This is a genomic window from Halotalea alkalilenta (genome assembly GCF_001648175.1).
Lineage (GTDB): Bacteria > Pseudomonadota > Gammaproteobacteria > Pseudomonadales > Halomonadaceae > Halotalea > Halotalea alkalilenta_A.
Window position 1 is genome coordinate 1,990,259 of sequence record NZ_CP015243.1, and the last position, 56,117, is coordinate 2,046,375.

Sequence of the window (56,117 nt, forward strand, 5' to 3'; positions counted from 1 at the left end):
CCGCGCTGGTGGCGATCACCGGCTCCAACGCCAAGTCCACGGTCACCACGCTGGTCGGCGAGATGGCGCGCGCGGCCGGGCTCGACGCCGGTGTCGGCGGCAATCTCGGCACCCCCGCGCTGGATCTGCTCGATGGCGCGCACGAGCTTTACATCCTCGAACTCTCCTCGTTCCAGCTCGAGACCACTCGGCGGTTGGCGGCGACGGTGGCCTGCTTCCTCAATCTCAGTGAGGACCATCTCGACCGCCATGATGGTATGAAGGGCTATGCCGCGGCCAAGCAGCGGATCTTCGCCGGCGCGAGCCATGGGGTGGTCAATGATGAAGTTGCCGCGACCTGGCCCAGCGGCGACGTGGCGGTCTCGCGCTTCACTACCCAGGCCCCTAGGCCAGGGCAGTGGGGACTGATCCGCGACGGCGCGGGCGTCTGGCTCGCCGAGGGAGACGAACGCTGGATCGAGGCCAGCGAGCTGCGCGTCGAAGGGCTGCACAATTACGCCAATGCGCTCGCGGCACTGGCGATCGGCCAGCGGATGGGCTGGCCACGCGAGGCGATGCTGGCGGCGCTGCGGGCCTTCCCCGGCCTTGCGCATCGGGTGGAGCGCGTCGGCGAACGTGCCGGAGTGCGCTTCATCAACGATTCCAAGGGCACCAACGTCGGCGCTAGCCTGGCGGCGATCGAAGGGATCGGCCCGACCCTCGATGGTAAGTTGATCTGGCTGGGCGGCGGAGTGGGCAAGGGGGCCGATTTCTCCGCGCTGGCGCCGCCGCTGGCCGCGCACGCGCGCTGCGCGCTGCTGTTCGGTCGTGACGCCGCGCTGCTCGAGGCCGCGCTCCAGGCGAGCCTGCCCTGTGAGCGGCTCGATACCCTCGAGCAGGCCTTGGATCGCGCGGTGGCGCTGGCTCAGCCGGGCGATGCAGTGCTGCTTTCGCCCGCCTGCGCCAGTCTCGACCAGTTCGCCAATTACCAGGTGCGCGGCGACGCCTTCCGCGCCTGGCTCATGCGTCGTCTCGACGCCGACCGGGAGGAGAAGTGATGAGCTTCTACGCGCGTTGGGAAAAGCGTCTTTCGACCCGTGAGCATGCACTCGACGGCTGGCTGATCCTGGCCGCCGCAGTGCTGGTCTCGCTCGGTTGGATCATGGTCACCTCGGCCTCCAGTGAGATCGCCTCGAGCCTCACCGGCAACCCCTACTACTACAGCATCCGCCACGGTATCTATGTGCTGCTGGGACTGCTTTGCGCGCTGGTCACCATGCGCGTGCCGATGTCCTGGTGGCGCGGCAACGGCCCGACGCTGTTCCTCGGTGCGCTGATCCTGCTCGCGGCGGTGCTGATCGTCGGGCGCGAGGTCAACGGCGCCCGGCGCTGGATTCCGCTTGGGGTGATCAACCTGCAGGCCTCCGAGGTCGCCAAGATCTGCATGGTGGTCTATCTCGCCGGCTACTTGGTCCGCCATCTCGAGCGCGTACGCTTCACCTGGTGGGGATTCATCGCGCCGCTTGGACTGGTCGCTGGCATGGGGGCGCTTTTGATCCTCGAGCCGGACTATGGCGCCACCGTGGTGATCCTCGCCACCTGCATGGGTATGCTGCTGCTCGCCGGAGTGGCGCTCTGGCGCTTCCTGCTGCTCTCCTGCGGCGTGGTGGCGCTCGGGGTGTTCGGCGCGCTCGCCGAGCCCTACCGCATTCAGCGTATCACCAGCTACCTCGACCCTTGGGCCAACCAGTTCGATAGCGGCTACCAGCTGACCCAGGCGCTGATCGCCTTCGGGCGCGGCGGTTGGAGCGGCATGGGGCTCGGCAACAGCGTACAGAAACTCTTCTATCTGCCCGAGGCCCACACTGACTTCGTCTATTCGGTACTCGCCGAGGAGCTGGGTCTGATCGGCGCGGTGGGGGTCGTGCTGTTGTTCGCGCTGCTGGTCTTCCGCGCGTTCAAGATCGGGCGCACCGCGGAACTCACCGGGCGGCTGTTCTCGGCCTACGTTTGCTATGGCATGGCGCTGATCTTCGGTGCCCAGGCGTTCATCAACCTGGCGGTCAATACGGGCCTGCTGCCGACCAAAGGGCTGACCCTGCCGCTGCTCAGCTACGGTGGTTCGAGCATGTTGATCTCGGGCGTAATGGTCGGCCTGCTGCTGCGCGTCGACGGTGAGACCCGTGCCTATCGCCAGTCTGCTCAGCGGGCGCGGCGCCAGGGTTACAGCGAAGCGCAGAGCGAGGAGATCGGTTTGCAGGGACGCGAGGCATGAGTCGAACGACGGTTGAGCGCGCCCCCAGGCGCGCGCTGATCATGGCCGGTGGAACGGGCGGTCATGTGATTCCGGCGCTGACGCTTGCGCGCGCGCTTGCCGCCCGTGGCGTCGAGGTCCATTGGCTGGGCTCTCCTCGCGGTATCGAGAACGTGCTGGTGCCGCAGGCGGGCATCCCGCTGCACCATATCCAGATCGCCGGGCTTCGCGGCAACGGTGCCGCCGGCTGGCTGATGGCGCCGCTGCGCCTCTCGCGCGCGGTGCGCCAGGCCAAGCGAGTGATCGATGAGCTCGCCCCGGGGCTGGTGGTCGGGCTCGGCGGCTTCGCCAGCGGACCGGGTGGCCTCGCCGCCTGGCTCGAGCGCCGGCCGCTGGTGATCCACGAGCAGAACGCCGTCGCCGGGATGACCAACAAGGCGCTCTCGCGCCTTGCCAAGCGCGTCTATGCGGCCTTTCCCGGTGCGTTTCCCGCGGCGCGAGGGGCTCAGGTGATCGGTAACCCGGTGCGCGCCGAGATCGCGGCACTCGGGGAGCGGCCGCGCCAGGCCAGCGAGATGAACACTCGGCGCCTGCGGCTGCTGGTGATGGGTGGGTCGCTCGGCGCGGTGGCGCTCAATCAACAGGTACCGGTGGCGCTTGCCGAGCTCGCCCCCGAGCGGCGTCCGCTGGTGCGTCACCAGGCCGGTCGCGGCAAGCTGGAAGCGACCGAGGAAGCCTATGCCCAGGCTGGGGTGGAGGCTGAGTGCAGCGAATTCATCGATGACATGGCCGGCGCCTATGATTGGGCGGACCTGATCGTCTGCCGCTCGGGAGCGCTCACCGTCGCTGAGCTCGCCGCCAGCGCCAAGCCTTCGATCCTGGTGCCGTTCCCCCATGCGGTGGATGACCACCAGAGCGTCAACGCGCGGGTGCTCAGTGATTTTGGCGCCGCCGAGCTGATTCCCCAGCGCCAGCTCGATGCCCAACGGCTGAGCGAGGCGATCGCGCGCTTGCTCGAGCCCGAAACACTCGCCACCATGGCCCAGGCTGCGCGCTCCCGCGCTCAGCTCGAGGCGATGGAGATCATGGCCAATGGTTGCATGGAGATAGGTTTTGAACAGCGCCGATGATTTTGAAGCGATGACTCGCCAGCCCGGCGTCCGGCCGCAGCTCGGTTCGCGCAGCAGCATGGGACGCATCCGCCGGATCCATTTCGTCGGTATCGGTGGCTCTGGGATGTGCGGCATCGCCGAAGTGCTGCATAACCAGCGCTTCGAGGTCAGCGGCAGCGACCTGCGCGCTTCCAGCGTCACTGCCCACCTGGCGTCGATCGGTGTGCGGGTGATGATCGGCCATCGCGAGGAGAACGCGGTGGATGCCGACGTGGTGGTGGTCTCGACCGCGATCGATGTCAGCAATCCCGAGATTCGCTATGCGCGTGAGCACCGGGTACCTGTGGTGCGGCGCGCCGAGATGCTCGCCGAACTGATGCGCTTTCGCAACGGCATCGCGGTGGCCGGGACCCACGGCAAGACCACGACCACCAGCCTTACCGCGACCCTGCTCGCCGAGGGCGGGCTCGATCCGACCTTCGTGATCGGCGGGCTGCTCAACAGTGCGGGCACCAACGCCAGGCTGGGGGAGGGTGAGTATCTGGTCGCCGAGGCCGACGAATCGGACGCCTCCTTCCTGCACCTGCAGCCGATGACTGCGATCGTCACCAATATCGACGCCGACCACATGAGCACCTATGACGGCGACTTCGGACGGCTGCAGGAGACCTTCATCGAGTTTCTCCACAACCTGCCGTTCTACGGTCAGGCGGTGCTGTGCATCGACGATCCGGTGGTGCGCGCGCTGCTGCCGAGGATCCAGCGCCAGTTCGTCACCTACGGTTTCGACGCCGACGCCGACTATCGGATCGAGGGCTTCCGGCAGTCCGAGCGGCGGATCAGCTTCACCGCTCTGCGCCCTGGCGGGCTCGCGCCGCTCGAGGTCAGTTTGTCGATGCCGGGGCAGCACAACGCGCTCAACGCGCTGGCGGCGATCGCGGTGGCCAGCGACGCAGGCGTCGACGACGCAGCGATCATCCGTGCCCTCGCCGGCTTCGCTGGGGTCGGGCGGCGCTTCCAGGTGCATGGTGATTTCCCGGTGCCGGGACGGCGCGACGGAGAAGTGATGCTGGTCGACGACTACGGCCATCATCCGCGCGAGGTCGAGGCGGTGATCCGGGGTATACGCCAGGGCTGGCCGCAGCGGCGTCTGGTGATGGTCTACCAGCCGCACCGCTATACTCGCACCTTCGAACTCTACGAGGAGTTCGTGCGGGTGCTTTCGGATGTCGACATGCTGCTGCTGCTCGATGTCTACTCCGCCGGCGAGGCGGTGATCAGCGGTGCTGACGGGCGCTCGCTGGCCGGCTCGATCCGCCAGCGCGGCCAGGTCGACCCGCTGTTCGTCGAGAGCAAGCAGGCGCTGCCCAAGCTGCTCGGCAATGTGCTGCGCGACGGCGACATCCTGATCACCCAGGGCGCGGGCGACATCGGGGCCATCAGTGTGGCGTTGGCCCGTTGCGGGCTCGAACTCGACGGATTGGAGCTCTGAAGCACGTGAGTCGTCTTTCATCCGCTTGCGAGTGCGCTGATGTCCAGTAGCTTCTTCAACCGCTTGCTAGGCCTGGTATTGATCGCGGTACTGCTAGGTGCCGGTGGGCGTTCGCTATGGGTATGGCTCGACCAGCCGATCGAGTCGGTCGCGGTCGAGGGCGACTTCCGCTATATCGATGCCAGCTTCCTCAGCGGCCAGCTCAGTCCCTTGGTCAGCGGCCAGCACTGGCTGTCGGTGGACCTGGATCAGCTGCGCGAGCGGGCCAAGCTGATCCCTTGGATCCACGAAGCGAGGGTTTCCCGGCACTGGCCCAATGCGCTGACCTTCGAACTGGAGGAGCAGCGTCCGGTTGCGTGGTGGAACGATGCCTTCCTGATCAACGCTGAAGGTCATCCCTTCTCTCCCGGGCCGAGTGATACCCTCGAGCGGATGCCCAATCTGGCGGGTCCCGGAGATCGATCCGCCGATGTATTGGCTTATTATCATGTGTTGGAGGCGCGTCTTGCGCCGCTCGGTCTCGAGCTCACTCAAGTGCGCCTTGAGGCGCGCGGGGCATGGCGCTTCCAAGTCAACGATACGTTCTGGGTGATTTTGGGACGCACCGGGCTGGATATCAGGCTGGAGCGTTTTCTCGCCGCCTGGCATCGTTCCTTGTCTGAACGAGCCGATCGGATCCGCTATATCGACCTGCGTTATCCGAATGGCCTCGCGGTTGGCTGGCACGGCGAGAGCGCGGCGGCCGAAGTCTCTCGGCAGTGAATTCGGTGCAATATGTCCGGAGTTCAGTTCCAGCGGCTTTTTTTAGACTGTGGACCTTTGGGTAAACGAGCTGTTTTTATACGTTACGAGTTTCCGTTAAACCTTGGCCGGGTATTTCTTTCGGCTGCGAATAACCGTATTCTCGAAGTACTTTCACAGTCGATAGAATTGCTGTGGGCTGGTATTCGTGGAATGTGGCAGTTGTTGCCGGCGTTGCTTTTCGCCATCGTTCCTTCGAATGTCAGAAATGGCAAAGTGGCTTACACTTCGTGATGTGGCCAGGAAGGAACAGCGGAGAGTTTGGATTCATCGTGATGATTATCAGGGAGTAGGCCCGACCTATGGCTGGACAATCCAACGCTTCCAATATGGTGGTCGGGCTGGATATCGGAACATCCAAAGTCGTGGCCATCGTTGGTCAACCGACCGACGATGGTGGCATCGAAATCGCAGGTATTGGCTCGCACCCTTCACGCGGAATGAAGAAGGGCGTGGTGATCAACATCGAGTCGACGGTGCAATCGATTCAGCGCGCGATCGAAGAAGCGGAATTGATGGCGGGTTGCGATATCCACTCGGTGTTCGTGGGTATCGCTGGGAGCCATATCAGTTCGATGAACTCCGATGGCGTAGTGGCGATCAAGGAGCGCGAGGTGACGCCCTACGACATCGATCGGGTGATCGACTCGGCCCGCGCCAGGGCGGTGTCGGAGGGGCAGCGCATCCTCCACGTCCTGCCGCAGGAGTACGCTATCGATGCCCAGGAGGGCATTCGCGAGCCGCTGGGGATGTCCGGCGTGCGGTTGGAGGCGAGGGTCCACCTGGTCACCGCCGCGCTCAACGCGGTGCAGAACATCGAGAAGTGCGTGCGCCGCTGCGGGCTCGAGGTCGATGACATCATCCTCGAGCAGCTGGCTTCCAGCCACGCCGTGCTCACCGAGGACGAGCGGGAGCTCGGGGTCTGCATGGTCGATATCGGCGGCGGGACCACCGACATCGCGGTATTCACCGAAGGCGCCATCCGGCATACCGCGGTGATTCCGATCGCGGGCGACCAGGTGACCAACGATATCGCCATGGCGCTGCGCACGCCGACGCAGTACGCCGAGGACATCAAGGTCAAATACGCTTGCGCGCTCACTCAGCTGGCGTCGAGCGACGACATCATCCGGGTACCAGGGGTCGGCGACCGGCCGTCTCGTGAACTTTCCCGGCAAGAACTCGCCCAAGTGGTGGAGCCTCGCTACGAGGAGCTCTTCACCCTGGTGCGCGAGGAACTCAGACGTAGTGGTTTCGAGGATCTGATCGCCGCCGGCGTCGTGCTCACCGGCGGTACATCGCGGATGGAAGGGGTGACGGAGCTGGCCGAGGAGATTTTCCACATGCCAGTCAGGATCGCATCACCTCAGAACGTCCGCGGCCTTGCTGACGTGGTGCGCAACCCGATTTATTCGACAGGGGTTGGTTTGCTACTCTACGGCATGCGCCACTCGCACCAGGCCTATGGCACCGAATCGTTCGATAAGGTCCAGCCCCGGCGTGAGGAGCATGCTCGCCGAGGTCTCTCGGAGCGTAGCTCTTCGCGATCCTTGGGCGATTCACTGCCATCCGCCATCGAGCGCATCCGAGGCTGGTTCAAAGGTAATTTCTGACAAGACCGCAGAGCGGTTACGGGAGACGGGGCTTATGTTCGAGCTAGTAGACAACGCGCCATCCAACAATGCGGTCATCAAGGTGATCGGTGTTGGCGGTGGTGGCGGCAACGCCGTCAACCATATGGTCGAGAACAGTATCGAGGGGGTCGAGTTCATCTGCGCGAATACCGATGCGCAGGCCCTCAAGCGAGTTGCAGCCAAGACCGTGCTGCAGCTTGGTACCGAAATCACCAAGGGGCTCGGCGCCGGGGCCAATCCGGAGGTCGGGCGTCAGGCGGCGATGGAGGACCGTGAGCGCATCGCCGAGCTGCTCCAAGGTGCGGACATGGTGTTCATCACCGCCGGTATGGGCGGTGGCACCGGTACGGGCGGTGCACCGGTGGTGGCGCAGGTGGCCAAGGAGCTCGGTATCCTCACCGTCGCGGTGGTGACTCGTCCCTTCCCGTTCGAAGGGCCGAAGCGTCAGCGTGCGGCGGAAGAGGGGATGAAGGAGCTCTCCGAGCACGTCGACTCGTTGATCACCATCCCCAACGAGAAGCTTCTGACCGTGCTGGGCAAGAACGCGAGCCTGCTGACCGCATTCAGCGCCGCCAACGACGTGCTGCTCGGTGCGGTGCAGGGGATCGCCGAACTGATCACCAGCCCTGGGATCATCAACGTCGACTTCGCCGACGTGCGCACCGTGATGTCCGAGATGGGCATGGCGATGATGGGAACCGGTGCGGCGACGGGCGAGAACCGCGCCCGCGAGGCGGCGGAGAAAGCGATTCGCTCGCCGCTGCTCGAGGACGTCAACCTGAACGGTGCCCGCGGCATCCTGGTCAACATCACCGCTGGCCCCGATCTCTCGATCGGTGAGTTCAACGACGTGGGGGCCACGGTGCAGGAGTTCGCCTCGCAGGATGCGACCATCGTCGTCGGCACCGCGATCGACATGAACATGTCCGACGAGCTGCGGGTCACCGTGGTCGCCGCCGGCCTCGACGGGCTGCGCAAGGAGAAGGCGGTCGCCGCCGAGACTCGCCACGCGCGTCCGGAGTCGAGCGATTACCGCAAGCTCCAGCAGCCGACGGTGATGCGCCAGCAGGCCGCCAAGGAGCGCGAGCGCGAGGAGAGCGCGCGTGAACGCCGCGGTAGTGCGAGCGGCAAGTCCCGCGAGCTCGACGATTACCTCGACATTCCCGCCTTCCTTCGCCGTCAGGCCGATTGAGAGGGGTGGTCGCAGAGGGCCTGAGCTGTTTGCGCCGATGGATGCTCTGGCATTCATCGGCGTTTTGACGATTGAATTCGAATAGTTCTGGCGGAGTGGAAAGCGCAAATAGCGTGCAAGTTTTCTTTTGCGAACAGCGTTCGTTGTCGCGCTTAGTCCTAACTGTTATCATTTTCACAATTCGCTCTTGCGTCCCGTGTGTGGCAGCCTCCTATGATTCGACAAAGAACGTTACAAAACACCATTCGTGCGACCGGAGTGGGTCTGCACTCGGGTAAGAAAGTTTACCTGACCCTTCGACCGGCGCCGGTCGACAAAGGCATCGTATTCGTCCGTACGGATTTGTCTCCGGCGGTCGAGATACCCGCGCATCCCGAAAATGTCTCTGACACCATGATGTGCACCGTCGTGGCCGTCGGTTCCGCCCGTGTCGCCACGGTGGAACATTTGATGTCCGCCTTCGCGGGGCTCGGCATCGACAACGCCTATGTCGAGGTCAGCGCTCCCGAGGTGCCGATCATGGACGGCAGCGCCGGGCCTTTCGTCTTCCTGATCCAGTCGGCGGGCATCGTCGAGCAGGATGCGGCGAAGAAATTCATCCGCGTGATCAAGCCGATCACCGTGGAAGACGGCGACAAGCGCGCTGCCTTCGCCCCCTACGACGGCTTCAAGGTCAGCTTCGGGATCGACTTCGACCATCCGGTGTTCGCCAACCAGCGCCAGGAAGTCACCGTCGACTTCTCCACCACCTCCTTCGTCAAGGAAGTGAGCCGGGCGCGTACGTTCGGCTTCATGCGCGACCTGGAGCGGCTTCGCTCCAGCAACCTGGCGCTCGGTGGCAGTCTCGACAATGCCATCGTGGTCGACGATTACCGCATCCTCAACGAGGATGGCCTGCGCTACGAAGACGAGTTCGTTCGCCACAAGGTGCTCGACGCGATCGGCGATCTCTACCAGCTCGGCCACAGCCTGATCGGTGAGTTCCACGGCTACAAGTCCGGGCACGGGCTCAACAACCAGCTGGTGCGTGAACTGCTCAAGCACCCCGAGTGCTGGGAAATCGTCACTTTCGCCGATGGCGAGGTCGCACCGATCTCCTACGCGGCCCCGGCGATGGCCTAGGGCCTGGCTTGAATTGGGTCGTTGAAGACTGCGACGCCGCCCTTCGGGGCGGCGTCGCTGCATTTTGGGGTTCGGATTTATGCTCAGCCCGGCTGCTCGGGCTCGCTCGAGGCGTGGGAGGCGAGTCGCGCCAGCGCCGCCTTGAGGCGAGGGTCATCGACCTCATTCGCGCATTCGTTGAGCCGTTCGGCGGCATCGGCCGAGAGTTTGCGCAGCTGGCGTGGGGCGGTCTTGATCGGGCGCAGCGGGCGGACTTTGAAGGTCAGTCCCTCGATCTGGGCGAACTCCGGCAGGTAGCGCAGCAGCGCGAGCAGGCGCGCGCGCTCGAAGCGCAGCCAGGTCAACCATACCGCGCGGTCGGTGAGCAGGGTGAGCTGACCGTCGGTATAGCCCCCGACCAGCACGTGGCCGAGCAGTTCCGACGGCAGGTGGCCATCGAGCTGGCGCTGGGCCCGCTCTATCGCCTGTGCCTTGCCCAGCAGCGGCGCCAGCGTGCTATCTCGCCGCACTCCGTGGGAGGAGGTGGAGAGTAGCCCGGCAATGGGCTGTGCGTACCCTTTCTTAGCCTTTATACTCATCGCCTTGCGACCGTAACCGAAGATTACGAAGGATCTCGCTCGCCGTACCGACGACGAGGGGAAAGCAGCAATCTAACATGACCGAGTCAGCCACACACAGTTCGCAGCACGATCATCGTGTCGCCCGCCGTCGCCACCCTTGGTGGCTGACGGGGCTCCTCGTCGGCTGTCTGCTGCCGATGGCGATCTCCTCGGCGATGCTCCAGTACCGGCTCGACCTGATGACCGAGCGGCTGGTGCGGATTGCCTTTCAGGTGCCCGAGACGATTCGTGCCGTTTCCCGCCGTCGCAGCGTCAGGCCACGGCGCTGTCCGCGGCCGCCGAGGCGACGTGTGCGTGTGCGCGCAACCGCGCTACCTCGTGTCCCGTTCATCCCCATGACCAGCGGCTGCGACGTTCTGTCGCGGCGCGGCCCGCCTGCCTGTGCGATTGATGTTCCGGCGGCGCGCGAGCTCTGATCATCTCGCCGTGCCCCACATCGCCAGCGAACAGGGCGCCCGCGTTTTCTCGATGAAGCCGCCGCCGATATCCAGCAGGTCACAAGTCAAGCAAGCCCCATCGCCCGTGGCCATATGCCATGGCGATGGGGATCAATAGGACGGTTCGATGTTCAATACCTTGGTACGCAAAGTGCTCGGCAGCAAGAACGAGCGTGATCTCAAGCGCATGCGCAAAGCGGTAACGAAGATCAACGCGCTCGAGGAGGGGCTTGCGGCGCTCGATGACGAGGCGTTGAAGGCCAAGACCGCGGAGTTCCGCAAGCGTCTGGAGAATGGCGAAAAGCTCGATGAGCTGCTGCCCGAGGCGTTCGCCACCGTGCGCGAGGCGAGTAAGCGAGTGCTGGGCATGCGCCACTTCGATGTCCAGCTGGTGGGGGGGATGGCGCTGCACGAGGGGCGCATCGGGGAGATGAAGACCGGGGAGGGCAAGACCCTGGTCGGTACCCTGCCAACCTATCTCAACGCCTTGACCGGCAAAGGCGTCCACGTGGTCACGGTCAACGACTACCTGGCCAGCCGGGATGCCGCGACGATGCGCCCGCTCTACGAGTTCCTCGGCATGAGCGTCGGCATCATCTTCGCCGGCCAGCTGCCGCACGAGAAGCGCGAGGCCTACCGGGCCGACATCACCTACGGCACCAACAACGAGTATGGCTTCGACTACCTGCGCGACAACATGGCGTTCTCGCTCGAGGACAAGGTGCAGCGGGGGCTGCATTTCGCGCTGATCGACGAAGTCGACTCGATCCTCATCGACGAGGCGCGTACGCCGCTGATCATTTCGGGACCGGTCGAGGAAAACACCGATCTTTACAAGGTGATCAACCGGATGGCGAGCGGCCTGGTGCCTTGTTCCGATCCCGAAGACCACGAAAGCGGCGACTTCGTCATCGACGAGAAGCAAAAGCAGGTCGAGGTGACCGAGCAGGGCCACCAGAAAGTCGAGCAGTTGATGCGCGAGGCCAAGCTGCTGGACGAGGATGACTCCCTCTATGCGGCTCAGAACCTGGGCCTGCTGCATCACATCAATGCGGCGCTGCGAGCCCGCCACCTCTACCAGCGCGACGTCGACTACATCGTCGCCAACAATGAAGTGGTGATCGTCGACGAACATACTGGCCGTACGATGCCGGGGCGGCGCTGGTCGGAAGGGTTGCACCAGGCGATCGAGGCCAAGGAGGGCGTGGATATCCAGAAGGAGAGCCAGACGCTCGCTTCGACCACCTTCCAGAACTACTTCCGCCTCTACGACAAGCTAGGTGGGATGACCGGTACCGCTGACACCGAGGCCTACGAGTTCCGCCAGATATACGAGCTCGACGTGCTGGTGATCCCGACCAACCGCCCGCTCGCGCGCAAGGACCTCAACGACCTGGTCTACATGACCACGCTCGAGAAGTACGAAGCGATCATCGAGGACATCAAGGACAAGGTCGCGGCCAAGCGCCCGGTGCTGGTCGGTACCGCCTCGATCGAGAGCTCCGAACAGCTGTCGATGATGCTGCGCGAGCAGAAGATTCCCCACAACGTGCTCAACGCCAAGCAGCACGCCAGCGAAGCGCATATCATCGCCCAGGCCGGACAGCCCGGCGCGATCACCATCGCGACCAACATGGCCGGTCGCGGCACCGACATCCTGCTCGGCGGCAACTGGGAGGCGGAGATCGCAGCGCTCGAATCGCCCTCGCAGGAGCAGATCGACGAGATCAAGGCGAACTGGAAACTGCGTCACGAGGCGGTGATCGAGGCCGGTGGCCTGCATGTGATCGGTTCTGAACGCCACGAGTCGCGGCGTATCGACAACCAGCTGCGCGGCCGTGCCGGGCGCCAGGGCGACCCGGGCTCGACGCGCTTCTTCCTCTCGTTGGAGGACAGCCTGATGCGGCTGTTCGGGTCGGAGCGAGTGCAGCGGCTGATGTCCGCGCTCGGCCTCGAACGCGGCGAGGCGATCGAGCACAAGATGGTCACCAATGCGGTCGAGCGGGCGCAGAAGAAGGTCGAGGGGCGCAACTTCGACATCCGCAAGCAGCTGCTCGAGTACGACGACGTCGCCAACGACCAGCGCCGTGTGGTCTACGAGCAGCGCGATGAGATTCTCGGCAGCCCCGACGTCTCCGATAACATTCGCGGTATCCGCGAAGAGGTGCTGGACACCACCTTCGCCGAGCACGTACCGCCGCAGAGCCTGCCCGAGCAGTGGGATGTCGAGGGTCTCGAGGTCGAGCTCAAGGAGAACTTCAATCTCGAGGTGCCGATCACCGAGTGGTTCGAACAGGAGCCGAATCTCGACGCCGAGGGCCTGCGCCAGCGCCTGCAGGAGCAGCATGCCGCGCTCTATGCCGCCAAGCGCGAGGCTATCGGCGACGAAATGATGAAGCGTTTCGAGAAGCAGGTGATGCTGCAGATTCTCGACACCCGCTGGAAGGAACACCTGCAATCGATGGATCACCTGCGTCGCGGCATTCACCTGCGCGGCTATGCGCAGAAGAACCCGAAGCAGGAGTACAAGCGTGAAGCGTTCGGTCTGTTCCAGAGCCTGCTCGCCAACATCAAGTCCGACGTAGTGCGCGTGCTCAGCCATGTGCAGGTACGCCGCCAGGAAGAGGTCGACCAGTTCGAACGCGAGCGCCGCGCGGCGATCGAGCGCGAGCAGGCCGCGAGCGAGCCTACCCGCGAGGATGAAGCACTCGAGGCCGCTACGCTCAGCGACGAGGCGGTGGCCAGCGCCGCTGCCGTCGCCGGAGCCGTGACCAGCAGCGATGCCTCCACCACGGTCAAGCGCGAGCAGCCCAAGGTCGGCCGCAATGACCCCTGCCCCTGCGGTTCGGGCAAGAAGTACAAGCAGTGCCACGGCCGGCTCAGTTGAGCCGTCGGGGACCCAAAAGTCGGGCCGCCAGGCCCGTGTGACGATCGAAGCGGCGCCGCAGGGCGCCGCTAGGCTTAGGAGCGTGACGATGGCCGTAGGTGAGTCGGTGTTTCCCCGGATGCCGGTGATCGCGGGAGTTCGCATCGGTGTCGCGAGCGCAGGGATCAAGAAGCCGGGTCGCCGTGACCTGGTGGTCTTCGAGCTTGCCGAGGGCGCGAGCGTTGCCGCTACCTTCACCAAGAACGCTTTCTGCGCGGCACCGGTCACGGTGGCAAAGCGCCATCTCGGCGCTGGCGACGTTCGTTACTGGCTGGTCAATACCGGCAATGCCAACGCGGGCACCGGTGACGCGGGCCTGGAAGCGGCCGAGGCCTGCTGCCGAGGGCTCGCCTCGCGAGTCGGTGGGAGCGCCGAGAGCGTGCTGCCGTTTTCCACCGGCGTGATCGGCGAGCCGCTGCCCGTGGAGCGGATCGAGGCGGCGTTGGGTGCCGCGGTGGAGAACCTCGATGAGGACAATTGGGAGGCCGCCGGTCACGGTATCCTGACCACCGATACCCGGCCGAAAGGGGTGACTCGCAGCATCGAGATCGACGGGCGGCGCGTGGTGCTCAACGGCATCAGCAAGGGGTCGGGGATGATCTGCCCGAACATGGCGACCATGCTGGCCTTCGTCGCCACCGATGCGAAGATCGAGCCCGCTCTGCTGCAGCGGCTGTTGGCTGACGCCACCGAGCGCTCCTTCAACCGGATCACCGTCGACTCGGATACCTCGACCAACGACGCCTGTGCGCTGGTCGCCACCGGCGCTGGCGTGGCGATCGAGGGCGAGGCCGCGGTCGCCGCTTTTTCCAGCGCCCTGTTCTCGCTGATGCTCGAGCTGGCCCAGCTGATCGTGCGTGACGGCGAGGGTGCGACCAAGTTCATCACCGTCGATGTGCGCGAGGCGAGCAGCCAGGCTGAAGCGCTCGAGATCGCCTATAGCGTCGCGCATTCACCGCTGGTCAAGACCGCGCTCTATGCCAGTGACGCCAACTGGGGGCGCCTGCTGATGGCCGTCGGCAAGACCCCTATCGAGCAATTCGACGTCGCCCGGGTGGCGATCGAACTCAACGGCGTGTCGATCGTCGAGGCGGGCGCGCGTGCGCCGGCGTACAGCGAAGAGGCCGGCAGCGCCGCGCTGGCGCGTGAGGAGATCGAGATCGTCATTCGGCTTGGCCGGGGTGAGTGGCGGGAGCGGGTCTGGACGTCGGATCTGTCCCACGAGTACGTGAGTATCAACGCTGACTATCGCAGCTGACAGAGCGACCCGGCTGGGTGTTGGAGGAGAGCAGTTTGAGGCTATCAGAAGGCAAGGGGAGCGTGGCGCGCTCGCCGAGTAGAGAGGGAGAGAGAGCGATGAAGCGTGGGCACAGCGATCACGGCGACGAGCAGCTGCCGAAACGACGGGTGCACGTCGTCGCCGCCGCGATCTACAACGGCGATGAGCGGGTGTTCCTCTCCCGTCGCCCCTCCTACGTCGACCAGGGCGGGCTGTGGGAATTTCCCGGCGGTAAATTGCATCCGCACGAGACCGGTCTCGAAGCGCTGAAGCGCGAGCTCAACGAAGAGTTGGGCATCCACGTCAAGCGCGCGCAGCCGCTGATCCGGGTGCATCACGAGTACACCGACAAGCACATCCTGCTGGACGTCTGGGGCGTTCGCGATTTCGAGGGCGAACCTTACGGGCGAGAGGGGCAGGTCGTGCGCTGGGTGCCGGTGGCCGAGCTCGGACGCTACAACTTTCCCGCCGCCAACCTGCCGATCATCAAGGCGGTAGCGCTGCCGCATGCCTACATGATCACCGCCGACCAGGCCGACGAGACGCGCTTCGAGACCGATCTAGCGGCCGCGCTCGAGCGCCATCGGCCAAAGTTGGTGCGGCTGCGCGATACCGCGCTCGACGCCGAGGCCTACGCCGCTCGTGCCGAGCGGGCGGTGGATATCTGCCGTCGGGCCGGCGCTCAGCTGATGCTCGGGCATAGGGGAAGCGACGTGGAGGCGATGGTCGCGCTGGTCGAGCGTTTGGACGCCGGCGGACTGCACTTGGGCAGCGATCAGCTCGGCGTGCTGGAGCGCCGACCGCTGGAGGGTTCGCGCTGGCTTGGAGCGTCGGTGCACGATGCAGCTGGCCTTGCGCAGGCCGAGCGCCTCGACTGCGATTTCGCGGTGCTTTCCCCGGTGCGTGCCACTGGCTCCCATCCGGACGCGCAGCCGCTGGGGTGGCATGGTCTGCAGCAGATGATCGAACACGTTCGGTTGCCGGTGTTCGCTCTGGGGGGCTTGGGGCTCGAGGATATCGACCACGCCCGAGGGGTAGGCGCCCAGGGGGTGGCGGCTATCTCGGCTTTCGAGCGCTAGAGCGCAGTTTCCATTCACGTGGGATCGTTCGAAGAAGGCGGCGCCGATCGATGGCGCCGCCTTCTTCGTTCGCGGTGAGGGTTTCCCGACGCCGCGCTAGCGTCGCTCCTGCTCGCGTTCGAGTTGCTCCAGCATCGCGTCGATGTCGGTCTCGTCCAGCGCCATCTCCCCAGGGATACGATGACTTTCACTCGCCCAGGCACCCAGGTCCAGCAGCTTGCAGCGCTTGGAGCAGAAGGGGCGGTAGGGGCTCTGTTCGTTCCAGGGAACCTGGGTGGCGCACTGGGGGCAGGCGACCTTGAGGGAGTCGCGAGGTTCTGACATGGAATGACTCCTTTGCGCATGTATCGCGATTGGGGTGGATCGATCGAGGCGCGAGCCGCGGGCGGACTCTCGATATTGGGGCGAAGACGGCGGTGGTCAATTCCCGCAGGCGGCGCGTTGGTGTGCAAGCTGTCGATAGAAGGCGTCCAGTTCGGCGACTCGCCGCTCGGTCGATACCTTGTCGAGGGAATTGTCGATCATCTCATCACTGCGAGCCAGGCGTTCGGCACGCGGCATCTGCGCGCGTAGAATCGCTTCGGCCTGGGCGAGCTCGCCGCCATCGCGTGCCAGCACGCGCTGCAGCTGCAGCGCTTCGGGGACGTCCACCACCAGTATCCGATCGACCACCTTGGCGTAGCGATCGGACTCGAGTAGCAGCGGTACCACCAGCAGGCGGTAAGGGCCCTCGAGCGTCTCGAGCCGTTCGAGCATGCGCGCATGGATCAGCGGATGCATCCGGGACTCCACCCAGCGCCGTTCCTCGGGCGCGGCGAAGATTCGCTGGCGCAGTGCGGCGCGATCGAGCCGGCCCTGGCGGTCGAGAATCCGTTCACCATAGCGTTCCACCAGGGCGTCGAGCATCGGTTCTCCTGGCTCGACCACCTCCCGGGCGATCTGGTCGGCGTCGACCGATGCAATGCCGCGCTCAGCGAAAAGTCGAGTGACGGTGCTCTTGCCCGAGGCGATGCCGCCGGTTAGGCCGATGGTCAGCATGATAGCGCTCCGTGCCGGGGCGTGGATGACGAAAAAGTTCAATACTCGCCGCCGAGGTCGAAGACTGGCAAGTACAGTGCGACCACCAGGAGGCCGATGACCAGGGTGAGCAGGGTCATGACGATTGGCTCGAGCAGCAGTTCCAGCCGCTCCAAGCGTCGCTCGAGCCTTTCCCGCTCGAGGTCTGCCGCGTGACCGAACGCCTCGGCCAAGCGGCCGGAGCGCTCTCCGTTGGCGACCAGGGCCGCGAGCAGCGCACCGAAGGCGCGCTCAGCGCGCATCGCCACGCTCAACGGTTCGCCCTCGGCGACTCTAGAGGCGACTCTCTTCAACGGCAGCGTCCCCTGCGGGGTCGCGATCAGCTCCAGCGCTACGTCCAGGGCCAGCCCGCTGCCCTGGGCGAGTGCCAGGGCCTCCAGGATACCGACTTTGTCGCTCGATTGAAGCAGCGGTCCCAGCAGCGGTAGCCAGCGGGCAAGCCGCGCACTATGTCGTCGTGCGGCGATCCAGCTCGCGATGAGTGCGAGCACGGCGATGAGGCACGCTTCGAGCCGTGCACTGAGTCCTGCGGAGAGGGCGAACAGCACCTCGGTGGGCAAGGGGAGGTGCGCTGCATCGTCGGCATAGAGCGCGGCGAAAGTCGGCACGATCTTGATCAGCATTACCGCCATCAAGCCTGCCGCGAGCACGGTCACCATCGCTGGGTAGCGCAGAGGCGCCGCGAGTCGGCGGCCGAGTCGGGCGCGTGCGTTGAGATGTTCCGCGAGGCGGGCCAGCACCGTCGCCAGTTTGCCACTATGTTCACCCAGGCCGATCAGCGCGGTGCCGAGCGGCGCGTGGAGCGGCAAGGTGGTGGTGCCGAGCGCGGCCGAGAGGGAGTGCCCCTCGGTGATCGCAAGGCGAAGCGTCGACCAGTAGTGGTGTTCCTCCGCGGTCTCGGCATTTTCGGCAAGCTGCTCCAGGGCGTCGAGCAGGCCGATGCCCGCCTGCAACAGGCCGGATAGCTGCATCAGGCGCAGCGCCAGGTGCTCGGGACCCAGGCGTTTCGTCCTCATGCGTAAGCGTCGCAGCCGTCGAACGATCAGTCCTCGCGCCGCGAGCTCGGTGTGGGCCTGGTGCTTGGTAGGGGCATAGAGCCGGCCGGTGCGGTGATTTCCGTCCTCATCCGTCGCCTGCCATTGCCACAGTCGCTGCTCAGAGCGCACGTTCCAGCGCCTGCCTCGAGATCAATCCCTGCGCCACCTTGTAAAGCCCGGCACGGCGCAGGCCATCGACGTCCTCCGCGTCCGAGCGGTCGATCGGGCGCGAGAGGACTTCGAAGATGGCGATACGGCCCGCATGTCCATTGTGGCAATGTCGACAGCCTCGGGCGACGTGGGGGGAGAGCGTATCCGCGGCGAGACCTAGTTCCATCGCCAGGGTGGCTTTCTGCGCCGATGGCGCAGGGACGCGACAGGCGGGACAGAGCGTGGGTACGAGGCGCTGCGCGATCACCAGGGTCACGCACTCGGCGAGATCGCGTTCGTCGGCGCCTAGATGCCCCAGCCGGGCAAGGCTCGCTCTGGCGCTGGCGGCGTGCACGGTGGCGAGAACCAGATGGCCGGTGCGGGCGGCCTTGAGCGTGATCTCGGCACTCTGGGGGTCGCGAATCTCACCGATCATCATCACGTCGGGGTCCTGGCGCAGGAACGCGCGCAGTGCAACGGCGAAGTCCAGCCCTATGCGCGGCTCTATCTGCAACTGCTGCACGCCGGGCAGGCGGTGCTCGACTGGCTGCTCGGCGCTGACCACATGGCGCCGCTGCCGATCGATGTGCATCAGTGCGCTGTAGAGAGTGATCGTTTTGCCGCTTCCCGTCGGCCCGCAGACCAGGATCAGCCCGCGGGCGGCTTCCAAGGCGCGTTTCAACGCTGCCAACGGCAGCGGATCGAGGCCGAGTTCGTCGAGGGAGAGCGCCTGGTAGGGCGCATCCACCAGGCGCAGGGATGCCTTCTCCCCTCGTACGGTAGGCAGCGTGGCAAGCCGGAAGGAGAGGGTGTAGCGATCCTCCAACGAGATGCTCAGGCTGCCGTCCTGGGGTAGCCGCTGCTCGCCGACATCGAGGCCGGCGAGCAGCTTGAGTCGCATCATGCAGCGCTCGCCCAGTGCCGCAGGGAGCCGCTCGAGCGTGCGCAGTTCGCCATCGACGCGGATTCTCACCGTGAAGCGCTCGCCTTCGGGCTCGAAGTGCAGGTCGGAGCCGCGCAGGCGCACGCAGGCCTGGGCGAGGCGTCGCAGGCAAGCATCGGCCGAGGTATCGCTGTTCGATGGTGCCGGGCGTTGGTCCGCGTGAGCCAGATAGGCTTCCAGCAGCTTCGCCAGCTGCCGCGGTTCGGCGAGGCGCGGCACGATCACGCGCGCGCAGGCGAAGCGTAGCTCATCGAGCTGGTCGAGGCAGGCGGCGCTGGCCACGGCGACACTGAGCCTGCCTGCCTCTTCATGCAACGGAAGGACGCCGATACGGGCTAACAGCCGGATCGGCAGGCCGGCGCAGGGCAGGCTGGATATCTCGATGCCATCGAGATCGACCGGCTCGAGAAGTTCGGCCGGCGCTGCCGGACAGGCTTTTTCGTTCATCGCTGGATGCTCCAGGTGATCGTCAATGCTCACCGTGTCGAATACCACGGCACCGAAGCTATCGGCCGCGGCCGACGGCTTTATAGGGGGTCAAGTCGCCGGTGCAAGTGGACGTTATGCGCTGAGAGGGGCGAGCGCCGCTCGCTTGGATCGGGACGGAGGCAGGATGGACGAGAAACCGGCTGAGGCGATGAATGTGGCGCGAGGCGCTCCGCGAGCGCATGCGCAGGGCGGATTCACGCTGCTCGAGATGATGGCGGTGGTGGCGATCGTCGGGGTGCTGGCGGCGGTGGCGATCCCTCGCTACCAGCTCTATGTCGCACGCTCCCAGGTCTCCTCCGCGAACATGCTGCTGAGGGCCCAGCAGGTGGGCGTGGAGGATCTGCTGCTACGCGGCCAGGAGGTGGATCTGGCGGCGCTGGGCTATTCGGGCGACTCGGTCGTCCATGCCCATGGCAGCTGGAGCGTCGAGGCGGATGGCACGTTGCGCTACCGATTCGGTACTGGCGCCTCACCGCTGCTCGCCGGTGAGGGGGTGGAGCAATGGCTGCAACTGCAGCCGGGCGCTGGTCTCGAGGGGTGGCGCTGCCTGGCGTCGGCTGCGCTGGAGCCGACGCTGCTGCCTCCCGGTTGTTCGCTTTCCAGCGGCGGCTAGTACAGTGCGCGCTCCTCCTCGATCACCTCCTTGAGCAGGGCGAGGAACAGTTTGTCGGCGGGAGAATGCTGGGACTCCCGAGTTGGAATCTTGACGCTGGTGGTGGAGGAGATCTCCTCGGCGATCCGCTCCGCTGCGTCTTTTTCTCCGCTGTGGCGTCTTGCGATCTCCAGGGCGGTGGGCAGGATCGAGGGATCGTAGAGGAGCTTCTTGATGAAACCGCGCAGCTCCTTGATGACCCGGGCCTGCTGCATTTCGCTGGATGTCGTCATGGGGTGCTCCTGTGGCATGTCCGGCGGCGGCCAAGGCGTGAAATGAAGACGAAGCGCCGCGAGTGGGGAAAGGGTGCAATGGGGCGATTATGGTCGGTTTGGGCGGTCAAAACATCCTAGTCCGACGCACGCCAGCATCTGATCTCGCCCAGCCAGTCGAGATCGTCAGCCAGCGACGCCAGTCGAGCGACGTCCGACGGTGACATCTCGCGGCACAGATAGAGCTCGATATCGATGCGCCGCAGGCCGTCGCAGGGCGATGTGCGATAGTGAAGCGCCATGTCCAGGCGGCGGGACCACGCCTCGATGCCCTGCCAGTGCGCGTCGAGCAGTCGCTCCACCTCGCCTCGAAGCGGAAGGGGCCTTGCTTGGCGTCTAAGGCGCTCATCGCCATCGTTCTCGGGGTCGATGTGAAAGGTGACATCGCGCAGGGTAGCGAAACGCTGGCGCAGGTGGCGGGTGACGGTGTTGCCGATTTCATGGGCTTCAGAAACCGTGAGCCGCGGTGCCACCAGCAAGTGCACGTCTAGCGCTGTATCGGCGCCGATGCGCCTGGCGCGAAGATCGTGAAGGTCGCGCAGTTCTGGAATCTCCAGCGCGCAGCGGCGCAGGCGCTCGGTCTCCTCTTCCGGCAGGGCGGTGTCGATCAGTTCTCGGCTTGCGCCGCGGAGCGTGTCGAAGCCGATCTTGCCGACCAGGATGGAAACCGCTATGGCGGCGAGTGGGTCGAGCCAGTAGAAGCCGAATTGGGCACCGGCGAGCCCGATCAGCACGATCAGCGAAGAGAGCGAGTCGCTGCGTGAGTGCCAAGCGCTCGCCTCCAGCAGCGGTGAACGCTGGCGTCGAGCCACGCGCAGCGTCCAGCGAAACAGCGCCTCCTTGACCAGCATTGCCAGCAGGGTGACGCCGATCGCCCAGTGTCCGGCGTTCAGTGCCTCGACCGAGAACAGCCGCAGCACGCTTTCCCATGAGACTGCGCCGGCGACGACCAGCAGCACGATGCCGAGCCAGAGACTCGCCATCGTCTCGATCCGGCCATGTCCATAGGGATGGCCCCGGTCTGGCGCGCGTCGGCCGAAGTGTGTAGCGATCAGCACTATCAGGTCGGTGAGCAGATCCGCAAGGGAGTGGATGCCGTCCGCGACCAGCGCGCTCGACAGGGTGAGCGTGCCGACGATGATCTTCAGCGCGGCCAGCCCCGCGTCGATGAGGACGGTAGTCAGGTTGACGCGCTGTGCCTCGCGACGTTGCGCTGATGCTGTGCTGCTCGAGGATTGAGAGGGCATGGGGATCGCTGATTGGCGGGCTCGACTGGAATTCTGTGCGGATGGCGTGATGAAGGCAAACGCCCCTCGGTGGCCCGCTGGTCGAAGGCTTATCGCTTTTTATCCGGGGGCGGATCGATCCTGTTCGAAAAGCACCGCCGCCCCTTGTAGACTTCGCAGCATGATCCGGTTCGTCGCAGCCGCGTTGTCGCGCGCGCCGTGCGTGCGATACGGCGTCCCTATGGTGTCGCATATGGTGTCGAAGGAAACGTTCACGCCGTGATGTCCCCCTTTTCGTGGCTACGCAATCTCTCCAATCCCTTGACCCACCAGGCCGGATTCGGACCGGTGCTGCGTATCATTGCGGTACTGCTATTGGTACTGGTGGTGATGATGGCGCTGCCGCTGGCGGTGCTCGCCCTCGAGCGCGACCCCGACATTCGCGCCTTCGCCACCTCGATCCTGATTACCCTCGGCGTATCCGGGCTGCTGCTGGTGCTGACCCGGGACTCCGGTTTCGAGCTGCGCCCGAGGCAGATGTTCATCCTCACGGTGATGAGCTGGGTGGTGTTCGCCGGCTTCGCCAGCCTGCCGATGATGCTCGGCTCCCCTCAGCTGTCGATCGCCGATGCGGTGTTCGAGGCAGTCTCCGGGGTTACCAGCACCGGTGCCACGGTGATCGTCGATCTCGATACCACCTCGGATGGAATCAAGCTCTGGCGGGGGCTTTTGCAGTGGATCGGCGGGGTCGGGATCATCGTCATGGCGATCGCGATCCTGCCGTTTCTCAAAGTTGGCGGCATGCGCTTGTTCCAGACCGAATCCTCGGCCTGGACCGAGCATATCGTGCCGCGTGCGGGGGGCATGGCGAAGTCGATCTCGATGGTCTATCTGGGCCTGAGCGCGCTGGCGATGCTCTCCTATTGGCTCCTGGGGATGCGCCCGTTCGATGCCGTCGTCCACGGCATGACCTCGGTATCGACGGGGGGCTTCGCCAACTACGACGAGTCTTTCGGCATCTACGCTTCGCGCCCGGCGATCCTCTGGGTGACGGTGCTTTTCATGCTCAGCGGCGCGTTGCCATTCGTACTCTACGTGCGCTTCATCACCCAGCGTTCAATGGCGATCTGGCGCGACCAGCAGGTGCGTGGATTCTTCACCATCCTGCTGGTGGTGATCGCGATGATGACGCTGGAGCGGATGCTCCATCGCCCCGGGCCTTTCTGGCCGGCCCTGACCGAGATCACCTTCAATGTCGTTTCGGTGATCACCACGACTGGGTACGCCACCTCGGATTACAACCACTGGGGCACCTTCGCGGTGAGCGTGTTCTTCTACCTGCTGTTCATCGGCGGCTGCTCGGGGTCGACCACCGGCGGGATGAAGGTGTTTCGCTTCCAGGTCGGATTGGTGATGCTGGTCAATCAGCTGCGTCACCTGGTCCACGCCCAGGGCGTGTTCGTCCAACGCTACAACGGCAGGCCGTTGACCGACGACATCGTCCGCGCGGTGGTGGCCTTCTCCTCGTTTTTCTTCTTCACCGTATCGGCGCTGTCGGTGGCGCTTTCGTCCCTCGGCCTCGACATGGTCACCTCGCTCAGCGCCTCGGTCTCGATGCTCGGTAATACCGGGCCGGGCCTTGGGGAGCTGATCGGGCCCGCGGGCAACTACGCCGGGATGCCCGAGGCCGCGAAGTGGCTGCTCAGCTTCGCCATGCTGCTCGGGCGGCTCGAGATACTCACCGTACTGGTGCTGCTCACGCCGGCCTTCTGGCGCAAGTGACTTGGTCGCGGGGCAATCGCAGAGGAAGGAAATGCGCCCTCGAAGGCTCGAGGGCGTAGGGGTCAGGCGTCGAGCAGGATGGGAGCGCGGCAGTTGATCACTGGATTGGCATACTGACGCAGCCACCAGGGGCGGAGCTCCTCGGGGACCTCGGCAAGGCGTGCCTCGAAGCGGTTGCGATCCGCCGAAGTGACGTCGTCGAGCTCGAGCAGCTCGGGATGCTCGCCTAGCTTCTCGAGCGCAAGGAAGTGCGAGGGATAGAGCTGGTAGCCCTCGAGCACCTGGCGGTCGATCTCCTCGGTGAGTGCTTCGATGCTGTCGAAGTCACCGCCGTTGAGCGCGGTACCGAAACGCAGGTTGACCCGCCCCTTGTCGCCGACGATGCCGGCGGCGATCGAGCGCATGTCCTCGAAGGCCAGCTTCTGGTAGCGGCCGTCGCTTTCGGTGGCGGCCAGCTCGCGGGCCTTCTGTACGTCGCAGGGGTCGTACTCGTAGCTGATCGATACCGGCACGACGTGCAGTCCGGCGATGATCTGCGCCAGTGGCGCATCGCGATTCTCGGCGCGCTTGGCCATGCACAGCATCTTGATGATCGCCGGGTCGGTGCGGTCGATGCCGTTCTTGGCACGGCCCTGCCGCTGGGCCATCCACACCGAGTGGTTGTCGATCTCGATCGAGTGTTGGATGTACTCGGACAGCAGCTGGAACGCCTTGATCATCTCACGTTTGCCGGTGGACGAACGTGGCACGATGAAGCTCTTGTTGAGCCGCATCAGGTCGGAGACATAGGGCTTTTCGAGCAGGTTGTCGCCGATCGCGATCCGCACCGTGTTGCGGTTGTGCAGATAGAGGGCGAAGTTGACGAAGGCCGGGTCGAGCGAGATGTCACGGTGGTTGCCGATGAACAGATAGGCCTGGTCGTCGTCCAGCGCTTCGAGGCCATGGATCTCCAGGCGATCCACCGTGCGCTCGATCATGTGCTCCATGTAGTCGGCGATGTGGCGCTGGAACTCGGTGATCGAGTGTATGCCGCGCATGCGCCGGCGCAGACCGTAGCCGATCAGCGCCCGGGTCAGCCAAGGAGCGACGGCGTCCAGGCGTGGGAGCCTGAAGCGAGCGATCGCGGCTTGGAATTCATCGTCGTGAGAGAGCCGGCTGAGGACGCTCGCCACCTCATCGTCTTGGTAGGGGCGCAGCGCCGAAAAACGGTCGGTGACCGTATCCGCGGGCGTGACGGGTGTCATTGATTGAAAATCACGGTGATTGATATGTTCATTTGGATGCATCAAGCCTCGACGGCCTCGTCCTGATGCCAGGGTGCGGGGCCGGTTTCCACCTCGCCCCCGAGCCACTCGATCAGCCGTTCGGAGAGTGCCGCCAGGGTGCTGGCCATCAGCGCGAACTCGGTCTCCAGACGTTCGACCGGATCGTCGCCCCGTACCTCGTCATCGGCCTGGTCGAGCAGCTGATCGTCGAACTTCAGGCTTTTCAGCGCAAGGTCATCCTGCAGCGTGAACGAGAGCTGGCCCTCCAGGCTCAGCGCCAGGCGGCTGACCTGGCGCCCGGCCGCCAGCGCGGTCTGGATCTCTTCGCCGTCGAGGTCGATGGCGCGCGCGCGCAGCACGCCATCGTCATCGCCGCGCAGCTCGACGGCATCACCCAGCAGCAAATCCTGAGGCCTGCTCGCTGGCTTTCGCAGCCATTCGGTGAGGGTCTTCGCCGGCGGTCGCTTGACCGACAGCGGGGTGACCTTGAGCGAGCCCAGCGCTTGACGCAGCAGGTCGATCATCTCTTCGCCACGCTTGCGGCTGGCGCAGTCGATCCCGATCAACGAGCGCCGGGTGTCCCACCACAGATCGATGTGTCCGCTGCGGGTGAACGCACGGGGCAGCAGTTCCTCGACCACCTTTTCCTTCAGCGCCTGCTTCTCGCGCCGGGGCGGTGCGAAGCCGTTGGCGGCCTCGAACGCTTCGCAGCGCTCCTCGAGCTCTTCGGCGACCACCGCGTTGGGCAGCAGGCGCTCCTGGCGGCGCAGCCTCAGCAGGCGGTGTCCTTCCAGTTCGTGAACCAGCCGCTCGCTTGCGCGGCCCGCGGGGGCGCCGAAACCGATGCGCTTGGCCTCGAATCGGCCGACCGGACGGAAAGCCAAGACCGCCAGGGCGTCTTCGAGGGCCTGCTGGCTCAACGATGCCTGATCATGCACTCGGTAAAGGTGTAAATGCTTGAACCACATGGGGTGTCCATCCTTTTAATCCGGCCATTATGTCGAAACCCGCTTGGTGGTGCTAGGGCGGCGGGGTAATTGACCATCGCACCGGATGCGCGCCGGCGCCGATCGCAGGGGCCTGGCGCGCAGCCCGGCGAGGAGCGCCGCGGAGCCGCACTGCGGCGTCTGGCGAGGCGGGCGGCGTGGCACGATTGTGGTACACTCGACGGATTCCGAAGACACCTCGTTGCCGTGGGCGCGAGAGTCCCGCGCGGGCTGCGTTTGCCTGCCAGCGAGGTCGCTTCGGGCGCTCGTAAAAGTCAAATCAGGATTGAACGACCCATGGGTGAGATCGCCAGAGAGATTCTGCCAGTCAACATCGAGGACGAGCTCAAGCAGTCGTATCTCGATTACGCGATGAGCGTCATCATCGGTCGTGCTCTTCCCGATGTGCGTGATGGTCTCAAACCGGTGCATAGGCGCGTGCTCTATGCCATGCACGAGCTCAAGAACGACTGGAACCGCCCCTATCTCAAGTCGGCCCGCGTGGTCGGCGACGTGATCGGTAAGTATCACCCGCACGGCGACAGTGCGGTCTACGATACCATCGTGCGCCTCGCGCAAAGCTTCTCGATGCGCTATATGCTGGTCGACGGCCAGGGCAACTTCGGCTCGATCGACGGCGACAGCGCGGCGGCGATGCGTTACACCGAAGTGCGGATGTCCCGGCTCGCCCACGAGCTGCTGGCGGATCTGGACAAGGACACCGTCGACTGGGTCGATAACTACGATGGCTCCCAGCGTATTCCCGAAGTGCTGCCGACCCGGGTGCCGAACCTGCTGGTCAACGGCGCCACCGGCATTGCGGTGGGTATGGCGACCAACGTGCCGCCGCACAACATGGGCGAGGTCATCGACGCCTGCCTCGCACTGATCGAAGATCGCCACCTGTCGATCGACGAACTGATGGAGTTCATCCCCGGCCCCGATTTCCCCACCGCGGGGATCATCAACGGCCGTGCCGGTATCCTCGACGCCTACCGCACCGGCCGCGGGCGAATCTACGTGCGGGCGCGCCACACCGTCGAGCACGACGAGAAGACCGGGCGCGATCACATCATCGTCACCGAGCTGCCCTACCAGGTGAACAAGGCGCGGCTGATCGAGAAGATCGCCGAGCTGGTCAAGGAGAAGCGGGTCGAGGGGATTGCCGAGCTGCGCGACGAGTCCGACAAGGACGGTCTGCGGGTCGTGATCGAGACCAAGCGCGGGGAATCCGGCGACGTAGTGGTCAACAACCTCTTCTCGCTGACCCAGCTGGAGAGCGTGTTCGGGATCAACATCGTCGCGCTCGACAACGGTCAGCCGCGTACGCTCAACCTCAAGCAGGTGCTCGAAGCCTTCCTGCGCCACCGGCGCGAGGTGGTTACCCGGCGCACCCTGTATGAACTCAACAAGGCCAAGGAGCGCGGTCACGTGCTCGAGGGCCTGACCGTTGCGATCTCCAACATCGACCAGGTGATCGAGCTGATCCGCGCCTCGAGCTCCGCTCAGGAGGCGCGCGAACGCTTGGTGGCGCGCAGCTGGCCGCCCGGCCAGGTGCTCGACATGCTCGAGCGCGCCGGCAGCGTCAGTTGTCAGCCGGAAGGGCTCGATGACTCCTTCGGTCTCTCCAAGGATCGCGGCGAGTACCGTCTCACCGAGACCCAGGCCCAGGCGATCCTCGATCTGCGGCTGCATCGACTGACCGGGCTCGAGACCGAGAAGCTGCTCGAGGAGTACAAGTCGGTACTGGAGAAGATCGCCGAGCTGACTCGTATCCTCGCCTCGCCCGACCGGCTGATGGAAGTGATCCGCGAGGAGCTGACGGCGATTCGCGACCAGTACGGCGATGCCCGGCGCACCGAGATCCAGGTCAGCCGGCGCGACCTGACCATCGAGGACCTGATCAACCAGGAAGACATGGTGGTCACCATCTCGCGCTCCGGCTACGCCAAGACCCAGCCGCTCTCCGACTACCAGGCGCAGAAGCGCGGTGGGCGGGGCAAGTCGGCGACGGCGATGAAGGACGAGGATGTGATCGAGCATCTGCTGGTCGCCTCGACCCACGATACCGTCCTGCTCTTCTCCGACCGTGGCAAGGTCTATTGGCTCAAGGTCTACGAGGTTCCCCAGGCGAGCCGCGGATCGCGTGGCCGGCCGCTGGTCAACCTGCTTTCCCTCGACGAAGGGGAGTGGATCACTGCGATCCTGCCGGTGCGCGAGTACCGTGCGGACAGCTACATCTTCTTCGCCACCGCCAACGGTACGGTCAAGCGCACTTCTCTCGACCAGTTCTCGCGGCCGCGCTCCGCCGGCCTTATCGCGCTGGATCTCGACGAGGGTGATCGCCTGGTCGGCGCTGCGATCACCACCGGGCACGACCACGCGATGCTGTTCTCCTCCAATGGCAAGGCGATCCGCTTCGATGAGAACGACGTCCGCGCGATGGGTCGGACCGCACGCGGGGTGCGCGGCATGCGCCTGCTCGATGGCGCCAAGGTGATTAGCCTGATCATCCCCAGCACCACCGAGATCGATGAGTCCGCCGATAGCGATCTCGAAACCGGCGAACCCGCGGACGGCACCGGTGCGGACCAGGTCTACATCCTCACCGCCTCCGAGAACGGCTTCGGCAAGCGCACCCGGCTCGAGGAGTTCCCGCTGCGCGGGCGCGGCGGCCAGGGCGTGATCGCGATGCAGACCAGCGAGCGCAACGGTGCTCTGGTCGCGGCGATCCAGGTCGGCGAGAACGACGAGATGATGCTGATCACCGATCGAGGCACCCTGGTGCGCACTCGGGTGGTGGAGATATCGCGCAGTTCCCGTAACACTCAGGGTGTTACCCTGATCCGCACCGCCGAAAACGAAAGCCTGGTCGCCACCGTGCGCCTCGACGACGAGACCGACGTCGACGCCGAGGATGCTGATGTCGACGAGGATGCACCGGAGAGCGGGGCGGCTCCCGGTGACGAGCCCAACGCCTGACATCAGCGAAGATCATGAGCCGACATTTCAACTTCTGTTCCGGTCCCGCCACGCTGCCGCTCGAGGTGCTCGAGCGGGCGCGCGAGGAGCTCGTCGACTACCAGGGGCGCGGCCTCTCGGTGATGGAGATGAGCCATCGCGGGGATGATTTCATCGAGATCGCAGCGCGTGCCGAGCGCAACCTGCGCGAGCTGCTCTCGATCCCCGAGGGCTATCGCGTGCTGTTCGTGCAGGGCGGCGCGTCGACCCAGTTCTCCTGCGTGCCGCTCAACCTGCTCGGCGGCGGCGGCACCGGCAACTATCTCGACAGCGGCGTATGGGCGAAGAAGGCGCTGGCGGAGGCGCGGCACCTGGGTGGGGCCCACGTGGCCGCGAGCACTGCTGACCTTGGCTATCGTCGTGCGCCCGCCCAGGGCGAGATCGTGCTCTCCCCGGATGCGGCCTTCCTGCACTACACCGATAACGAGACCATCGGTGGCGTGGCCTACGACTACCTGCCGGAGGCCGGCGACGTGCCGCTTGTCTGCGACATGTCCTCGTCGATCCTTGGCCGTGAGATCGATGTCTCGCGTTTTGGCGTGATCTACGCCGGCGCGCAGAAGAACATCGGTCCAGCCGGGCTGACCGTGGTGATCGTGCGTGATGACCTGCTCGATCGCGCGCGGCCCGAGACCCCGCAGATGCTCAGCTATCGGCAGGCCGCGGACCACGGTTCGATGCTCAATACGCCGCCGACCTATGCCTGGTACCTGTGCGGCCTGGTGTTCGAGTGGTTGAAGGCTCGTGGCGGCGTCGCCGCGATCGCTGAGGTGAACCGGCGCAAGGCGGCCAGGCTCTATGCGGCGATCGACCAGAGCGAGTTCTACTCCAATCCGATCGAAGCGGGCAGCCGCTCGGTGATGAACGTACCTTTCCGGCTTCGTGACGAATCGCTCGACCAGCGCTTCCTCGCCGATGCCGAGGCCGCTGGGCTGCTTTATCTCCAGGGACACCGTAGTGTCGGTGGGATGCGAGCGAGTATCTACAATGCCATGCCCGAAGAGGGCGTCGAGGCGCTGATCGATTTCATGGACGGCTTCGCCCGTCGCCACGGGTGACCGAGCGGCGCGACGGAAACGCCGCGCCGTGTTCGAAGGCTATCGCACATACGGACCAAACCATGTCAGAAGAGCGTTGTGCCCCTGGCGTTTCGCCGCACGATCTCGGTCGAGACATCGAGCAGCTGGAGAGTCTCGACGAACTGCGACAGCGCATCGACCAGATCGATACCGAGCTGCTCGGTCTGATCAGCGCTCGGGCGCGCTGCGCCCAGCAGGTCGCGCGGGTCAAGCTCAGCGACGATGCCAATGCGGTGTTCTATCGGCCCGAGCGTGAGGCCCAGGTGCTGCGCCGGATCATGGCGCTCAACCCCGGGCCGTTGGCCGCCGAGGAGATGGCGCGGCTGTTTCGCGAGGTGATGTCCGCCTGCCTCGCCCTGGAGCGGCCGATCCAGGTCGCCTACCTGGGGCCGGAGGGCACCTTCACCCAGCAGGCCGCGCTCAAGCACTTCGGCGATTCGGCCAGTACCCAGCCGATGCCGTCGATCGATGACGTGTTCCGCGAGGTGGAGGCGGGCGCGGTCAACTACGGAGTCGTGCCGGTGGAGAACTCCACCGAAGGGGTGGTCAACCACACCCTGGATACCTTCATCGGTTCCGCGCTCAAGATATGTGGCGAGGTGGTGCTGCGGATCCACCATCACCTGATGGTCGGCCAGAATACCCAGCGCCAGAAGATTTCTCGGATCTACTCTCACCCTCAGTCGCTGGCCCAGTGTCGGAAATGGCTCGACGCCCACTACCCGATGGCCGAACGGGTCGCGGTCTCCTCCAATGCCGAGGCGGCGCGGCTGGTCAAGACCGAGTGGCACAGCGCTGCGATCGCCGGCGACATGGCGGCTCGGCGCTATGGGCTGGAGATCATCGCTGAGAAGATCGAGGACCGTCCGGACAACTCGACCCGCTTTTTGATCATCTCCACCGATGACGTGCCGCCATGCGGCAACGACAAGACCTCGCTGGTAGTGGCGATGCGCAACCAGCCCGGCGCGTTGCATGCGCTGATCGAGCCTTTCCAGCGCCACGGGATCGACATGACCCGGCTGGAGACCCGCCCTTCGCGTACCGGGGTGTGGAACTACGTGTTCTTCATCGACCTCAAGGGGCATCGCGAGGATCCCGTCGTCGCGGCGGCGCTCGAGGAAGTGCAACTGCGCGCCGCCGAACTCAAGGTGCTCGGCTCCTATCCGGTGGGCGTACTCTGAGATGACCTCGAAGGTACAGGCGCCGCGCTGCACCGCGGTGGTCGGGCTGGGGATGATCGGAGGCTCGATCGCCGCGGGGCTCAAGCAGGCAGGGTGGGGCGGCGAGGTGCTCGGTTGCGATCTCGATCCCAGCGAGCTTGCGCAAGGATTGGCGCTGGGGGTGATCGATCGCCAGGCGAGTCTCGAGACCGTCGCGCGCGATGCCGACCTGATCGTGCTCGCGGTGCCGGTACTGTCGATCCACCGGGTGCTCGAACGACTCGCGCCGCTGCTGGCGAAGCGCCAGTCTCCCCCCGTGGTGACGGATGTCGGCAGCGTCAAGCGCCGGGTGCGCGAGGCGGTGGTGGCGGTATGCGGGAGCATGCCGGGCTGGCTGGTGCTTGGCCACCCGATCGCTGGTGCCGAACGCAGCGGCGTGGCCGCGGCCAATCCCGCGCTTTACCGCCAGCACCGGATCATTCTCACTCCCGAGGCGGATACCTCACCCGAGGCGCTGGCGCTGGTGCGGGCAATGTGGCAAAAGCTCGGTGGCGAGCTGCTCGAGATGAGCGTCGAGCGCCATGACGAAGTGCTCGCGCGCACCAGCCATCTGCCGCATCTGCTCGCCTTCTCGCTGGTCGATACCCTGGCACTGCAGGACGAGCGGCTCGAGATATTCCGCTACGCGGCCGGCGGCTTTCGCGATTTCACCCGTATCGCAGGTTCCGATCCGGTGATGTGGCGCGACATTTTCATCGGCAATCGTGACGCGGTGCTGCATGCGCTCGACGAGTTCGAGGCGGGCGTGGCGCGATTGCGCCACGCGGTCGAGGCCGGCGACGGTGAGGAGATGCTGGGCATCTTTACTCGCGCGAACCATGCGCGGCACTATTTCCAGACTTTGTTGAATCAGTCGAGTTACCAAGCGAGCTATCACCACATGGAACAACGCAACGTGCGCTATCGCGCTGCCGCCGGCGGTCGTGTCGAAGGCCGCATCCGAGTCCCTGGCGACAAGTCGATGTCGCATCGCTCGATCATGCTCGGTGCCCTCGCCGAGGGCGAAACCAGCGTCGAGGGCTTCCTCGAAGGCGAGGACAGTCTCGCTACGCTACAGGCATTTCGCGACATGGGCGTGGTGATCGAGGGGCCCGAGCAGGGGCGGGTGCGGATCCACGGCGTCGGCCTGCATGGCCTGCGCAAACCGGCCGGGCCGCTCTACCTGGGCAATTCAGGCACCGGCATGCGGCTCTTTTCCGGCCTGCTGGCCGGCCAGGCCTTCGATACCGAACTCACGGGCGACGCTTCCCTGAGCAAGCGCCCGATGAATCGCGTCGCCGATCCGCTGCGGCTGATGGGGGCGGTGATCGAGACCGGCGATGGCGGCCGCCCGCCGCTCAGGATCAAAGGCGGTCAGCGGCTGCACGGCGTCGACTATGACATGCCGATGGCCAGCGCCCAGGTGAAGTCCTGCCTGCTGCTTGCTGGCATGTATGCCGAAGGCGAGACGCGGGTGCGCGAGCCTGCACCTACGCGGGATCACACCGAGCGGATGCTCCAAGGTTTCGGCTATCCGGTTTCGCGCGAAGGCGCCGTGGCCTCGATCCGGGGCGGCGGACGCCTGAGCGGTGGAAAGATCGACGTCCCCGCTGATATCTCTTCCGCGGCCTTCTTCCTCGTGGCCGCTTCGATCACCCCGGGAGCCGACCTGGTGCTCGAGCACGTCGGCATCAACCCCACCCGGATCGGGGTGATCAACATCCTGCGCGAGATGGGTGCCGACATCACGCTGCTCGACGAACGCGAAGTGGGCGGCGAGCCGGTCGCCGACATTCATGTGCGCCACGCCGAGCTGCACGGGATCGATATCCCGCAGGACCAGGTGCCGCTGGCGATCGACGAATTTCCCGTGCTATTCGTCGCCGCCGCCAATGCGCAGGGCACCACCCGGCTGCGGGGCGCAGAGGAGCTGCGGGTCAAGGAGTCCGACCGGATCCAGGCGATGGCCGACGGCCTCACTGCCCTCGGCGTCGTTAATCGCGTGCTGGAGGACGGTATCGACGTGGTCGGTGGCCCCTACGGCGGCGGTAGCGTCGACAGCCTCGGCGATCACCGGATCGCGATGGCGTTCACCGTGGCCGCGCTGCGTGCCACTGGCGACATCGTGATCGACGACTGCGCCAATGTGGCGACCTCGTTTCCGAACTTCGAGGCGTTGACCAAGCAGGTCGGCATGCGCCTTCAGGTCGAGGTCGAGCGGGCATGAGCGATGCGCCGGTGATCACCATCGACGGGCCGGGCGGCGCGGGCAAAGGCACCGTCTCTGCGTTGATCAGCGAGGCGTTGGGCTGGCACCTGCTCGACTCCGGCGCGCTCTATCGCTTGACCGCGCTGGCCGCGAATCGTAAAGGCGTGGCGTTGGATGATGAGCCTGCGGTGGCGGCACTCGCCGAATCGCTGCCGGTGGCGTTCATCGCCGCCGAGGGAGGGGCGCGTATCGAGCTCGCCGGGGTTGAAGTGAGTCAGACGATCCGCAACGAGCAGGTCGGTGCCGATGCCTCGGTGATCGCCGCGCTGCCGAGCGTGCGCACCGCGCTGCTGGCGAGGCAGCGGGCATTTCGTCGGGCGCCGGGGCTGGTCGCCGATGGGCGCGACATGGGCACGGTGGTGTTCCCCGATGCGCCGCTGAAGGTTTTCCTGACCGCCTCAGCCGAGGAGCGGGCCCGTCGCCGGTATGGTCAGTTGCGGGAAAATGGTGGTTCTGCTACGCTTCAGAGCCTTTTGGAAGAGATCAGGGTTCGGGACGAACGTGATCGGAATCGCGCCGTTTCTCCGCTCAAGCCGGCGGCGGATGCGATAACGATCGACAGCACCGAACTCGAGATTCCAGAAGTAGTCGCCCGCATCAGGGCACTGCTCGCCGAACGGGGGCTTTGAGCCACTGAGTCGGGCTGGAAAGCCCTTCTGGGATGCCCCATCAAGACGTCATGGGGTGACGATACCGAAATCGCAGTCTGAAAGGTACGTCACTTCTAACCAGCGCTAACGTCCATGGGGAGCGTCACACTGGCCCACACTCGCTGGTGGTGTGGAGATCGCGGCGATTTTGCCGCCTTAACGTTGATCACGTAGGAATAACATGAGCGAAAGCTTTGCCGAGCTGTTTGAACAGTCTCTCAACGACATCAACATGGAGCCGGGCGCCATCGTTCTGGCTTCGATCGTCGACATCGATGGTGACTGGATCACCGTCAATGCCGGCCTGAAGTCCGAAGGCCAGATTCCGGCCGCTCAGTTCAAGGACGAGAACGGCCAGCTGACCGTCAAGGTCGGTGATGAAGTTCGCGTCGCGCTGGAAGCCGTCGAGGACGGTTTCGGCGAAACCCGCCTGTCGCGCGAGAAGGCCAAACGCGCCGAAGCTTGGAAAGAGCTCGAAGCGGCCTTCGAAGACGACCAGATCGTCAAAGGCGTGATCAACGGCAAGGTCAAGGGTGGCTTCACCGTCGACGTCAACTCGATCCGTGCGTTCCTGCCGGGTTCGCTGGTCGATGTGCGTCCGGTCCGCGACACCGCCCATCTCGAGAACAAAGAACTCGATTTCAAGGTCATCAAGCTCGACGCCAAGCGCAACAACGTCGTCGTCTCGCGCCGTGCCGTGCTCGAAGCCGAGAACAGCGCCGAGCGTGAAGCGCTGCTGGCCACCCTGCAGGAAGGCCAGCAGATCAAGGGTATCGTCAAGAACCTCACCGATTACGGCGCTTTCGTCGACCTCGGCGGCGTCGATGGCCTGCTGCACATCACCGACATGGCGTGGAAGCGGATCAAGCATCCGTCCGAAATCGTCGCCGTCGGCGACGAGATCAACGTCAAGGTGCTGAAGTTCGACCGCGAGCGCAACCGTGTCTCCCTCGGTCTCAAGCAGCTGGGCGAAGATCCTTGGGTCAACATCAAGGCTCGCTACCCGGAAAACACCAAGGTTCGCGCCCGGGTCACCAACCTCACCGACTACGGCTGCTTCGCCGAGCTGGAAGAGGGCGTCGAAGGTCTGGTCCACGTGTCCGAAATGGACTGGACCAACAAGAACATCCATCCGTCGAAAGTCGTCCAGGTTGGCGATGAAGTAGACGTCATGGTGCTCGATATCGACGAAGACCGTCGTCGCATCTCGCTTGGCATCAAGCAGTGCACCTCGAATCCGTGGGAAGACTTCAGCTCGCGCTTCAACAAGGGCGACCGGGTTTCCGGCACGATCAAGTCGATCACCGATTTCGGTATCTTCATCGGCCTGAACGGCGGCATCGACGGTCTGGTCCACCTCTCCGACATCTCCTGGTCGGAAGCGGGCGAAGAAGCCGTTCGTCGCTACCGCAAGGGTGACGAAGCCGAGGCGGTCATCCTGTCGATCGATCCCGAGCGTGAGCGCATCTCGCTGGGTGTCAAGCAGCTCGAAAGCGATCCGGTCTCCGAATACCTTGCCGTCAACGACAAGGGTGCGCTGGTCAACGGCCGCGTGACCGAAGTCGACGCCAAGGAAGTGCTGGTCGAGCTGGCGACCGATGTCGTCGCGGTTCTCAAGGTCTCCGAGATCTCCGAGGAGCGCATCGAAGATGCTCGTACCGTGATGAACGTTGGAGACAGCGTCGAAGCGCGTATCGTGGGTGTCGACCGCAAGAACCGTATGATCAACCTGTCGGTTCGTGCTAAAGACCAGGCGGATACTCGCCGCGCGATGAGCAAGCTGCGTGACGAAGAGACCGAGACTGCGGGTCCGACCACCATCGGCGACCTGATCAAGCAGAAGCTCGGCCAGGACTGATCACTGATCGGTCAATGATCGTCCGGCCGTATCAGGCCGGATATCGAAACAGTGCCCCGTGCGATGTCGCCGGGGCACTGTTTTTTCATGTCCAGATGTTCACGACGAGATAGGGCCGTTAGCGTTTCCCGGTGCGCCGGGTCACTTTCCCGCCAGTGCCTTGATCATCCCGGTGAGCATCGAAAGCTCACGTTTGCTGGGTTCGCTGCGACGGATGATCGCGCGCAGCTTCTCCTGCGTCTTGGCGTGGGGCTGATTGAGAAATCCGGTCGGTCGAAGCAGCTCTACCAGCAGTTCATCGAAGTACTGAAGCTGGGCACGGCTTGGCCGCGGTTCCCCTCCCTGCATTTCCCCCATGCGCTCTGGATCCCTATCACCGTTGCCGCGACGCCAGGCATTGCGCAGCTCATAGCAGGCGATCTGCACCGCCTGGGCGAGATTGAGAATCCCGTAGCTGGGGTCGGTGGGTAGCCGTAGCTGATGGGTGCAGTGATCCAGCTCCTCATTGGTGAGGCCGAATCGCTCTCTGCCGAAGACCAGCGCTACTGGGCCATGCAGTGCCGCGTGCATTGCCGCTTGGCCCATCTCGTCTCCCTCCTCGAAGCAAGGCAATGCCCGCTCCCTCAGGCGCGCGCTGGCACCGATCACCATCGTGCAATCGCCGACCGCTGCCTGAAGTGAATCATGCACCTGGGCCCGCTTTAGCAGTTCGCCGGCCCCTGCCGCCATTCGGCTCGCTTCTTCGGCGGGAAAATCGCGGGGATTGATCAGGTGCAACGCCGTTATACCCATGGTGCGCATTGCCCGAGCGGCGGCACCGATGTTGCCGGGATGGTAGGTCTGCACCAGCACGACGCGTAGATTGGCGAGCAGATGATCGTTGGTGGTAATCGGCATGGAGGATGTGGCGTCCGGACGTAGGGCGAGGCGCCATTATATCGATGGCAGCGTTAGCGGAGTATCCGAGTCCCGCCCCTACATCGTTCACCGCGAGCCGGCGCCCGGTGCCATCGCGCCGGGCGCGGTCATCGATTCTTGATCAGCGGGGGTTGGCTGCATCGATGAAATCCGACAGATCGCGATCGAAGCGGTCGGACTCCTCGATGAACGGTGCGTGGCCCGCCTGCGCATAGAGCTTGCTGCGGATGCGCGGGTTCAGGGCCGTGGCGCGGGCGATGGAGTGCTCTGCGTTCACTAGCGAATCGCGTGCGCCATAGAGCAGCATCAGTGGCTTATGGGTCGAGCCCAGGCCTTCGGCGGAGGCAACGGTCATCGAAAGCACCGCGGTCTGCATCTGCGGCGATGCCAGGGCCGCGTTGGCGAGCAGGCGCTGGAAGGTGATAGGGTCGGGCTGAATCTCGAAGCATAGGGTGAGGAAGGTGCGCTCGGCATCGAGGTGAGTCTTCAAGTCGGGCGATGCCAGATCGCGGTAAACGTCGGGGTGGGGCGCGATCAACTCCGGGCGCAGTTCGATAACGCCGCCGACATAGACGGCACCAGCGATGCGCTCGTCGCCGTAGGCGGCCAGGTAGTTCGTGATTACGGCGGCGCCCAGCGACCATCCCACCAGCACGGGACCACGCGCATCCGACGCTGCGATCACTGCCGCTAGGTCGTCCGCCCAGTGGCGCCCGTCGGTATAGGCATCGGCGTTCGTCGGCTTGCCTGATAGGCCGTGACCGCGCAGGTCATAGGTGATCAGCCGGTAGCGCTGGAGCTCTGGGCTGCTCATCTGTGCGTCCCAGCTCAGATGGCTGCCGAGCAGCCCGTGGACGAAGACGACCGCGGGACCGTGGGGGTCGCCTGATTCCTGGACGGCGAGCGTGACCCCATCCGGCGCGGTCACGGTGTAGTGCTTGGTGCTCGCCAGCGCGACGACCGATACGGCCATCATTACGGTCACCATCACTATTTGGAAACCACGAACAAGCTTAGGGTGAAGCATGATGAGAGGGCTCCTGAAAGTGAAGATGGAGACAGTTTCAACTCTCACACCGGTGTGAGGGTCAAGCGCCGAGTGTTACGCTTATGCTCCATGAACCAGACCACTTCCAAGCATCCCATGTCGATCGGCATGCTCGCCCGCGAAACCGGAGCGAGCGTGCGCTCGCTCCGCCACTATGACGAGCACGGTCTGCTCTCCTCCGGCCGTGCCAGCAACGGCTACCGTACGTTCTCGGCCACGGCGATCGTGCAGGTCAGGCAGATTCAGCGTCTGATCGCGGCCGGCTTCAGCCTGACCGAGATTCGCGGGTTTCCCGACTGCATGCTCATGATCGAAGGCGCGGCGGCCTGCCCCGAAACCTCCGAGGTCCAGCGCAAGCGGCTGGCTTCGGTGGAGCGGCAAATCGCCGATCTCGAACGTCGCCGCGTGCGCTTGCGCAGGATGCTCGCCGAAGGCGCTGCCCCGCCATTGGAATAGTGCACCGGGCAATCTTCACCCCGGGATGCTGTTAGCTACATCCCGCCGCGCCTCCCCAGGGAGTGGGCACCGGCACGAGCCGCAGCGTAGCGCCCATAAAAAAGCCTCGCGCGGGCGCGAGGCTTTCATTAACCGGCCGTTGGATTGGCCGGGGAGGGCGTGACTTACATCATGCCGCCCATGCCACCCATGCCGCCCATGTCAGGCGCGGACGAGGCTTTTTCTTCCGGATCCTCGGCGATCATCGCCTCGGTGGTGATCATCAGACCACCGACGGAGCCTGCGGACTGCAGCGCGCTACGGGTTACCTTGGCCGGGTCGAGAACGCCCATTTCGGCCAGGTCGCCGTATTCGCCGGTCGCCGCGTTGTAGCCGAAGTTGCCTTCGCCTTCCTTGACGCGGTTGACGACGACGGATGCTTCTTCACCGGCGTTGGTGACGATCTGACGCAGCGGTGCCTCGAAGGCGCGCAGCGCCAGCTGGATGCCGTGGGTCTGATCTTCGTTGTCGCCTTTGAGATCCTTGAGGTTGGTCAGCGCGCGGATCAGCGCGGTGCCGCCGCCAGGAACCACACCTTCTTCGACCGCAGCGCGGGTGGAGTGAAGCGCGTCTTCGACGCGGGCCTTCTTCTCCTTCATCTCCACTTCGGTGGCTGCGCCAACGCGGATGACCGCGACGCCGCCGGCCAGTTTGGCGACACGCTCCTGAAGCTTCTCACGATCGTAGTCGGAGGAGGTCTCTTCGATCTGGGCACGGATCTGGCCGACACGTGCTTCGATGTCCGCTTCGGCGCCAGCACCATCGATGATGGTGGTGTTTTCCTTGGACATGGTCACGCGGCGCGCGTTGCCCAGGTGCTCGACGGTCGCCTGTTCGAGGGTTAGGCCGACTTCCTCGGAGATCACAGTGCCGCCGGTCAGGATCGCGATGTCCTGCAGCATGGCCTTGCGGCGATCACCGAAGCCCGGCGCCTTGGCGGCAGCGACCTTGACGATGCCGCGCATGTTGTTGACCACCAGGGTGGCCAGCGCTTCGCCTTCGATGTCTTCGGCGATGATCATCAGCGGCTTGCCGGCTTTGGCGACTGCCTCGAGGACCGGCAGCAGCTCGCGGATGTTGGAGATTTTCTTGTCGACCAGCAGGATGTAGGGGTCTTCGAGCTCGACCGCCATGGTTTCCTGGTTGGTGACGAAGTAGGGCGACAGGTAACCGCGATCGAACTGCATGCCTTCGACGACTTCGAGCTCGTCTTCGAAGCCACGGCCTTCATCAACGGTGATGACGCCTTCCTTGCCGACCTTTTCCATCGCATCAGCGATGATCTGGCCGATGGTGGCGTCGCCATTGGCGGAGATGGTACCGACCTGGGCGATGGCCTTGGAGTCCTTGCACGGGACGGAGAGCTTCTTGACCTCGGCGACGGCGGCGATGATCGCCTTGTCGATACCGCGCTTGAGGTCCATCGGGTTCATGCCAGCGATGACGCCTTTCAGGCCTTCGTTGACGATGGCCTGGGCCAGCACGGTGGCGGTGGTGGTACCGTCGCCGGCGACGTCGGAGGTCTTGGAAGCGACTTCCTTGACCATCTGCGCGCCCATGTTCTCGAACTTGTCTTTGAGCTCGATTTCCTTCGCGACGGAAACACCGTCCTTGGTCACGGTCGGCGCGCCGAACGATTTCTCAAGAACGACGTTACGTCCTTTTGGCCCGAGAGTGGTCTTGACTGCGTCGGCCAGAACATTGACACCGCGTGCCATCCGCTTGCGAGCGTCATCACCGAACTTGATCTGCTTAGCTGCCATGTCTCTGTCTACCTCAATTAATTCAGTAGGCGAATAATGATGAAGGTGTCATTTGTCGCCGCTAAGGCGACCGGGTGTTCGAGATGGCCGATCAGGCCTCGAGCACGCCAAGAATGTCGGACTCACTCATGATCAGGACTTCTTCACCGTCGATCTTCTGTTTCTCGACTCCGAAACCTTCCTTGAAGATCACTTTGTCACCGACCTTGACGTCGAGCGGGCGAACCTCGCCGTTTTCGAGGATACGACCCTTGCCGATGGCCAGGATTTCACCGCGAGTCGGCTTTTCTTGCGCGTTGCCCGGCAGCACGATGCCGCCAGCGGTCTTCTGCTCTTCTTCCAGGCGACGAACGACGACGCGCTCATGCAAGGGACGAATTTTCATTGCTCAAGTTCTCCTGAAGTTACCTGTCACTCGAATGTCGGACGCCTCGCCATCACTGGCTCGGCGGGGCTTGGCCGGTATCCCGGACCAAAACTCAAACGTCTCGTCTCGATGTCGGGCTATTAATGTGGTCGCGGTTTTGCATTTCAAGGGGCGCTCGGCAAATTTTTCGGCCCGGAGCATACCTTGGTGAAAGTCAATCGCGATGCTTGTGCTCGATGTACTCCCCTTCAATGGTCTGGCCTTGGTTGGTTTGATTGCTTTGGGCTGTACGCTCGTCGTGGGAGGGCGCTTGACCGTGGAAGGTGTCTCCTCCGGTGCGGTCCCGTCCCGGGTGATAGGGCTCCACCGGTGGGTTGCCGCGCAAGCGCCGGATCAGCAGCGGCACCAGGCAGCAGAGCCCGACCAGGTCGCTGAGCGGACCCGGCAGCAGCAGCATGAAGCCGGCGATGACCAGGGTGCTGCCACGGATCAATTCCGAAGGGTTGGCTCGTCCTTGAAGCAGGCTGAGCTGCGCGTTGCGCAATGCCTGCATGCCTTCACGGCGAATCAGTTGGATGCCGAGTACCGCCGTGCCGATGATCAGCAGTAGCGTGGCGAGCACTCCGATCTGGCCGCCAAGCAGGATCAGTGCGATCAGGTCGGCGAGGAAGTAAAGCGCGATGAAGATGAAAATCGGCATGGAGCGTTCCAAGGAGGTAAAGGAATGATCTTACTAGTGGGCGCTCCTTGGCCGGATTTCAATGGTGCTGGGTGATCCAGATGTGAAGCGGCGCGGCAGGCCGCGCCGCAATGGCTCAGAAGCTCAGGTGCTGTTCGAGGAGACTGACGGTCGCCGCACCGATGCCTTCCGTGCGAGTCAGGTCCATGGCATCGAGGAAGGGGCCATTCGCTTCTCGCTCGGCGATGATTGCCTGGGCCTTGGCCGGACCGATGCCAGGCAGGTGCACTAGCTGTTCGATGGTGGCGGTGTTGACATCGATCGGTTCTGGTTCGAGCGCCGTGGCGGGTTGGGCCAGCGTCAGCAGCACAGCGAGCAGGGGGGACAGAAGATAGGTGCTCATGGTCGGTCTCCGAAAGCGGAAATGTCGGTTGGAGGGAAATGCCCTCGATGAGAGCTATCGACCCGACTCGTCGGTTTTTGACCTTGGACGAAAGGATGACCTGCCCGGCTCAATGGCGATCACTTTCCAACTCGCCAAGCGAAGGGTATAAACGACGCCGACGAGCGTTGTGGATCCCAGCCAGGAACACCGACGCCGGGACGCCCTCCGTCTCTCTTCAACGAAGGATTCCCCATGCAATCACCCCTGATCATCGCCCTCGACTACGCAAAGCTGGACGATGCGCTGGCAATCGCCGATCTGCTCGACCCCGCGACGTGTCGGGTCAAGGTCGGCAAGGAGCTCTTCACTGCGGAGGGACCGCTGGTCCTGCGCGCGTTGCGCAACCGTGGTTTCGAGGTATTCCTCGATCTGAAATTCCATGACATCCCGAACACCGTCGCCAAGGCGGTGCTCGCGGCGGCGGACCAGGGCGTATGGATGGTCAACGTCCACGCCTCGGGAGGGCGGCGGATGATGGAAGCGGCGGCTGACATCCTCGAGAAGCACTCGATGAAGACCCTGCTGACCGCGGTCACCGTGTTGACCAGCCTGGCCGGGAGCGAGCTGGCCGAGGTCGGTATCACCTCGACGATCGATGAGCAGGTCGAGCGCCTGGCGCAGCTGGCCCAGGCCTCCGGGCTCGATGGCGTGGTCTGCTCGGCGCGCGAGGCGCGCAGGGTGCGCCAGTGCTGCGGAGACGATTTCCTCAAGGTGACGCCTGGGATCCGCCCCTGGTTCGCGGCCGCCAACGACCAGCAGCGCATCACCACGCCGGCGCAGGCGCTGGATGATGGCAGTACGCACCTGGTGATCGGGCGCCCGGTCACTCAGGCTGACGACCCTTCCAAGGCACTGGCGGAAGTACTGCGCGAAATCGAGGGGCATTGAGCCCGGTCGTGAGCCCGGCTGCGCTCAATGCGCGGCGTGGGGCGCTTCGCTTCGGGGCGGGAACTCGTCGATTGGCTTGATCGTTTCCCAGTCGTGGCATTGAGGGCAGTGCCAGTAGAGTCGTTCGATCTGAAAACCACAGTGGCGGCAGACGAATCGCGGGTCTCGTTGGACCAGGCGCTCCAGGTGATGATGCAGGGTCTGCATCAGCAGGCGCTCCGCCTGGTGCTGCGGATCGATGCGCTCAACGTCGAGTGCCGCGAGATAGACGACGCCGCGGAGGTTGGGAAACCGCTCGAGCCGCTCGCTGAGTTTTTTCGCCGTGGCCTCCAACCCTTCGCGTGGCAGGCCACGCTGCGCCCTCATCAGTAGCGCCGAGATGCTCGGGGTCTGCTCCAGCGCCCGATCGAGGTGCGCGAGCAGGCCGGGTTCGTCGTCGAGCATGTCGTAGGAGCGGCCCAGGCGCTCGAGGATGATCGGAGAAAATTCTCGGTCCTGCTGCGGAATTTTCGACAACGCTTTGATCTCATCGCGATAGCGGCCCAAGGCATGAAAACGCTCCGCCTGGATCCAGTGACTGCGTACAGAGCTGGGACAGGTGGATAACGCTTGCTTGAGCTTTTTCTGTCCCGACGCGATGTGTCCTCGTTCGAACTCTTCCAATGCCAGTTCGCAAAGCCAGTTCGCCGCCGCGCGCTGCAGAGGCGGATCGTCGCGTAATCGCTGGGTGCTGGCCACGTCGAGTGCCGCTTGCCACTCCTTCTCCTGTTCGAACAGTTCGATCAGTAGCCGCCGCGCGGCGTTGAGGATCTGCTCGTCGTGGCAGCGCTTGATCAGCGAATCGAGCAGCCCTTCGGCACGATCGAGCACCCCGAGGCGCATGAAGTCACGCGCGAGCTCCAGCTGGACCTGGTCGCTCTGGCGCGAACTGAGCGCCGGGCGGGCGAGCAGGTTCTGATGGATCTTCACCGCGCGGTCGGCTTCACCCCTGCTGCGAAACAGGTTGCCGAGGGTGATGTGGGTGTCGATCGTCTCGCTGTTGACCTCCAATGCCTGTACGAAGGTCTCGATCGCGCGGTCCGGCTGTTCGGTGAGAAGGAAGTTGAGTCCAACGAAATAGTCACGCGAGAGCGTGACCGTGCCTTGCTGCTCGATGCGCCTTCCCCTTTTCGTCGAACCCCGGCGTCCGAGCCACCAACCGATCATCAGGGCGGTGAGCAGGACGACGAAGAGGAGAATATCGCGCATCTAGTGGGATTCCTTCAGCCCCTGGGTACGCAGGCGATCGAGCTCGAGCTGCTGCTGGCGGTTCTCACGCCGGCTGCGGGCTAATGCGGAGCGCAGCCTCACGTAGAGTCCGGTCATCGCCGCCATGCCGAGTATCACGCCGAGCAGCAGGGTCGCGAGGAGCCAGAGCGCGAGCGAAGCGGGGGGCAGTTCGATCCAGATCACATCGAGCGGGATGGCCTGCTGGTTGCGCACCGCGAAGAGAATGCCGAAGAGCACGACGACCAAGGAGATGATGGCCAGGAGCAGCCCTTTGAGCCAGCGCATGAGAGATCGATTCCTTTGTGCGAAGGGGATGAGAATGGCCGCTCTACGGCCTGAGCGACCATTCTAGCAGCGCCAAGGGTGTACCGGGGCTCGAGGTCGGCGGGTTCAGTAGCCGAGCGCGCGGCTCGCGTTGACTTGCTCGCGGAGCTCTTTACCGGGCTTGAAGTGGGGAACGTACTTACCATCGAGGGGCACCGCGTCGCCGGTCTTGGGATTGCGACCGACGCGGGGCTCGCGATAGTGCAGCGAGAAGCTGCCGAAGCCGCGAATCTCCACTCGACCGCCCTTGGCAAGGGTTTCGGTGATGTCATCGAGGATCAAGCGGACGGCGGTTTCAACCTCCTTGAGCGACAAATTGGCGTGCTGCGCCGCAATCTGCTCGATCAATTCGGATTTGGTCATCGGATGCTCTCCAAGCTTCGGTATCCCTCGGGGTTAAGGGTTGTTTTTGTTTGCGTGGGGCAATTCCTCCGGACTCAGCATAGCGGCCAGCTCCGGGAAAAACAATTCTGAAAAAACAAGACATTAGGCAGGCCCGCCGACAACGGTGTTCAGGCACCTTATACTGCTGCCGATGCTATACCCACGGCCGCCTGAAAGCGGCCCTTCCAGGAGAGATTCCCTTGTTCGACGAAGCATCTCGAAAACGACTCCAATGGCACTCACGGCGCGGCATGTGGGAGCTCGACATGATGCTGAGGCCCTTCTTCGACGCCTGTTTCGATAGCCTCGACCCGCAGCGCCAGCTCGACTTCCAGCGACTGCTCGCTCGCGAAGACCAGGAGCTGTTCGTCTGGCTGATGCGTCGCGAGCTGTGCGACGACGCGAGCCTGCAGCCGATCATCGACGATATCGTCGCTTACGCCCGGGAGCGCGATGAGGTCAACGTTCGTCCCATCTAGGCTGGCGCTGGCCGCTCATCTGGGGATTGCCTCCTTGATCGCGCTGGCGCTGTGGTTTTGGCTTGATTGGCGCCTCGGCCTGCTTGCATGGTCAGGGCTCTGCTGGCTGGGCTGGTACGAAACACGCAGAGTGCCGCCTGCGCTGCGCTGGTCGACCTTACGGTCATGCTGGCAGGACGAACGCGAGCGGGAAGTGGACATCGTCGCTTTTCGGCTCGCGCCGCTGGTGATCGGGCTGAAGATCGACGGACGGGTGTTTTGGCTGTGGCCCGACAGCGCGGATGGGGAGACGCTCTGGCGGCTGAGGAGACGGCTCAGGCAGCGCAGCGAGCATTGAGCCTGGGGGGAGGGTCTACGTTCAGATGCCGCTGGTCTCGTGAGGGATTCGCTGCTTGTCGTGGATCATGTAGTCATGGTTGGCGCGCCGCTGGAGCCGTTGGCTGGGCAGGCGCTGGATGTTGCCGAGATTGGCGGCCAGTGCGCTGGTCTGGCGCGCAAGTTCGCGATTGAGCCATAGATAGCCGCTCGGGCTGAACAGCTGCCGGCCATTCTCGGTGCTCGCGCCGAGCGCGCGCTCGGCGTAGCGCTGCAGGCTGAACGGCGCGACCTTGACGTCGATCAACTGGCCGGTACGGATCTGGAACGCCAGCGTGCCCAGCGCGCGCGCCAAGCGATGCTGCTCCTCGCGCAGCCCTTCCAGTCCTTCGATCAGGTCATGGCCGTCGCGGGTGTCCCAATGGGTCTCCAGCAGCAGCTCGACGGTCGACATCATCCGCCGTTCGAGCGAGAGGATATCGTTCAGGGCCCCGCGCTTGATACGGCCCTCCTGGTGGACCCCATCGATCAGGCCTCGCTGCTTGACCAGCTGGGCGGTGGCGGTCTTCATCAGCTTGGCGCTGAGCTCGATGTCGAGGCGCTTGGATGCGGTATGCGAATGATAGAGCCGGGCGAGCTTGTCGAGATTGTCGGCGAGCAGGAAGCGCAGCACATCGGTGGCTTTCTGCGGCAGTACCAGGAGGGTGACGAGAATAGCGATGCTGGTGCCGATCACCACATTGGCGGCGCGCCACAGCGCGGTGGATATTTCCGGGTCGCCGTCGCCGACCACCATCAGCAGGGTGATGCCGAACATCAGCGCGCTGTAGCCGTAGCGTGAAGTGAAGGTGGCATAGGTGGCGACGCCGATCGCCGCGAGCGTCAGGCCGTTGGCGAAGATGGCGGAGGGTAGCGGCAGAAGCAGGAGCGCAATCCCCAACAGGCCGCCGAGAATGGTGCCGGCCAGCCTCTGCAGCCCCTTGTCGAGCACGCCGCCGACATGGGGCAGCCCCCCCATCACCATCAGCGCGCTGACCAGTGCCCAGCTGCCATGGGGCAGCTGAAACAGCGCCAGCAGACCGAAGATGATCGCCAGGGCGAGAACGGCACGGAAGGTGTGGATCAGCTGGCGATGCCGATAGGTGAAAAACGGGTCGCGGAGGGGCGGCAGTAGTGGCATCGCGTATGTCGTCTCGGCGCTGGGAGGAAGCTTGGCGTTCGATCGAAGTGAAGAGAAGTTATACTTTAGTATGATACTTCGCCCGCCGTGTCATCACCAGACGGCATTCTCCGTCCGTGACCATCACTCAATCATTCGGCAGGGCGCTCGAGTGAAGCTTAGCCTAGCACCGTCGATTCGACCTTGAGCGCCGAAGGGCCAGGCCAGATTACGCTCTCCGTGGCCGATCGGCAGCCCGGTGTAGAGCGCTATGTCGTATGGGGCGAGCCATTCGGTGAATACCTCGGCGATCGATGAGGCACTGCCAGGGACGGGACAGTCCTGGAATTCGCCCAGGCAGACAGCGTTGAGCCAGCGCTTGTCGAGGCTCTCGAGCAGTTGGAAGAAACTGCGCTCCAACCGATAGAGCGGCTCGCCGACGTCTTCCAGCAGCAGCAGGCTGGGAGCTTCCAGGCGCAGTGCCGCCGCGGTGCCGCAGAGGCTGGCGAGGACGGTGAGGTTGCCGCCCAGCAAGCGGCCGCTCGCCGGCGAGACATTGCCCCAGGGCGTGACTGCAAGGGCTCCTTGGGATTCATCGATGACCGCTGCGATCGACGTCATCGCCTGCCAGCGAGGTGACCTCGCCGATAGCTCAGGATCTTCGAGCTCGAGCTTGTTGACCTCGCACGCGACCGGCCCATGAATGGCGGCCAATCCCCGGGCGGCGAAAGCGACCAGCAGTGCGCTGATGTCGGAGTAGCCGATCAGCGGGCGCCGTGTCGCGGCATCGATGCGGGACCAGTCGATCCGGTCGAGCAGCTGCGCGCAGCCATAGCCACCGCGCAGGCACCAGACCGCATCGACGTCCGGACGTCCATAGGCCTGGTAGAGATCATCGAGGCGGGCGTCGACGTGACCTGCGAGATAGCGGTGGCGCGCGCTGACATTGTCACTGGGCAGTGCTTCGATACCGAGCGAATCGAGGCGCGACAGGCACTCATCCAGGGCTGCGCCATCGACTGCGCCGGCGGGGGCGATCAAGGCGATTCGCTTCTGGGATCTCCAGAGGGGAGAGGGCATTGGCGTGGAACTCCTGGGCTCTGGCTGAAAACTGCCTGTTGCCGGATACCGCGTCGAAAAATGGTCCGGGACGTGCTTGCCAGGATACAGCTCTTACTCAAAGCTCGGATCTCAGACTGTCGAAGGCATCTCGGAGAACCTTGGCCATCGGTTTTCGCTGACCCGTTTGGCTATGCCATGTCTGAGTCGTCAGTCTCGCAGCGCCGATAGCTACGATTGCCACCATTCGAAGTGCCGTACGGCGCTCGGGCTGCCGCCAGACCTCACAGAGCGTGTTGAAGAGCGCCTGCTCCTGTTCTGCGTAGTACGTCTGCTTGCGCGCAAGAAGCGATTCGCTCGATCGCATGACTTTGTCGATGGCCGTCATCTGCTCGGTTGGATAGCGCGCGACGTGCTTCACCATCACATCGCGAACGGCATCGAGTGGCCGTACGTCGGGCGATACCTTCAGCAGGTCGGCATACAGGCCGGCCCAATTGGCGTCTTGCCTGAACAAGATGATGTCGTCTTTCGACTTGAAGTAGGAGAAAAAGGTGCGCCGCGAGATGCCGGCTTCTGCCGCGATGACATCCAGCGTCGTGCCTTCGTAACCGTTGGCGAGGAACAAGCGCCACCCGGCATCGGCGATGCGTTGACGTGTTTCTCGGCGCTTGCGTTCCCGCAAGCCTTCTACAGGTACCGTGTCCGCGGAGGAGAGGGTTTTCGACATTCTTGAATGGCCTATTGTGCACTTGCACTTAGTGCATTAATGTTCGCACTGAGTGCTATTATTTGTGCACCCTGCTGAGTTCCAGCTTACCTTCGTTTCCGGTGCAAGGTAAAGACCATGGTCAGTGGGCCGTCTCCGATGCACGCCCGCTCGCCTATGGGCGGGCGGCGGAGAGCTCAGCGCCACGCAGTGGCAGACGTACCACGCCAACCAAACGTCAATGCGCGTCTCTATGGCGTGCTCCGGGCCAGGAGCCTACCCATGAGCCGAACCACGACACCCGAGCCGCACCGGCCGCACGCGCTGCAAACCCTGTTCAACCTGCGCCGCGAGGAGATCGGGCCGGTACTGATCGCGGCGCTGTTCTTCTTCTGCGTACTCACCGCGCTGATGCTGCTGCGGCCCGCGCGCGATGCGCTGGGCATGGAGCGCGGCATCGAGAGCATCCGTTGGCTGTTCATCGGCACCGCGTTGGTGACGCTGGCGGTGAACCCGCTGTTCGGCTGGCTGGTCAGCCGCCTGCGGCGGCTGCAGTTCATCAGCGCGACCTATGGCTTCTTCGTGCTGAGCCTTGCCGGCTTCTGGGGCCTTTTGATGTTCGCGCCCGGCGCGATCGGCGAGCGCAGCGGCCAGGTGTTCTTCGTCTGGTTCAGCGTGTTCAACCTGTTCGTCACCATGGTGTTCTGGGCGCTGCTGGCCGACCGCTTCACCAGCGACCAGGGCAAGCGCCTGTTCGCCCTGATCTCGGTCGGCGGCACGCTCGGGGCGATCTTCGGCCCCTGGCTCACCTCGCGGCTGGCCGAGCCGCTGGGCACCCCCAGCCTGCTGCTGGTCGCCGGCGGGTTCTTGCTGCTGGCGCTGGCCATGGCCTGGCTCCTGGTGCACGTGGCGCCGGACCGGGCGGGCACCGATGCGTCCGCCGCCACGGCCGCACCCGCCGACGAGTCCGAGCGCATCGGCGGCAGCGCCTGGGCGGGCCTGCGCGCGGTGTTCCGCTCGCCCTATCTGACCGGCATTGCCGGCTACATCCTGCTGATGACCATCCTCGCGACGTTCGTCTACTTCACCCGCCTGCAGATGGTCGCGCAGGTCGCGGACGACATGGATGCGCGCGCGGCGCTTCTCGGCAACATCGACATGTGGACGCAGGTCGCGGTGCTGGCGCTGCAGCTCACCCTGACCGGGAAGATCATCCAGCGCTTCGGCCTGGGCGTGGCGCTGGCGATCCTGCCGGTGGCCACCGCGCTCGGTTTCATCGGCCTTGCGATCTACGGCTCGTTCGTGGTGCTGGTGCTGCTCGAGGCCACCAACCGCGCCGTGCAGCGCGGCATCACCCGACCGGCGCGTGAGGCGCTGTTCACCGTGGTGGGCCGCGAGGAGAAGTACAAGGCCAAGGCCTTCGTCGACACCTTCGTCTACCGCGCCGGTGACGTCGCCGGTGCGCAGACCGAAGGAGCGCTCGGGCGTCTCGGGTTTGCGATGGGTGGACTGGTCAGCGTGGTGGTGCCGCTGGCGCTGGTGTGGGCGGCGCTGGCGCTGTGGCTGGGCCGCGCGCAGGCGCGGCGCTGACGCCGCCGGGCTTTAAGGCCAACGGCGTGCTCTCGCCGTCGTGTGCGAGGAGCGAGCGCGGCCGGCTTCGACGATGCGTTGACGTGTCCTATGGCGCTTGGATTTGCGCAGTGCAAGCCTTCAGCCTGGGAGAGGGTCAGGCAGCTGTGCGCTCATTGAATTTTGCACCAGGTGCATTTAAATTAGTCACTCAGTGCACAAATAAAGAGGCCGCGCAGTGAAAATCAATATGATGAACAAAAGCCATCCTCATCTCACGCCGTTCACCGGACATCGGAGTGGAAATCGCCATTCCTCGGACTCGGGCAATGACGAAAATCCAACGCTGGCATATCGGTCATTCAAGGTCATGCGGACGAATTTCTCTGCCCGGCTGAAACGCCTCGTGGCTTTTGGTCTGACACTGCTTTTCACCGTCATGGCCGGGAGCGCCTTCGCCCAGGAGCAGCCCAAAGCCGACTGGAACGCGCTGGACATGCCGTCGCAGGCAGGGCGAACTTTCGTCGTCACCGGCGGAACCAGTGGGATGGGCTATGAGGATGCCAAGGCCCTGGCGGCCGCAGGTGCCCAGGTGGTGATCGTGGCGCGCAACCCTCAGCGGGGCCAGGAGGCGATCGATCGGATCGAACAGGAAGTGCCTGGCGCCCAGGTGCGGTTCGAAGCCGTCGACCTGGCTGATCTGTCCTCGGTCCGTGCACTGGCCCAACGTCTCGGCTCAACGCTGCCCCGGCTCGATGGCTTGATCAACAACGCGGCCATCATGGCGCCTCCCGAGCGTGGCACCTCGGCGGACGGCTTCGAGATGCAATTCGCCACCAACTACCTGGGGCACTTCGTGCTGACCGCCGAGCTGTTACCACTGTTGCGCGAAAGCGATGCTCCCCGGGTGGTCACCCTGTCCAGCATTGCCGTTCACCGGGGTGGCATCAATTTCGATGACCTTCAGTCCACTCAGGGCTATGACCCGATGGTGGTCTATGCCCAGTCCAAGCTGGCATGCCTGATGTTCGCATTCGAGCTTCAGCGGCGAAGCGAGGCCGAGGGTTGGGGGATCCAGAGCATGGCCGCCCATCCCGGCGTCGCGGTGACCGAACTGGTCGCGCGCGGTCCCGGCCTGGACAGCGAACAGGGACGCCAGTGGTCCAGCAACCGCGAGCACCTCCAGACCGCGGCCCAGGGAGCCGTGCCCACGCTGTACGCCGCGACCGCGCCGGAGGCACAGGGCGGGGCCTACTACGGCCCGACGGGCGAGCAGGAAATCCGTGGGCCGCTCGGTCTGGCGAGCGTTCCCGCTGCAGCCAGCGACTCGGCGGCGGCGGCTCGTCTGTGGACGATCAGTGAAGAGATCACCGGCACGCGTTTCCCCTGACACCTACGTTGATCGCATCGCCCAGCTGGGCTACGTCGGCCGCGTCCTCTTTCGGCGCCGGCATCCAATCATTCAGTCCGAGGATGTTCGGATGGCCGTTGTGTTTTTGCACTAAGTGCATTATAAGTTGCACCTGATGCATTTATTTTCGTTTGGATCGCTTTCCCATTTCACCCAAGGCAAAGACCATGTCCAACTGGACGGCTTCCGATATCCCTTCCCAACGCGGCCGCACCGCCATCGTCACTGGCACTGGCGGCCTTGGGTTCGAAGATGCGTTGGTTCTGGCCCGCGCCGGCGCCAACGTCATCATCGCTGGCCGGAACCCGTCGAAGGGGGCGTGTGCGGTCGATCGGATTCGCCAGAGCGTTGTCAACGCGAATGTGAGTTTCGAAGCAGTGGATCTCGCCAGCCTCGATTCCATCGTGACATTCGGCGAGCGGCTGCGCTCCTCGATCGGTGGCCTCGACCTGCTGATCAACAACGCGGCGGTGATGACGCCACCGGCGCGTCAGGTGACGTCCGACGGATTCGAGCTGCAGTTGGGCACGAACTACCTGGGCCACTTTGCCTTGACCGCCCGGCTTCTGCCGCTGCTGCGCAAAGGCGACACGCCCCGCGTCGTCAGTCTCTCGAGCATCGCCGCTCGACAGGGCGCCATCCACTTCGACGACCTCCAGTCGCAGCGCAGCTACAGGCCGATGCTCGCCTACAGCTAATCGAAATTGGCCTGCCTGATGTTCGCTTTGGAATTGCAACGTCGCAGCGATGCCGGCGGCTGGGGCATCCAGAGCATTGCCGCCCATTCGGGCGTTTCTCGCACCGAGCTGATCCCCAATGGCTCCGGCGCAAGGAGCGCTGCGGGCGTGCTGCGTCGTTTCCTGTGGTTCCTGTTCCAGCCGGCGGAGCAGGGCGCGTTGCCGACGCTCTTCGCCGCGACCTCGCCGCAGGCTCAGGGCGGCGCTTACTACGGGCCTGACAAGTTACACGAGATTCGAGGCTATCCCGCCTTCGCCAAAGTACCGCCGCAGGCATTGGATACGGGCGACGCTGCAAGGTTATGGATGGAGTCGCAGCGACTTACCGAAGTCGACTTTTCCTCCGGTGCTTAGCGGGGCTTCAGCATTCGAGGATGGCAAGGCGCTGTGGGGGAGAGCACGCAACGTCGCTGCGTGGCGGCCGTTTTCGTTACCAGCAGGGCACGGCCAGGCTGCCGGCGGGTCTTCAGCGGGGGAGTGGAAGAAAGGGGCGCCGGACGATCGCGGATATAAACCGGACTATCCAGCATGGATCGCGCTATCGACAGCGCCTATCTTCGGTCTGGCCTGGGCAAAACCGGATCTCATCGAGCCGAGGAAGAGGTGTAGGACTACGAAAGCGCTTGTCCTTCGCTGGTACGTGATGGGCGAAGATCCCCGATGTCGGCAATGCTCCGCCTGCGCTTCGGTCGACGACCGGGGGCCTGGGATACTGGGCGATTCCTTACCTTGACTTACGGAACAATGTTCCATATAAGAACGGAGCATCGTTCCTCTTGTGGCCACGGGCGATGGAGCGAACTCCCTCCATATCGGCAAAGGCACCGTCGCCGCCGCTGAGCGCAGGTTCGTCCACCACAGTCTGAGATCGAATTAGGGGGCTGCCCCTTTCGCTGCTTCGAAGGGAGTGACCACGTGCCCCCTGTCGACTGCCAGCCCGAAGGTCACAGAAAACCCCTTCTCGCGCACAGGCGTGTTCGGTGGCTGCTCCCATCCGCGGCGGCAACGTTCGATACAAGAGCGTTCGACACAGAGAGACGGCTTATGGATTTCGACCCGGTGGATACGGTGATGGTGTGGATCAGCGCTTACGGCCTGATCGGTCTCTTCGCCATCGCACTGTTGGAGCGCTTCATTCCCCTGGTGCCTTCATACGGGCTACTGCTGGCTGTCGGCATCGCCGCTGCGGAGGGCGTCTGGTCGCTTTCGACCGCGTTCCTTACAACCTTCGTGGGTAGCGTCTTCGGCTGCGCGGCCTGCTTCTACGCCGTCAGGCAGCTGGACGAGGCGCGATCCACGCGCTTTCTGATCAAGGCTGGCAGGCTCTTCGGCTTGTCCGCCGAGCGCATCGAGAACGGAATCGTGTCCGTGCGTCGAAATCAGACCGTGCTGGCTTTCTCGCTCCAACTCGTGCCAACCGTCAGGCTTTTCGCCCCGGCCTTCGCCGCCCTTCTGCGAGGGAACTCGCGCAGCTTCCTGGTCGCCTCGACCGCCGGTATCGCGATCTGGAACGGCCTGTTCATCGGCATCGGATATCAAGCCTCGCGCTCGATCGAGGCGTCGAATACGACGGTTCTGGCCCTGGCCGCCCTTGGCTGCCTGCTCGTCGCGGAAGTGGCTCTGCTCTGGATCGCACGATGGATTCGAGCTCGGCGCAAGTCGGGATGTCGCTCTGTGCGTTGTCCTGGTGGCACCCCGTAATGACAAGCGATCGGTCACGCCGTCGTCGTCCCCTCGCAAAACGTGTTCGAGGTAATTTTCCATGAAGCACCAGAATTTGACCGAGGCGCTCGGCTTCTTCCAGGCCTGGCTCAAGAGCCCTCTGCGCGTCGCCGCCATCGCACCGTCCGGGCGCGCACTCTCCAGTCTCATCACCTCCGAAATCTCGCACGATACCGGACCGGTCATCGAGCTGGGGCCGGGCTCTGGCTCGTTCACTCGGGCCTTGATCGCCGGCGGTGTCAGGCAGGAAGACCTCGCGCTGATAGAGTTCGGATCCGAGTTCGCCGCCGCGCTCCATTTCCGCTATCCGCAAGCGCGCACGCTGTGGATGGACGCTACTCGTCTGCGTACCGTCGATCTCTTCGATGGCAGGCTCGCCGGTGCCGTCGTCAGCGGGCTACCTCTGCTGTCGATGCCGCCGCGCAAGATAATCGCGATCCTGGCCGGTGCGTTCCGTAAGATGAGAGTGGATGGTGCTTTCTATCAGTTCACCTATGGCCCAAGCTGCCCGGTTCCGCGCAGGTTGCTGGACCGCCTCGGGCTCGAGGCGGAGCGCATCGGCGGAACGCTTGCCAACATTCCCCCCGCGGCGGTCTATCGCTTGCGCCGACGCGCTCCCGAAACGGGTCTCTGACCGTAGGGCGGGCCGCTATAGCGGGTGTGCAGCTCGGTTGCCCCGCACAGGAGGTGCGCGACGACCTCCCGTGAGGTCAGCTGCTGCGGTTCGCACTTGGGTGAGTCAGGTACTGGCTTCCAAGCCTGGCGGTCGAGCCATGCGGCTGGCTCCGCGCTGGCCGCACTCACGGGACTCAACTGACGGTGGAGACGATCTCGCTCACCCAATCGATGAATGCATGCAGCTTGGCGCTCCTGCGTCGGCTGGGATGAAACGCCGCATGCAGCGGCATGGGATCGAGCCGCCAGTCCGCCAGCAATCGGGTGAGTGCGCCCCGTGCCACCTGTTCCCGGGCCATATAATCCGGTAGCCAGACGATGCCCAGGCCTGCCAAACCTGCAGCCAGATAGGCATTGCCGTCATCTACCGCCAGCGCATAGCTGCCGCGGATGTTGACCAACTCCGCGCCTCGACGCATGGCATAGGGGAAGTGCAGGTTCTTGTGTGCCCATAAATAGCCCACGACCCGGTGGAGCGGTCCTTCCAGCTCCTTGGGATGAGCCGGTTCGCCGGCGTGACGCACGTACGCGGGGGCCGCATAGGTGCGCAGCTGAAGTTCTCCCAAGCGCTTGGCGACCAATGACTGATCGGAAACAGGGCCGCCGCGGATGACACAGTCGATGTTCTCGTCCAGAAGATCGACCGCGCGGTCGCTGACGCGCATGTCGATCTGGATGCCGGGATAGCGTTGGTGAAACGCTGGCAAGGCCGGCACCAGGATCATCCTCGCCAGTGGGCTCGGCACGTCGACGCGTAGCCGGCCCTCGACCAGCCCGTGGGCCTGCGAGACGCCGTTTTCCGCCTCTTCCAGGTCCGCGAGCAGCCGTATCACCCGCTGATAGAAGGCCGCGCCGGTGTCGGTGACCTTGACCTTGCGGGTGGTCCGGCTGAACAGCTTCACCTGCAGACGTGCCTCCAGCTTCTGTACCAGCTGTGTCGCGGTCGCCCGGCTGATGTGCATCGTTTGCGCCGCTTTGGTGAAGCTGCCGGTCTCCACGACCCGGGCGAACACTTGCATGGCATCGAACCGATCCATCTTTTGTTTCCAATTGTAGGCTCTGATTGTTCGTATTTTATGAATACTGTTGGGTGGGCGCGAGGATTTATCGGCATGGGTGCGCGGCCTACAGTGATCACTTCGTTTGCACTGAAACCGACGGCTACCCGCCGCCAAGCGAGAGCTCCCGCCATGACCGTATCCCGTGATGCTGTTTTTCCAGCCGGGCGCCAAGCCCTGTACGAACGTAATCGCTATTCCCCCGCAGTCCGCTCGAACGGTTTCCTTTTCGTTTCGGGCCAGGTCGGTAGCCGCGATGATGGCTCGCCGGAGCCAGAGCTGGAGGCGCAGATCCGCCGGGCCTTCGATAACCTGAACTCGGTGCTCGAAGCGGGTGGCTGCACCTTCGATGACGTGGTCGATGTCACCGTGTTTCTCGTCGATCCCCAGTCCACGCTCGACACCGTCTGGAAGGTGCTGCCGGACTATTGGGGCGACGCGCCTCACCCAACCCTTACAGGGGTCGGCGTCACCTGGCTGTATGGCTTCCATTTCGAGATCAAGGTGGTCGCACGCCTGCCTGAAAGCGGCAACGCCCCGGCTTGACAGTCGGAACATTGTTCCATATAAAACTGGAACGATGTTCCTCTTGTGCCCTGGGCCAAGAGGTCGATGGTCCAAACGCGAGAGGAGGAGGTGAAGATGCAATATCGTCCGCTAGGCCGCACCGGTATCAAGGTCAGCCCCTACTGCCTCGGCGCCATGATGTTCGGCGCCATGGGAAACTCCAATGACGATGAGACCACCCGGATCATCCAT

The 56,117-nt window shown here is 64.3% G+C and carries 54 protein-coding genes (2 of these 54 running past the window's edge); 32 read left to right on the plus strand and 22 right to left on the minus strand.

Annotation, left to right across the window (positions count from 1 at the left end; genetic code table 11):
- The 8 genes from murD to lpxC all read left to right on the plus strand — a co-directional run.
- Positions 1–1,037, plus strand: the 3' portion of a protein-coding gene (gene murD, locus A5892_RS08755; RefSeq protein ID WP_223302835.1) for a UDP-N-acetylmuramoyl-L-alanine--D-glutamate ligase. It extends 340 nt beyond the left edge of the window; only the last 1,037 of its 1,377 coding nucleotides appear in the window; its start codon lies beyond the left edge, outside the window; it ends in the stop codon at positions 1,035–1,037.
- Positions 1,037–2,254, plus strand: coding sequence for a putative lipid II flippase FtsW (ftsW, locus tag A5892_RS08760; protein WP_064122483.1), 1,218 nt, complete (start codon positions 1,037–1,039; stop codon positions 2,252–2,254). Before murD ends, ftsW begins: the two co-directional genes overlap by 1 nt.
- A complete protein-coding gene (gene murG / locus A5892_RS08765; protein WP_064122484.1) occupies positions 2,251–3,363 on the plus strand; it encodes an undecaprenyldiphospho-muramoylpentapeptide beta-N-acetylglucosaminyltransferase in 1,113 nt (370 codons plus the stop codon). The genes ftsW and murG overlap by 4 nt, the downstream gene beginning before the upstream one ends.
- A gap of 10 nt (positions 3,364–3,373) precedes the next feature.
- Entirely contained in the window at positions 3,374–4,837 is a 1,464-nt protein-coding gene (murC, locus tag A5892_RS08770) for a UDP-N-acetylmuramate--L-alanine ligase (RefSeq protein ID WP_064124396.1), read from the plus strand.
- Positions 4,838–4,876: 39 nt separating this feature from the next.
- Positions 4,877–5,599 carry a cell division protein FtsQ/DivIB gene (locus A5892_RS08775; RefSeq protein WP_064122485.1) on the plus strand — a complete coding sequence of 241 codons (723 nt, stop codon included), beginning with the start codon at positions 4,877–4,879 and terminating at the stop codon, positions 5,597–5,599.
- 341 nt (positions 5,600–5,940) lie between these two features.
- Complete coding sequence (gene ftsA, locus A5892_RS08780) at positions 5,941–7,251, plus strand: cell division protein FtsA (protein ID WP_027350872.1); 1,311 nt, start codon at positions 5,941–5,943, stop codon at positions 7,249–7,251.
- A 34-nt stretch (positions 7,252–7,285) separates the two neighbouring features.
- Positions 7,286–8,464, plus strand: coding sequence for a cell division protein FtsZ (gene ftsZ / locus A5892_RS08785; RefSeq protein WP_064122486.1), 1,179 nt, complete (start codon positions 7,286–7,288; stop codon positions 8,462–8,464).
- Positions 8,465–8,677: 213 nt separating this feature from the next.
- Entirely contained in the window at positions 8,678–9,586 is a 909-nt protein-coding gene (lpxC, locus tag A5892_RS08790) for a UDP-3-O-acyl-N-acetylglucosamine deacetylase (protein ID WP_064122487.1), read from the plus strand.
- 83 nt (positions 9,587–9,669) lie between these two features.
- Here the strand turns inward: lpxC and A5892_RS08795 are convergent, their stop codons facing one another.
- A complete protein-coding gene (locus A5892_RS08795) occupies positions 9,670–10,164 on the minus strand; it encodes a DUF721 domain-containing protein (protein WP_064122488.1) in 495 nt (164 codons plus the stop codon).
- Between the two features lie 77 nt (positions 10,165–10,241).
- On the opposite strand from A5892_RS08795, the gene A5892_RS08800 reads away from it, so the two are divergent.
- The 4 genes from A5892_RS08800 to A5892_RS08815 all read left to right on the plus strand — a co-directional run bounded on the left by A5892_RS08800 (position 10,242) and on the right by A5892_RS08815 (position 15,927).
- A complete protein-coding gene (locus A5892_RS08800) occupies positions 10,242–10,622 on the plus strand; it encodes a hypothetical protein (protein WP_064122489.1) in 381 nt (126 codons plus the stop codon).
- Between the two features lie 148 nt (positions 10,623–10,770).
- Positions 10,771–13,530: a preprotein translocase subunit SecA gene (gene secA, locus A5892_RS08805; protein WP_064122490.1), complete on the plus strand. Its 2,760-nt coding sequence runs from the start codon at positions 10,771–10,773 to the stop codon at positions 13,528–13,530.
- 88 nt (positions 13,531–13,618) lie between these two features.
- Entirely contained in the window at positions 13,619–14,827 is a 1,209-nt protein-coding gene (gene argJ, locus A5892_RS08810; protein ID WP_064122491.1) for a bifunctional glutamate N-acetyltransferase/amino-acid acetyltransferase ArgJ, read from the plus strand.
- 98 nt (positions 14,828–14,925) lie between these two features.
- Positions 14,926–15,927 carry a Nudix family hydrolase gene (locus A5892_RS08815; RefSeq protein WP_190295671.1) on the plus strand — a complete coding sequence of 334 codons (1,002 nt, stop codon included), beginning with the start codon at positions 14,926–14,928 and terminating at the stop codon, positions 15,925–15,927.
- Positions 15,928–16,023: 96 nt separating this feature from the next.
- Here the strand turns inward: A5892_RS08815 and yacG are convergent, their stop codons facing one another.
- The 4 genes from yacG to A5892_RS08835 all read right to left on the minus strand — a co-directional run bounded on the left by yacG (position 16,024) and on the right by A5892_RS08835 (position 19,581).
- On the minus strand, positions 16,024–16,251 hold the full coding sequence (gene yacG, locus A5892_RS08820) for a DNA gyrase inhibitor YacG (protein WP_064122492.1): 228 nt from the start codon (positions 16,249–16,251) through the stop codon (positions 16,024–16,026).
- A gap of 96 nt (positions 16,252–16,347) precedes the next feature.
- Positions 16,348–16,965: a dephospho-CoA kinase gene (gene coaE / locus A5892_RS08825; protein WP_064122493.1), complete on the minus strand. Its 618-nt coding sequence runs from the start codon at positions 16,963–16,965 to the stop codon at positions 16,348–16,350.
- 38 nt (positions 16,966–17,003) lie between these two features.
- Positions 17,004–18,020 carry a type II secretion system F family protein gene (locus A5892_RS08830; protein ID WP_150123514.1) on the minus strand — a complete coding sequence of 339 codons (1,017 nt, stop codon included), beginning with the start codon at positions 18,018–18,020 and terminating at the stop codon, positions 17,004–17,006.
- Positions 18,021–18,159: 139 nt separating this feature from the next.
- Positions 18,160–19,581 carry a GspE/PulE family protein gene (locus tag A5892_RS08835; protein ID WP_064122495.1) on the minus strand — a complete coding sequence of 474 codons (1,422 nt, stop codon included), beginning with the start codon at positions 19,579–19,581 and terminating at the stop codon, positions 18,160–18,162.
- A gap of 166 nt (positions 19,582–19,747) precedes the next feature.
- Between A5892_RS08835 and A5892_RS08840 the strand changes: the two genes are divergently transcribed.
- On the plus strand, positions 19,748–20,236 hold the full coding sequence (locus A5892_RS08840) for a pilin (RefSeq protein ID WP_064122496.1): 489 nt from the start codon (positions 19,748–19,750) through the stop codon (positions 20,234–20,236).
- Here the strand turns inward: A5892_RS08840 and A5892_RS08845 are convergent.
- Positions 20,233–20,508, minus strand: a complete 276-nt coding sequence (locus A5892_RS08845) for a hypothetical protein (RefSeq protein WP_064122497.1) — start codon at positions 20,506–20,508, stop codon at positions 20,233–20,235. The genes A5892_RS08840 and A5892_RS08845 overlap by 4 nt on opposite strands.
- Before the next feature lie 116 nt (positions 20,509–20,624).
- Positions 20,625–21,794 (minus strand): cation diffusion facilitator family transporter, encoded by a 1,170-nt coding sequence (locus A5892_RS08850; RefSeq protein ID WP_064122498.1) that lies wholly within the window; start codon positions 21,792–21,794, stop codon positions 20,625–20,627.
- 261 nt (positions 21,795–22,055) lie between these two features.
- Here A5892_RS08850 and A5892_RS08855 point away from each other — a divergent pair, with 261 nt between their 5' ends.
- A complete protein-coding gene (locus A5892_RS08855; protein ID WP_064122499.1) occupies positions 22,056–23,555 on the plus strand; it encodes a TrkH family potassium uptake protein in 1,500 nt (499 codons plus the stop codon).
- 62 nt (positions 23,556–23,617) lie between these two features.
- Here A5892_RS08855 and A5892_RS08860 read toward each other — a convergent pair whose 3' ends face one another.
- Both A5892_RS08860 and A5892_RS08865 read right to left on the minus strand, forming a co-directional pair.
- Complete coding sequence (locus tag A5892_RS08860; RefSeq protein WP_064122500.1) at positions 23,618–24,799, minus strand: 1-acyl-sn-glycerol-3-phosphate acyltransferase; 1,182 nt, start codon at positions 24,797–24,799, stop codon at positions 23,618–23,620.
- 41 nt (positions 24,800–24,840) lie between these two features.
- The gene (locus A5892_RS08865; protein WP_064122501.1) at positions 24,841–25,788 is read right to left on the minus strand and encodes a recombination-associated protein RdgC; all 948 of its coding nucleotides are present in this window, start codon (positions 25,786–25,788) and stop codon (positions 24,841–24,843) included.
- 315 nt (positions 25,789–26,103) lie between these two features.
- Here A5892_RS08865 and gyrA point away from each other — a divergent pair, with 315 nt between their 5' ends.
- The 6 genes from gyrA to rpsA all read left to right on the plus strand — a co-directional run bounded on the left by gyrA (position 26,104) and on the right by rpsA (position 35,885).
- A complete protein-coding gene (gyrA, locus tag A5892_RS08870; protein ID WP_064122502.1) occupies positions 26,104–28,788 on the plus strand; it encodes a DNA gyrase subunit A in 2,685 nt (894 codons plus the stop codon).
- Between the two features lie 14 nt (positions 28,789–28,802).
- A complete protein-coding gene (gene serC / locus A5892_RS08875) occupies positions 28,803–29,885 on the plus strand; it encodes a 3-phosphoserine/phosphohydroxythreonine transaminase (RefSeq protein ID WP_064122503.1) in 1,083 nt (360 codons plus the stop codon).
- A gap of 62 nt (positions 29,886–29,947) precedes the next feature.
- Entirely contained in the window at positions 29,948–31,090 is a 1,143-nt protein-coding gene (pheA, locus tag A5892_RS08880; protein ID WP_082890347.1) for a prephenate dehydratase, read from the plus strand.
- A gap of 1 nt (position 31,091) precedes the next feature.
- A complete protein-coding gene (locus A5892_RS08885; RefSeq protein ID WP_064122504.1) occupies positions 31,092–33,335 on the plus strand; it encodes a bifunctional prephenate dehydrogenase/3-phosphoshikimate 1-carboxyvinyltransferase in 2,244 nt (747 codons plus the stop codon).
- A complete protein-coding gene (gene cmk / locus A5892_RS08890; RefSeq protein ID WP_064122505.1) occupies positions 33,332–34,006 on the plus strand; it encodes a (d)CMP kinase in 675 nt (224 codons plus the stop codon). Before A5892_RS08885 ends, cmk begins: the two co-directional genes overlap by 4 nt.
- 202 nt (positions 34,007–34,208) lie before the next feature.
- A complete protein-coding gene (gene rpsA, locus A5892_RS08895; RefSeq protein ID WP_064122506.1) occupies positions 34,209–35,885 on the plus strand; it encodes a 30S ribosomal protein S1 in 1,677 nt (558 codons plus the stop codon).
- Between the two features lie 141 nt (positions 35,886–36,026).
- Here rpsA and A5892_RS08900 read toward each other — a convergent pair whose 3' ends face one another.
- Entirely contained in the window at positions 36,027–36,782 is a 756-nt protein-coding gene (locus tag A5892_RS08900; RefSeq protein WP_223302836.1) for an RNA methyltransferase, read from the minus strand.
- 142 nt (positions 36,783–36,924) lie between these two features.
- Positions 36,925–37,776, minus strand: a complete 852-nt coding sequence (locus A5892_RS08905) for an alpha/beta fold hydrolase (RefSeq protein WP_223302837.1) — start codon at positions 37,774–37,776, stop codon at positions 36,925–36,927.
- Between the two features lie 144 nt (positions 37,777–37,920).
- On the opposite strand from A5892_RS08905, the gene A5892_RS08910 reads away from it, so the two are divergent.
- Positions 37,921–38,307 (plus strand): MerR family transcriptional regulator, encoded by a 387-nt coding sequence (locus tag A5892_RS08910; protein ID WP_064122508.1) that lies wholly within the window; start codon positions 37,921–37,923, stop codon positions 38,305–38,307.
- 164 nt (positions 38,308–38,471) lie between these two features.
- On the opposite strand, the gene groL is transcribed toward A5892_RS08910, so the two are convergent.
- The 4 genes from groL to A5892_RS08930 form a co-directional block, all read right to left on the minus strand.
- Entirely contained in the window at positions 38,472–40,109 is a 1,638-nt protein-coding gene (gene groL, locus A5892_RS08915) for a chaperonin GroEL (protein WP_064122509.1), read from the minus strand.
- Between the two features lie 91 nt (positions 40,110–40,200).
- On the minus strand, positions 40,201–40,494 hold the full coding sequence (locus A5892_RS08920; RefSeq protein WP_064122510.1) for a co-chaperone GroES: 294 nt from the start codon (positions 40,492–40,494) through the stop codon (positions 40,201–40,203).
- Between the two features lie 196 nt (positions 40,495–40,690).
- On the minus strand, positions 40,691–41,176 hold the full coding sequence (locus A5892_RS08925; RefSeq protein ID WP_064122511.1) for an FxsA family protein: 486 nt from the start codon (positions 41,174–41,176) through the stop codon (positions 40,691–40,693).
- Between the two features lie 115 nt (positions 41,177–41,291).
- Positions 41,292–41,558, minus strand: a complete 267-nt coding sequence (locus A5892_RS08930; RefSeq protein WP_064122512.1) for a ComEA family DNA-binding protein — start codon at positions 41,556–41,558, stop codon at positions 41,292–41,294.
- Positions 41,559–41,792: 234 nt separating this feature from the next.
- Between A5892_RS08930 and pyrF the strand changes: the two genes are divergently transcribed.
- Positions 41,793–42,488, plus strand: a complete 696-nt coding sequence (pyrF, locus tag A5892_RS08935) for an orotidine-5'-phosphate decarboxylase (protein WP_064122513.1) — start codon at positions 41,793–41,795, stop codon at positions 42,486–42,488.
- Between the two features lie 24 nt (positions 42,489–42,512).
- Here the strand turns inward: pyrF and lapB are convergent, their stop codons facing one another.
- From lapB to A5892_RS08950, 3 genes are all read right to left on the minus strand, one after another.
- The gene (gene lapB, locus A5892_RS08940) at positions 42,513–43,736 is read right to left on the minus strand and encodes a lipopolysaccharide assembly protein LapB (protein WP_064122514.1); all 1,224 of its coding nucleotides are present in this window, start codon (positions 43,734–43,736) and stop codon (positions 42,513–42,515) included.
- Entirely contained in the window at positions 43,737–44,042 is a 306-nt protein-coding gene (locus A5892_RS08945; RefSeq protein WP_027350844.1) for a lipopolysaccharide assembly protein LapA domain-containing protein, read from the minus strand.
- A gap of 105 nt (positions 44,043–44,147) precedes the next feature.
- On the minus strand, positions 44,148–44,444 hold the full coding sequence (locus tag A5892_RS08950) for an integration host factor subunit beta (protein ID WP_027350843.1): 297 nt from the start codon (positions 44,442–44,444) through the stop codon (positions 44,148–44,150).
- A 221-nt stretch (positions 44,445–44,665) separates the two neighbouring features.
- Between A5892_RS08950 and A5892_RS08955 the strand changes: the two genes are divergently transcribed.
- Together A5892_RS08955 and A5892_RS08960 are read left to right on the plus strand one after the other, a co-directional pair.
- The gene (locus A5892_RS08955; protein ID WP_064122515.1) at positions 44,666–44,944 is read left to right on the plus strand and encodes an FAD assembly factor SdhE; all 279 of its coding nucleotides are present in this window, start codon (positions 44,666–44,668) and stop codon (positions 44,942–44,944) included.
- Positions 44,919–45,281, plus strand: coding sequence for a hypothetical protein (locus tag A5892_RS08960; RefSeq protein ID WP_150123515.1), 363 nt, complete (start codon positions 44,919–44,921; stop codon positions 45,279–45,281). The genes A5892_RS08955 and A5892_RS08960 overlap by 26 nt, the downstream gene beginning before the upstream one ends.
- 21 nt (positions 45,282–45,302) lie before the next feature.
- Here the strand turns inward: A5892_RS08960 and A5892_RS08965 are convergent, their stop codons facing one another.
- The 3 genes from A5892_RS08965 to A5892_RS08975 all read right to left on the minus strand — a co-directional run bounded on the left by A5892_RS08965 (position 45,303) and on the right by A5892_RS08975 (position 48,207).
- Complete coding sequence (locus tag A5892_RS08965; protein WP_064122517.1) at positions 45,303–46,439, minus strand: FUSC family protein; 1,137 nt, start codon at positions 46,437–46,439, stop codon at positions 45,303–45,305.
- A gap of 123 nt (positions 46,440–46,562) precedes the next feature.
- Positions 46,563–47,498 carry a S66 peptidase family protein gene (locus tag A5892_RS08970; protein ID WP_064122518.1) on the minus strand — a complete coding sequence of 312 codons (936 nt, stop codon included), beginning with the start codon at positions 47,496–47,498 and terminating at the stop codon, positions 46,563–46,565.
- A gap of 97 nt (positions 47,499–47,595) precedes the next feature.
- Positions 47,596–48,207, minus strand: coding sequence for a TetR/AcrR family transcriptional regulator (locus A5892_RS08975; protein ID WP_064122519.1), 612 nt, complete (start codon positions 48,205–48,207; stop codon positions 47,596–47,598).
- Positions 48,208–48,468: 261 nt separating this feature from the next.
- Between A5892_RS08975 and A5892_RS08980 the strand changes: the two genes are divergently transcribed.
- The 6 genes from A5892_RS08980 to A5892_RS09000 all read left to right on the plus strand — a co-directional run bounded on the left by A5892_RS08980 (position 48,469) and on the right by A5892_RS09000 (position 54,259).
- Positions 48,469–49,776, plus strand: a complete 1,308-nt coding sequence (locus A5892_RS08980) for an NTP/NDP exchange transporter (protein ID WP_064122520.1) — start codon at positions 48,469–48,471, stop codon at positions 49,774–49,776.
- A 217-nt stretch (positions 49,777–49,993) separates the two neighbouring features.
- Entirely contained in the window at positions 49,994–51,145 is a 1,152-nt protein-coding gene (locus A5892_RS08985; protein ID WP_223302838.1) for an SDR family oxidoreductase, read from the plus strand.
- Between the two features lie 188 nt (positions 51,146–51,333).
- On the plus strand, positions 51,334–51,864 hold the full coding sequence (locus A5892_RS20720) for an SDR family NAD(P)-dependent oxidoreductase (RefSeq protein WP_223302839.1): 531 nt from the start codon (positions 51,334–51,336) through the stop codon (positions 51,862–51,864).
- An 18-nt stretch (positions 51,865–51,882) separates the two neighbouring features.
- Positions 51,883–52,257, plus strand: coding sequence for a hypothetical protein (locus A5892_RS20725; protein ID WP_223302840.1), 375 nt, complete (start codon positions 51,883–51,885; stop codon positions 52,255–52,257).
- A gap of 690 nt (positions 52,258–52,947) precedes the next feature.
- A complete protein-coding gene (locus A5892_RS08995) occupies positions 52,948–53,604 on the plus strand; it encodes a DedA family protein (protein WP_064122521.1) in 657 nt (218 codons plus the stop codon).
- Between the two features lie 61 nt (positions 53,605–53,665).
- A complete protein-coding gene (locus A5892_RS09000) occupies positions 53,666–54,259 on the plus strand; it encodes a class I SAM-dependent methyltransferase (protein ID WP_223302841.1) in 594 nt (197 codons plus the stop codon).
- Positions 54,260–54,434: 175 nt separating this feature from the next.
- On the opposite strand, the gene A5892_RS09005 is transcribed toward A5892_RS09000, so the two are convergent.
- Positions 54,435–55,337, minus strand: coding sequence for a LysR family transcriptional regulator (locus tag A5892_RS09005; RefSeq protein WP_064122522.1), 903 nt, complete (start codon positions 55,335–55,337; stop codon positions 54,435–54,437).
- 153 nt (positions 55,338–55,490) lie between these two features.
- Here A5892_RS09005 and A5892_RS09010 point away from each other — a divergent pair, with 153 nt between their 5' ends.
- Together A5892_RS09010 and A5892_RS09015 are read left to right on the plus strand one after the other, a co-directional pair.
- Entirely contained in the window at positions 55,491–55,904 is a 414-nt protein-coding gene (locus A5892_RS09010; RefSeq protein WP_064122523.1) for a RidA family protein, read from the plus strand.
- A gap of 96 nt (positions 55,905–56,000) precedes the next feature.
- Positions 56,001–56,117, plus strand: the 5' end (the start) of a protein-coding gene (locus tag A5892_RS09015) for an aldo/keto reductase (RefSeq protein ID WP_064122524.1). The gene runs 918 nt beyond the window's last position; the window shows 117 of its 1,035 coding nt (coding positions 1–117); its start codon is at positions 56,001–56,003; its stop codon lies beyond the right edge, outside the window.

Excerpts from the sequence above, each read along its gene's own strand:
- A5892_RS08865 (WP_064122501.1), bottom strand. The coding sequence starts at position 25,788 with ATGTGGTTCAAGCATTTACACCTTTACCGAGTGCATGATCAGGCATCG.
- argJ (WP_064122491.1), top strand. The coding sequence starts at position 13,619 with ATGGCCGTAGGTGAGTCGGTGTTTCCCCGGATGCCGGTGATCGCGGGA.
- ftsZ (WP_064122486.1), top strand. The coding sequence starts at position 7,286 with ATGTTCGAGCTAGTAGACAACGCGCCATCCAACAATGCGGTCATCAAG.
- A5892_RS08970 (WP_064122518.1), bottom strand. The coding sequence starts at position 47,498 with ATGCCCTCTCCCCTCTGGAGATCCCAGAAGCGAATCGCCTTGATCGCC.
- ftsA (WP_027350872.1), top strand. The coding sequence starts at position 5,941 with ATGGCTGGACAATCCAACGCTTCCAATATGGTGGTCGGGCTGGATATC.
- murC (WP_064124396.1), top strand. The coding sequence starts at position 3,374 with ATGACTCGCCAGCCCGGCGTCCGGCCGCAGCTCGGTTCGCGCAGCAGC.
- coaE (WP_064122493.1), bottom strand. The coding sequence starts at position 16,965 with ATGCTGACCATCGGCCTAACCGGCGGCATCGCCTCGGGCAAGAGCACC.
- pyrF (WP_064122513.1), top strand. The coding sequence starts at position 41,793 with ATGCAATCACCCCTGATCATCGCCCTCGACTACGCAAAGCTGGACGAT.
- A5892_RS08950 (WP_027350843.1), bottom strand. The coding sequence starts at position 44,444 with ATGACCAAATCCGAATTGATCGAGCAGATTGCGGCGCAGCACGCCAAT.
- A5892_RS08910 (WP_064122508.1), top strand. The coding sequence starts at position 37,921 with ATGAACCAGACCACTTCCAAGCATCCCATGTCGATCGGCATGCTCGCC.
- A5892_RS08920 (WP_064122510.1), bottom strand. The coding sequence starts at position 40,494 with ATGAAAATTCGTCCCTTGCATGAGCGCGTCGTCGTTCGTCGCCTGGAA.
- lapB (WP_064122514.1), bottom strand. The coding sequence starts at position 43,736 with ATGCGCGATATTCTCCTCTTCGTCGTCCTGCTCACCGCCCTGATGATC.
- secA (WP_064122490.1), top strand. The coding sequence starts at position 10,771 with ATGTTCAATACCTTGGTACGCAAAGTGCTCGGCAGCAAGAACGAGCGT.
- A5892_RS08795 (WP_064122488.1), bottom strand. The coding sequence starts at position 10,164 with ATGAGTATAAAGGCTAAGAAAGGGTACGCACAGCCCATTGCCGGGCTA.
- A5892_RS09005 (WP_064122522.1), bottom strand. The coding sequence starts at position 55,337 with ATGGATCGGTTCGATGCCATGCAAGTGTTCGCCCGGGTCGTGGAGACC.
- yacG (WP_064122492.1), bottom strand. The coding sequence starts at position 16,251 with ATGTCAGAACCTCGCGACTCCCTCAAGGTCGCCTGCCCCCAGTGCGCC.
- A5892_RS08775 (WP_064122485.1), top strand. The coding sequence starts at position 4,877 with ATGTCCAGTAGCTTCTTCAACCGCTTGCTAGGCCTGGTATTGATCGCG.
- A5892_RS08850 (WP_064122498.1), bottom strand. The coding sequence starts at position 21,794 with ATGCCCTCTCAATCCTCGAGCAGCACAGCATCAGCGCAACGTCGCGAG.
- A5892_RS08960 (WP_150123515.1), top strand. The coding sequence starts at position 44,919 with ATGAGGTCAACGTTCGTCCCATCTAGGCTGGCGCTGGCCGCTCATCTG.
- A5892_RS20720 (WP_223302839.1), top strand. The coding sequence starts at position 51,334 with ATGTCCAACTGGACGGCTTCCGATATCCCTTCCCAACGCGGCCGCACC.
- A5892_RS08855 (WP_064122499.1), top strand. The coding sequence starts at position 22,056 with ATGTCCCCCTTTTCGTGGCTACGCAATCTCTCCAATCCCTTGACCCAC.
- A5892_RS08980 (WP_064122520.1), top strand. The coding sequence starts at position 48,469 with ATGAGCCGAACCACGACACCCGAGCCGCACCGGCCGCACGCGCTGCAA.
- A5892_RS08815 (WP_190295671.1), top strand. The coding sequence starts at position 14,926 with ATGAAGCGTGGGCACAGCGATCACGGCGACGAGCAGCTGCCGAAACGA.
- serC (WP_064122503.1), top strand. The coding sequence starts at position 28,803 with ATGAGCCGACATTTCAACTTCTGTTCCGGTCCCGCCACGCTGCCGCTC.
- ftsW (WP_064122483.1), top strand. The coding sequence starts at position 1,037 with ATGAGCTTCTACGCGCGTTGGGAAAAGCGTCTTTCGACCCGTGAGCAT.
- A5892_RS09010 (WP_064122523.1), top strand. The coding sequence starts at position 55,491 with ATGACCGTATCCCGTGATGCTGTTTTTCCAGCCGGGCGCCAAGCCCTG.
- A5892_RS08845 (WP_064122497.1), bottom strand. The coding sequence starts at position 20,508 with ATGACGACATCCAGCGAAATGCAGCAGGCCCGGGTCATCAAGGAGCTG.
- gyrA (WP_064122502.1), top strand. The coding sequence starts at position 26,104 with ATGGGTGAGATCGCCAGAGAGATTCTGCCAGTCAACATCGAGGACGAG.
- A5892_RS08965 (WP_064122517.1), bottom strand. The coding sequence starts at position 46,439 with ATGCCACTACTGCCGCCCCTCCGCGACCCGTTTTTCACCTATCGGCAT.
- A5892_RS20725 (WP_223302840.1), top strand. The coding sequence starts at position 51,883 with ATGTTCGCTTTGGAATTGCAACGTCGCAGCGATGCCGGCGGCTGGGGC.
- A5892_RS08975 (WP_064122519.1), bottom strand. The coding sequence starts at position 48,207 with ATGTCGAAAACCCTCTCCTCCGCGGACACGGTACCTGTAGAAGGCTTG.
- A5892_RS08830 (WP_150123514.1), bottom strand. The coding sequence starts at position 18,020 with ATGAGGACGAAACGCCTGGGTCCCGAGCACCTGGCGCTGCGCCTGATG.
- lpxC (WP_064122487.1), top strand. The coding sequence starts at position 8,678 with ATGATTCGACAAAGAACGTTACAAAACACCATTCGTGCGACCGGAGTG.
- A5892_RS08800 (WP_064122489.1), top strand. The coding sequence starts at position 10,242 with ATGACCGAGTCAGCCACACACAGTTCGCAGCACGATCATCGTGTCGCC.
- cmk (WP_064122505.1), top strand. The coding sequence starts at position 33,332 with ATGAGCGATGCGCCGGTGATCACCATCGACGGGCCGGGCGGCGCGGGC.
- A5892_RS08930 (WP_064122512.1), bottom strand. The coding sequence starts at position 41,558 with ATGAGCACCTATCTTCTGTCCCCCCTGCTCGCTGTGCTGCTGACGCTG.
- A5892_RS08860 (WP_064122500.1), bottom strand. The coding sequence starts at position 24,799 with ATGACACCCGTCACGCCCGCGGATACGGTCACCGACCGTTTTTCGGCG.
- A5892_RS08945 (WP_027350844.1), bottom strand. The coding sequence starts at position 44,042 with ATGCGCTGGCTCAAAGGGCTGCTCCTGGCCATCATCTCCTTGGTCGTC.
- A5892_RS08905 (WP_223302837.1), bottom strand. The coding sequence starts at position 37,776 with ATGGCCGTATCGGTCGTCGCGCTGGCGAGCACCAAGCACTACACCGTG.
- A5892_RS08840 (WP_064122496.1), top strand. The coding sequence starts at position 19,748 with ATGGACGAGAAACCGGCTGAGGCGATGAATGTGGCGCGAGGCGCTCCG.
- A5892_RS08900 (WP_223302836.1), bottom strand. The coding sequence starts at position 36,782 with ATGCCGATTACCACCAACGATCATCTGCTCGCCAATCTACGCGTCGTG.
- rpsA (WP_064122506.1), top strand. The coding sequence starts at position 34,209 with ATGAGCGAAAGCTTTGCCGAGCTGTTTGAACAGTCTCTCAACGACATC.
- pheA (WP_082890347.1), top strand. The coding sequence starts at position 29,948 with ATGTCAGAAGAGCGTTGTGCCCCTGGCGTTTCGCCGCACGATCTCGGT.
- A5892_RS09000 (WP_223302841.1), top strand. The coding sequence starts at position 53,666 with ATGAAGCACCAGAATTTGACCGAGGCGCTCGGCTTCTTCCAGGCCTGG.
- murG (WP_064122484.1), top strand. The coding sequence starts at position 2,251 with ATGAGTCGAACGACGGTTGAGCGCGCCCCCAGGCGCGCGCTGATCATG.
- A5892_RS08835 (WP_064122495.1), bottom strand. The coding sequence starts at position 19,581 with ATGAACGAAAAAGCCTGTCCGGCAGCGCCGGCCGAACTTCTCGAGCCG.
- A5892_RS08995 (WP_064122521.1), top strand. The coding sequence starts at position 52,948 with ATGGATTTCGACCCGGTGGATACGGTGATGGTGTGGATCAGCGCTTAC.
- A5892_RS08925 (WP_064122511.1), bottom strand. The coding sequence starts at position 41,176 with ATGCCGATTTTCATCTTCATCGCGCTTTACTTCCTCGCCGACCTGATC.
- groL (WP_064122509.1), bottom strand. The coding sequence starts at position 40,109 with ATGGCAGCTAAGCAGATCAAGTTCGGTGATGACGCTCGCAAGCGGATG.
- A5892_RS08885 (WP_064122504.1), top strand. The coding sequence starts at position 31,092 with ATGACCTCGAAGGTACAGGCGCCGCGCTGCACCGCGGTGGTCGGGCTG.